The sequence below is a fragment of the Pseudarthrobacter equi genome (assembly GCF_900105535.1).
Taxonomy (GTDB): domain Bacteria; phylum Actinomycetota; class Actinomycetes; order Actinomycetales; family Micrococcaceae; genus Arthrobacter; species Arthrobacter equi.
Window position 1 is genome coordinate 3,195,605 of the sequence record NZ_LT629779.1, and the last position, 56,344, is coordinate 3,251,948.

Annotated in this window: 55 protein-coding genes and 1 riboswitch (2 of these 56 cut by a window edge); of the genes, 24 read left to right on the forward strand and 31 right to left on the reverse strand. The window is 66.7% G+C overall.

All coding sequences use genetic code 11. From position 1 onward, the window contains the following. The 3 genes from BLT71_RS14430 to BLT71_RS14440 all read right to left on the reverse strand — a co-directional run. Positions 1-2,143, reverse strand: the 5' portion of a protein-coding gene (locus BLT71_RS14430; RefSeq protein ID WP_091721535.1) for an ATP-dependent helicase. Its footprint begins 1,361 nt before the window's first position; only the first 2,143 of its 3,504 coding nucleotides appear in the window; its start codon is at positions 2,141-2,143; the stop codon falls past the left edge of the window. Further along, on the reverse strand, positions 2,140-5,358 hold the full coding sequence (locus BLT71_RS14435) for an ATP-dependent helicase (RefSeq protein WP_091724049.1): 3,219 nt from the start codon (positions 5,356-5,358) through the stop codon (positions 2,140-2,142). Before BLT71_RS14435 ends, BLT71_RS14430 begins: the two co-directional genes overlap by 4 nt. 116 nt (positions 5,359-5,474) lie before the next feature. Next, positions 5,475-5,891 (reverse strand): MGMT family protein, encoded by a 417-nt coding sequence (locus BLT71_RS14440; RefSeq protein WP_091721537.1) that lies wholly within the window; start codon positions 5,889-5,891, stop codon positions 5,475-5,477. Positions 5,892-5,954: 63 nt separating this feature from the next. On the opposite strand from BLT71_RS14440, the gene BLT71_RS14445 reads away from it, so the two are divergent. From BLT71_RS14445 to BLT71_RS14460, 4 genes are all read left to right on the forward strand, one after another. Then, the gene (locus BLT71_RS14445; RefSeq protein WP_015937658.1) at positions 5,955-6,665 is read left to right on the forward strand and encodes a 3'-5' exonuclease; all 711 of its coding nucleotides are present in this window, start codon (positions 5,955-5,957) and stop codon (positions 6,663-6,665) included. Positions 6,666-6,988: 323 nt separating this feature from the next. After that, a complete protein-coding gene (locus BLT71_RS14450) occupies positions 6,989-7,924 on the forward strand; it encodes a substrate-binding periplasmic protein (protein WP_091721540.1) in 936 nt (311 codons plus the stop codon). Positions 7,925-7,940: 16 nt separating this feature from the next. Continuing rightward, positions 7,941-8,705, forward strand: a complete 765-nt coding sequence (locus tag BLT71_RS14455) for an amino acid ABC transporter permease (protein ID WP_056084887.1) — start codon at positions 7,941-7,943, stop codon at positions 8,703-8,705. Next, positions 8,702-9,439: an amino acid ABC transporter ATP-binding protein gene (locus BLT71_RS14460; protein WP_091721542.1), complete on the forward strand. Its 738-nt coding sequence runs from the start codon at positions 8,702-8,704 to the stop codon at positions 9,437-9,439. The genes BLT71_RS14455 and BLT71_RS14460 overlap by 4 nt, the downstream gene beginning before the upstream one ends. A 119-nt stretch (positions 9,440-9,558) precedes the next feature. Here the strand turns inward: BLT71_RS14460 and hemL are convergent, their stop codons facing one another. The 10 genes from hemL to hemE form a co-directional block, all read right to left on the reverse strand. Next, positions 9,559-10,890 (reverse strand): glutamate-1-semialdehyde 2,1-aminomutase, encoded by a 1,332-nt coding sequence (gene hemL, locus BLT71_RS14465; protein WP_091721545.1) that lies wholly within the window; start codon positions 10,888-10,890, stop codon positions 9,559-9,561. A 103-nt stretch (positions 10,891-10,993) separates the two neighbouring features. Next, positions 10,994-12,097, reverse strand: a complete 1,104-nt coding sequence (locus tag BLT71_RS14470) for an LLM class flavin-dependent oxidoreductase (RefSeq protein ID WP_172829982.1) — start codon at positions 12,095-12,097, stop codon at positions 10,994-10,996. Then, positions 12,094-13,077 carry a porphobilinogen synthase gene (gene hemB / locus BLT71_RS14475; protein WP_091721549.1) on the reverse strand — a complete coding sequence of 328 codons (984 nt, stop codon included), beginning with the start codon at positions 13,075-13,077 and terminating at the stop codon, positions 12,094-12,096. Before hemB ends, BLT71_RS14470 begins: the two co-directional genes overlap by 4 nt. Before the next feature lie 57 nt (positions 13,078-13,134). Further along, positions 13,135-14,001 carry a uroporphyrinogen-III synthase gene (locus tag BLT71_RS14480; protein WP_231994303.1) on the reverse strand — a complete coding sequence of 289 codons (867 nt, stop codon included), beginning with the start codon at positions 13,999-14,001 and terminating at the stop codon, positions 13,135-13,137. A gap of 7 nt (positions 14,002-14,008) precedes the next feature. Further along, a complete protein-coding gene (gene hemC / locus BLT71_RS14485; protein ID WP_091721551.1) occupies positions 14,009-15,007 on the reverse strand; it encodes a hydroxymethylbilane synthase in 999 nt (332 codons plus the stop codon). Next, complete coding sequence (locus BLT71_RS14490) at positions 15,004-16,269, reverse strand: ferrochelatase (RefSeq protein ID WP_091721554.1); 1,266 nt, start codon at positions 16,267-16,269, stop codon at positions 15,004-15,006. Before BLT71_RS14490 ends, hemC begins: the two co-directional genes overlap by 4 nt. After that, positions 16,266-16,967, reverse strand: coding sequence for a hydrogen peroxide-dependent heme synthase (hemQ, locus tag BLT71_RS14495; protein ID WP_091721556.1), 702 nt, complete (start codon positions 16,965-16,967; stop codon positions 16,266-16,268). The genes BLT71_RS14490 and hemQ overlap by 4 nt, the downstream gene beginning before the upstream one ends. A gap of 112 nt (positions 16,968-17,079) precedes the next feature. Then, the gene (locus BLT71_RS14500; RefSeq protein ID WP_157693479.1) at positions 17,080-18,048 is read right to left on the reverse strand and encodes a hypothetical protein; all 969 of its coding nucleotides are present in this window, start codon (positions 18,046-18,048) and stop codon (positions 17,080-17,082) included. Between the two features lie 111 nt (positions 18,049-18,159). Next, the gene (gene hemG, locus BLT71_RS14505) at positions 18,160-19,590 is read right to left on the reverse strand and encodes a protoporphyrinogen oxidase (RefSeq protein ID WP_091721561.1); all 1,431 of its coding nucleotides are present in this window, start codon (positions 19,588-19,590) and stop codon (positions 18,160-18,162) included. 4 nt (positions 19,591-19,594) lie between these two features. After that, a complete protein-coding gene (gene hemE, locus BLT71_RS14510) occupies positions 19,595-20,689 on the reverse strand; it encodes a uroporphyrinogen decarboxylase (protein WP_091721563.1) in 1,095 nt (364 codons plus the stop codon). Between the two features lie 158 nt (positions 20,690-20,847). Here hemE and BLT71_RS14515 point away from each other — a divergent pair, with 158 nt between their 5' ends. Then, positions 20,848-22,173, forward strand: a complete 1,326-nt coding sequence (locus tag BLT71_RS14515) for a glutamyl-tRNA reductase (RefSeq protein WP_091721566.1) — start codon at positions 20,848-20,850, stop codon at positions 22,171-22,173. 158 nt (positions 22,174-22,331) lie between these two features. Here the strand turns inward: BLT71_RS14515 and moeB are convergent, their stop codons facing one another. Further along, positions 22,332-23,531: a molybdopterin-synthase adenylyltransferase MoeB gene (gene moeB, locus BLT71_RS14520; RefSeq protein WP_091721568.1), complete on the reverse strand. Its 1,200-nt coding sequence runs from the start codon at positions 23,529-23,531 to the stop codon at positions 22,332-22,334. Between the two features lie 85 nt (positions 23,532-23,616). On the opposite strand from moeB, the gene BLT71_RS14525 reads away from it, so the two are divergent. From BLT71_RS14525 to BLT71_RS14535, 3 genes are read left to right on the forward strand one after another with little or no spacing between them, the layout of a single operon-like run. Then, positions 23,617-24,282 (forward strand): TetR/AcrR family transcriptional regulator, encoded by a 666-nt coding sequence (locus BLT71_RS14525; RefSeq protein WP_091721571.1) that lies wholly within the window; start codon positions 23,617-23,619, stop codon positions 24,280-24,282. A 48-nt stretch (positions 24,283-24,330) separates the two neighbouring features. Further along, positions 24,331-24,555: a DUF3107 domain-containing protein gene (locus tag BLT71_RS14530; protein WP_091721591.1), complete on the forward strand. Its 225-nt coding sequence runs from the start codon at positions 24,331-24,333 to the stop codon at positions 24,553-24,555. Between the two features lie 37 nt (positions 24,556-24,592). After that, positions 24,593-24,895 carry a hypothetical protein gene (locus BLT71_RS14535; RefSeq protein WP_091721609.1) on the forward strand — a complete coding sequence of 101 codons (303 nt, stop codon included), beginning with the start codon at positions 24,593-24,595 and terminating at the stop codon, positions 24,893-24,895. Between the two features lie 100 nt (positions 24,896-24,995). Here BLT71_RS14535 and BLT71_RS14540 read toward each other — a convergent pair whose 3' ends face one another. The 3 genes from BLT71_RS14540 to BLT71_RS14550 all read right to left on the reverse strand — a co-directional run bounded on the left by BLT71_RS14540 (position 24,996) and on the right by BLT71_RS14550 (position 27,455). After that, on the reverse strand, positions 24,996-25,826 hold the full coding sequence (locus BLT71_RS14540; RefSeq protein ID WP_269457128.1) for a thiazole synthase: 831 nt from the start codon (positions 25,824-25,826) through the stop codon (positions 24,996-24,998). 4 nt (positions 25,827-25,830) lie between these two features. Next, positions 25,831-26,067 carry a sulfur carrier protein ThiS gene (gene thiS / locus BLT71_RS14545; protein ID WP_091721612.1) on the reverse strand — a complete coding sequence of 79 codons (237 nt, stop codon included), beginning with the start codon at positions 26,065-26,067 and terminating at the stop codon, positions 25,831-25,833. Continuing rightward, positions 26,064-27,455: an FAD-dependent oxidoreductase gene (locus BLT71_RS14550; RefSeq protein WP_091721614.1), complete on the reverse strand. Its 1,392-nt coding sequence runs from the start codon at positions 27,453-27,455 to the stop codon at positions 26,064-26,066. The genes thiS and BLT71_RS14550 overlap by 4 nt, the downstream gene beginning before the upstream one ends. Then, positions 27,449-27,567, reverse strand: a riboswitch (TPP riboswitch). Its footprint overlaps the gene before it by 7 nt. Positions 27,568-27,594: 27 nt before the next feature. Here BLT71_RS14550 and thiE point away from each other — a divergent pair. From thiE to BLT71_RS14570, 4 genes are all read left to right on the forward strand, one after another. Then, complete coding sequence (thiE, locus tag BLT71_RS14555) at positions 27,595-28,317, forward strand: thiamine phosphate synthase (protein WP_172829983.1); 723 nt, start codon at positions 27,595-27,597, stop codon at positions 28,315-28,317. 119 nt (positions 28,318-28,436) lie between these two features. After that, positions 28,437-29,975 carry an RNB domain-containing ribonuclease gene (locus BLT71_RS14560; RefSeq protein WP_091721617.1) on the forward strand — a complete coding sequence of 513 codons (1,539 nt, stop codon included), beginning with the start codon at positions 28,437-28,439 and terminating at the stop codon, positions 29,973-29,975. Positions 29,976-30,275: 300 nt separating this feature from the next. Next, on the forward strand, positions 30,276-31,961 hold the full coding sequence (locus tag BLT71_RS14565) for a DEAD/DEAH box helicase (protein ID WP_091721620.1): 1,686 nt from the start codon (positions 30,276-30,278) through the stop codon (positions 31,959-31,961). 9 nt (positions 31,962-31,970) lie between these two features. Continuing rightward, positions 31,971-32,843 (forward strand): DNA-methyltransferase, encoded by an 873-nt coding sequence (locus BLT71_RS14570; protein ID WP_091721622.1) that lies wholly within the window; start codon positions 31,971-31,973, stop codon positions 32,841-32,843. A gap of 71 nt (positions 32,844-32,914) precedes the next feature. Here the strand turns inward: BLT71_RS14570 and BLT71_RS14575 are convergent, their stop codons facing one another. Continuing rightward, positions 32,915-33,763 carry a PHP domain-containing protein gene (locus BLT71_RS14575; RefSeq protein WP_091721625.1) on the reverse strand — a complete coding sequence of 283 codons (849 nt, stop codon included), beginning with the start codon at positions 33,761-33,763 and terminating at the stop codon, positions 32,915-32,917. Positions 33,764-33,842: 79 nt separating this feature from the next. Here BLT71_RS14575 and BLT71_RS14580 point away from each other — a divergent pair, with 79 nt between their 5' ends. After that, a complete protein-coding gene (locus BLT71_RS14580) occupies positions 33,843-35,438 on the forward strand; it encodes an aminopeptidase P family protein (RefSeq protein WP_091721627.1) in 1,596 nt (531 codons plus the stop codon). Positions 35,439-35,520: 82 nt separating this feature from the next. Here BLT71_RS14580 and BLT71_RS14585 read toward each other — a convergent pair whose 3' ends face one another. Next, positions 35,521-36,528, reverse strand: coding sequence for a general stress protein (locus BLT71_RS14585; protein WP_091721630.1), 1,008 nt, complete (start codon positions 36,526-36,528; stop codon positions 35,521-35,523). A 77-nt stretch (positions 36,529-36,605) separates the two neighbouring features. On the opposite strand from BLT71_RS14585, the gene BLT71_RS14590 reads away from it, so the two are divergent. The 3 genes from BLT71_RS14590 to BLT71_RS14600 are packed head-to-tail and all read left to right on the forward strand — an operon-like array spanning position 36,606 to position 39,738. Then, positions 36,606-37,889 (forward strand): magnesium transporter MgtE N-terminal domain-containing protein, encoded by a 1,284-nt coding sequence (locus tag BLT71_RS14590; RefSeq protein WP_091721632.1) that lies wholly within the window; start codon positions 36,606-36,608, stop codon positions 37,887-37,889. Then, entirely contained in the window at positions 37,873-38,583 is a 711-nt protein-coding gene (locus tag BLT71_RS14595; RefSeq protein WP_091721635.1) for a DUF1003 domain-containing protein, read from the forward strand. The genes BLT71_RS14590 and BLT71_RS14595 overlap by 17 nt, the downstream gene beginning before the upstream one ends. 9 nt (positions 38,584-38,592) lie before the next feature. Beyond that, on the forward strand, positions 38,593-39,738 hold the full coding sequence (locus BLT71_RS14600; RefSeq protein ID WP_091721637.1) for an Mrp/NBP35 family ATP-binding protein: 1,146 nt from the start codon (positions 38,593-38,595) through the stop codon (positions 39,736-39,738). Positions 39,739-39,778: 40 nt separating this feature from the next. Here BLT71_RS14600 and BLT71_RS14605 read toward each other — a convergent pair whose 3' ends face one another. The 3 genes from BLT71_RS14605 to sigE all read right to left on the reverse strand — a co-directional run bounded on the left by BLT71_RS14605 (position 39,779) and on the right by sigE (position 41,744). Next, the gene (locus BLT71_RS14605; protein WP_091721639.1) at positions 39,779-40,192 is read right to left on the reverse strand and encodes a Sec-independent protein translocase family protein; all 414 of its coding nucleotides are present in this window, start codon (positions 40,190-40,192) and stop codon (positions 39,779-39,781) included. Between the two features lie 69 nt (positions 40,193-40,261). Further along, positions 40,262-41,122, reverse strand: a complete 861-nt coding sequence (locus BLT71_RS14610; RefSeq protein ID WP_091721642.1) for an anti-sigma factor — start codon at positions 41,120-41,122, stop codon at positions 40,262-40,264. A gap of 7 nt (positions 41,123-41,129) precedes the next feature. After that, the gene (gene sigE / locus BLT71_RS14615) at positions 41,130-41,744 is read right to left on the reverse strand and encodes an RNA polymerase sigma factor SigE (RefSeq protein WP_045729696.1); all 615 of its coding nucleotides are present in this window, start codon (positions 41,742-41,744) and stop codon (positions 41,130-41,132) included. Between the two features lie 228 nt (positions 41,745-41,972). Between sigE and BLT71_RS14620 the strand changes: the two genes are divergently transcribed. Continuing rightward, entirely contained in the window at positions 41,973-42,605 is a 633-nt protein-coding gene (locus tag BLT71_RS14620) for an O-methyltransferase (RefSeq protein ID WP_091721644.1), read from the forward strand. 108 nt (positions 42,606-42,713) lie between these two features. On the opposite strand, the gene BLT71_RS14625 is transcribed toward BLT71_RS14620, so the two are convergent. The 4 genes from BLT71_RS14625 to BLT71_RS14640 form a co-directional block, all read right to left on the reverse strand. Then, positions 42,714-42,881, reverse strand: coding sequence for a DUF3117 domain-containing protein (locus BLT71_RS14625; RefSeq protein ID WP_009357720.1), 168 nt, complete (start codon positions 42,879-42,881; stop codon positions 42,714-42,716). Between the two features lie 233 nt (positions 42,882-43,114). Then, the gene (locus BLT71_RS14630; RefSeq protein ID WP_091721647.1) at positions 43,115-44,374 is read right to left on the reverse strand and encodes a hypothetical protein; all 1,260 of its coding nucleotides are present in this window, start codon (positions 44,372-44,374) and stop codon (positions 43,115-43,117) included. Continuing rightward, entirely contained in the window at positions 44,371-44,796 is a 426-nt protein-coding gene (locus BLT71_RS14635) for a DivIVA domain-containing protein (protein ID WP_091721649.1), read from the reverse strand. Before BLT71_RS14635 ends, BLT71_RS14630 begins: the two co-directional genes overlap by 4 nt. A gap of 39 nt (positions 44,797-44,835) precedes the next feature. Next, positions 44,836-45,618: an LOG family protein gene (locus BLT71_RS14640; RefSeq protein ID WP_091721666.1), complete on the reverse strand. Its 783-nt coding sequence runs from the start codon at positions 45,616-45,618 to the stop codon at positions 44,836-44,838. 116 nt (positions 45,619-45,734) lie between these two features. Between BLT71_RS14640 and BLT71_RS14645 the strand changes: the two genes are divergently transcribed. The 4 genes from BLT71_RS14645 to BLT71_RS14660 all read left to right on the forward strand — a co-directional run bounded on the left by BLT71_RS14645 (position 45,735) and on the right by BLT71_RS14660 (position 49,021). Continuing rightward, positions 45,735-46,490 carry an amino acid ABC transporter ATP-binding protein gene (locus BLT71_RS14645; protein WP_091721669.1) on the forward strand — a complete coding sequence of 252 codons (756 nt, stop codon included), beginning with the start codon at positions 45,735-45,737 and terminating at the stop codon, positions 46,488-46,490. A gap of 70 nt (positions 46,491-46,560) precedes the next feature. After that, a complete protein-coding gene (locus tag BLT71_RS14650) occupies positions 46,561-47,448 on the forward strand; it encodes a glutamate ABC transporter substrate-binding protein (RefSeq protein WP_091721671.1) in 888 nt (295 codons plus the stop codon). A gap of 86 nt (positions 47,449-47,534) precedes the next feature. Beyond that, on the forward strand, positions 47,535-48,185 hold the full coding sequence (locus BLT71_RS14655) for an amino acid ABC transporter permease (RefSeq protein ID WP_091721673.1): 651 nt from the start codon (positions 47,535-47,537) through the stop codon (positions 48,183-48,185). After that, positions 48,182-49,021 (forward strand): amino acid ABC transporter permease, encoded by an 840-nt coding sequence (locus tag BLT71_RS14660; protein ID WP_091721676.1) that lies wholly within the window; start codon positions 48,182-48,184, stop codon positions 49,019-49,021. The genes BLT71_RS14655 and BLT71_RS14660 overlap by 4 nt, the downstream gene beginning before the upstream one ends. 93 nt (positions 49,022-49,114) lie before the next feature. On the opposite strand, the gene dapE is transcribed toward BLT71_RS14660, so the two are convergent. Continuing rightward, the gene (gene dapE / locus BLT71_RS14665) at positions 49,115-50,251 is read right to left on the reverse strand and encodes a succinyl-diaminopimelate desuccinylase (RefSeq protein WP_091721679.1); all 1,137 of its coding nucleotides are present in this window, start codon (positions 50,249-50,251) and stop codon (positions 49,115-49,117) included. 51 nt (positions 50,252-50,302) lie between these two features. Between dapE and dapD the strand changes: the two genes are divergently transcribed. After that, positions 50,303-51,343: a 2,3,4,5-tetrahydropyridine-2,6-dicarboxylate N-succinyltransferase gene (dapD, locus tag BLT71_RS14670; protein ID WP_091721682.1), complete on the forward strand. Its 1,041-nt coding sequence runs from the start codon at positions 50,303-50,305 to the stop codon at positions 51,341-51,343. Between the two features lie 7 nt (positions 51,344-51,350). Continuing rightward, complete coding sequence (locus tag BLT71_RS14675) at positions 51,351-52,208, forward strand: hypothetical protein (protein WP_091721684.1); 858 nt, start codon at positions 51,351-51,353, stop codon at positions 52,206-52,208. Positions 52,209-52,222: 14 nt separating this feature from the next. On the opposite strand, the gene BLT71_RS14680 is transcribed toward BLT71_RS14675, so the two are convergent. Together BLT71_RS14680 and BLT71_RS14685 are read right to left on the reverse strand one after the other, a co-directional pair. Beyond that, positions 52,223-52,834 (reverse strand): hypothetical protein, encoded by a 612-nt coding sequence (locus BLT71_RS14680; protein WP_056075023.1) that lies wholly within the window; start codon positions 52,832-52,834, stop codon positions 52,223-52,225. A 103-nt stretch (positions 52,835-52,937) separates the two neighbouring features. After that, positions 52,938-53,546, reverse strand: coding sequence for a TetR/AcrR family transcriptional regulator (locus tag BLT71_RS14685; protein ID WP_091721686.1), 609 nt, complete (start codon positions 53,544-53,546; stop codon positions 52,938-52,940). A gap of 104 nt (positions 53,547-53,650) precedes the next feature. Between BLT71_RS14685 and galE the strand changes: the two genes are divergently transcribed. Beyond that, on the forward strand, positions 53,651-54,664 hold the full coding sequence (gene galE, locus BLT71_RS14690) for a UDP-glucose 4-epimerase GalE (RefSeq protein WP_091721688.1): 1,014 nt from the start codon (positions 53,651-53,653) through the stop codon (positions 54,662-54,664). 143 nt (positions 54,665-54,807) lie between these two features. On the opposite strand, the gene BLT71_RS14695 is transcribed toward galE, so the two are convergent. After that, positions 54,808-56,094, reverse strand: a complete 1,287-nt coding sequence (locus BLT71_RS14695) for a citrate synthase (protein WP_091721691.1) — start codon at positions 56,092-56,094, stop codon at positions 54,808-54,810. Between the two features lie 249 nt (positions 56,095-56,343). Then, on the reverse strand, position 56,344 holds a 1-nt sliver of the coding sequence (gene dapC, locus BLT71_RS14700) for a succinyldiaminopimelate transaminase (protein WP_091721692.1). Its footprint extends 1,139 nt past the window's final position; only 1 of the gene's 1,140 nt is visible here; its start codon lies beyond the right edge, outside the window — the gene reads right to left on this strand; the stop codon is cut by the window's right edge — 1 of its three bases falls inside, at position 56,344.

Sequence of the window (56,344 nt, forward strand, 5' to 3'; positions counted from 1 at the left end):
CGTCCCCGGGCGGGGCCTCGAGGCCGTTTTCCTCAGCAGCTGCTGCCTCGAGCCACGAAAGGAACGCGAGGATGTCCACCCTGTGGGACGTGCGCAGGAACCCGGCAGCAGCGTCCTGGAAGGCGTCGAGGTTCCGCCGGGCCTGGTGGATGCTGACACCGGGCACGGCCGCAACTTCGATGTCGAGGAGCATGGCCCGTTCAACTTCGCCCAGCAGGGTGGTGAGGTCATCGCCAAGGTAGCCACGAAGCTGGCGCAGCTCGACGGACAGACGCTGGAGCCTCCCGCGGGCAACCTCCGTCAGGGACCGCCCGGCGGAGGAGGTCCAGCCCTCGCGGGGCAGCCAGTCAAGGGCTTCGACCAGGCTGGCGCCGTCGGTCAGGTCAGACTCCGGGACCGTTCCGTCGTCGTCCCCGGGTTCATCACCCTCCGGACTTGTTGAAAGCTGCCCGCGCCGGCGGGCCAGGTGGCTGGACCAGTCGCGCAGCGCCATCAGGTCTGCCGGTCCAATCCGCCAGCGGGCACCAGCCAGCAGGCGCATCAAAGCATCGGACCTGCCGGGGTCGGCCAGGACCCTGAGGGTGGCCACCAGATCCACCACTTCCGGGGTATCCAAGAGCCCGCCGAGCCCTACAATTTCGTAGGCAATGCCGCGTGCCTCAAACTGCCGGCGGATCGTTTCCATCTGGGCACGGCGCCGGCACAGGACGGCGAGCGCCGGGGCCACCGACGATCCGTCCGCATTGGTTTCAAAGTCAGTGACCCGGTACTTCAGGACATCGTCCGCGAGCGCAGCGGCCTCTTCAGCGTCGCTGGCGAAGCGCCCCAGGACCACCCTGCCCTCCACTGCGAACGGACTGGGCTGCAGCGGCGGCACGCTGGCCGCGGCTGTGGCTCCCCCGCCGGCCGGTCCGCGCTGCGCTTCTGCCTTGGCCAGGGATTCAGACATGACATTGGCGGCGGCCAGGATCGACTTGCCGTTCCGCCAGGCCGTTGTCAGGTACGACGTGGGGGCCGGCTCCCACTGGGCGGGGCCTTCCGCCGGGCCGGCGCGGACCGGGAACTCGCGGACGAAGTGGAACAGCTGCCCTGCCGAGGCGCCCCGGAATCCGTAGATGGATTGATTGGGATCGCCCACCGCCGTGACGGCGTGACCGCCGCCGAACAGGCGCGAGAACAGGACCAGCTGGGCATAGGAGGTGTCCTGGAATTCATCAAGCAGCACCACCTTGTACCGCTGCCGCTCCATGTGTGCCGCGAGGGGAACATCGCGGGCCACCCGGGCGGCCAGGGAAACCAGGTCCCCGAAGTCCAGCGCTCCCCTGGCGCGTTTGGCATCCGTGTAGCGGCCCACCATGTCCGCCACGCTGGCCCGCGTCCTCAGCATGCGTGCGATGTCCGCGGCTGCCTGCGGCGGATTTTTCTGCTTCTCGGCGAGGTACGGCAGCGCCTCATAGTCGGCAAGCCGGGCCATCAGCCAGGCCTCCACCTCCTCGGGCTCCTGCAGGTGTTCGGCACATTCGCCGGCCAGCTGGACGACGGCCTTCACGAGGGTGGACTTGGCCGCGCGGAAGTGGCCGTACTCGCCGTCGTACGCCTCGACGACTTCGGTGGCGAGTTGCCACGCCTGCGCCCCGCCCAGGAGCACCACGTCCCGCTCGACGCCGAGCCGAAGCCCGTAGTCCGACACGACGCCGCTGGCGAAGGAATGGTAGGTGGAGACCTTGGGCTCAAGGGCGTCACTGCTGATCATCCCGGCCGGAAACAGGGGTGCGCCGGTGCCCCGGGACGCCACCCGCTGCAACGCCACGAGTTTGGCCCTGATCCGCGACGCGAGTTCGCCGGCGGCTTTCCGGGTAAATGTCACGCCGAGGACTTCCTCGGGCCGGACCCAGCCGTTGGCCACCAGCCACACCACACGGTCCGCCATGGTGGCGGTCTTGCCCGAACCTGCCCCTGCAATGACCAGACGCGGCGTCAGAGGCGAGGAGATAATTGCCGACTGCTCCTCGGTGGGAACGTTCTTCTCACCCAGCAGGACCGAAAGTTCCTCAGGGCTGAAGCGCACGGGCGGCGGGAATTCGGCGTCAGCAGGTTCGGCGGTTGGCCGGCCGTCGAGGGGCACCTGCACATCCTGGCTCATTCGGTCACCTGCCGTCCGCGGGCACAGAGCGGGCAGACCTCAGGGAGCCTGCAGCCGTGTCCGCCAAAGCTTCCCTTACCGGGGTCATGCCTGGCCTCAAACGTGTTGCCTCCCATGACGGCTGCGGCCTCCTTGACCATGTCGAGCGCCCAGTTGTCCTGCGGGTCCAGCGGCTCCTGTTCCTGGACAGCGGGCGACTTCGCCGTTGTACCCAGCTGGGCAAGGACCGCCCCGCCGGGAAGCACCTGCCTGGTGTCGCTGCCATCGCCGAAACCGCCCGCGAGGACGGCGGCCTGGTAGGCGCCCAGCTGCGGGTGGCTGGCCAATTCAGTCTTCCCCGGCTGCCGTTTCCCTGTTTTCAGATCGACGATGACCAGTCTTCCCTCGCTGTCGATTTCGAGCCGGTCCACCTGGCCGCGGAGCACTGCTTCCCGCGGAGATGCGTCATCGAGCAACACTTCTCCCAGGGCAACGTCAAAGTCCTGTTCCACGCCGAGCAGGCTGCGTCCGCTGCCGCGCATCGCCAGCACGTATTGGGCGAGCTTCCGCACCATGGCCTCGGCCCTCTGGTGGTCGAGCCTGCCCTCCCAGTTGTCTTTCATTCCCAGCTGCGGCCAGCGCCGGGCAAGCTCTGCAACGTATTCGTGGCCGGACGCGTCAGGCATGTCCTGGGCGATGGCGTGGACCAGTGTGCCGAGGCTGCGGGCAAAGTCCGTCGCCGCTTCGCCGCCGGCTGCCTGGACGAACCAGTCCAACGGTGATTTCTGCACGGATTCGACCTTTGAGGGGGAGACAAACACCGTGCCGCCCGGCGGCACCACGGCGTCGGCGGATGTGAGCGGCTGAATCCCCCACCAGCTGTCCGGATGGGCGCCCGCGACCGGAGGCTCGGCGGCCGCGAGGCCTGCCAGGACCTTCGCCGCCTCCTGCGCCTGGGCGCCCTCAAGCTGTGCGTGCTGGCGAAGCTCCGCGACGAGGGCACGCAGCGTCATGGGCCGTTCAACTGCCGTGAAGCTCCGTGCATCCCCACCCGGAGCCAACGGTGCCGCGTAGTCCAGGAACGACGACGGCTGGTCGTCCTCGGAGGCCACAGCAGTGCAGATCAGCAGTTCCTCCGCACGGGAGACGGCAGTGGAAAAGCTGCGGAGTTCGTCATACCGGATATCGCGCAGCCGGCTGAGCGGGTCGCGCTGCAGGGCGTAGGCCGTCCCGTGCTCAACAGCGTCAGCGTAGAGTGTGCTGCCCAGGAGCTCCCCCCGGAGCCTGGTATTGGGCCACACCCCTTCCTGCAGGCCTGCGATGAGGACTACTGGCCATTGGCGTCCCGCGGCGCTGGCCGGGGTCATGAGTTCGACGGCGTCGTCCACCTGGGCACGGGCGGCGAGAGTGTCCATGGGCAGCTCCTGGTTCAGGAGATATTCCAGAAACTGTTCCGGGCCGGCGCCGGGCATCTGGTCCACGTAGCGCTCTGCCGTGTGGAACAGGGCCATCATCGCGTCCAGGTCCCGGTCCGCCCGGGCGCCGTGCGGTCCCCCGGCCAGTGCGGTTTCCGTCCAGGCCGCGGAAAGTCCGGTGGCGCTCCACAGGGCCCACAGCACAGACTCGGCGTTGGCCCCCGGCTGGCCTGCCGCTTCCTTGCCGGACTGGATCATCCGGGCAGTCCGGCGGGCGGCACGGCCTTCAATCCCCAGGCTCCCCAGTGCCCCTGGTTCCAGGAGCGCCTCGACCAGCAGGGAGTCGCTGCCGCGGCCGCCCCCGCCCGTCAGCTCCTCGCGCCGAAGCGATTGCCGGAGCCGCCGGAGTTCAAGGGGGGTGGCTCCACCGATCCTGGACGTCAGGAGCGATACCGCCGCTTCGGGTGTCAGGAGCGAGGGGTCCAGGGCGATGGCATAGGCGTCCAGGAGGGGGCGGACGGCCACTTCGTCACGCACCGCCGACTCAGCCACCGGGACCCGCACCGGGACGCCCTGCCCGGACAGATAGCGCTGCAGTTCGCTGACCTGGCCGCCGTTGCGAACGATGACTGCGATGTCCGTCAGGGGCCGGCCCTGACCGATGTGCTGGTCGAGAATCCGCTGGGCCACGTACCGCAACTCGTGGACGGCCGAGGGCACCAGATGGGCTTCAACCCGGCCCGGATCATCGCCGGCGGAGCCTTGCTCCAGGCGGCGCGAAAGCTGGCCGCCGGCCCGCTGGGAGATGCGGCCTGCCACACCAAGCCAAGCTTCCGCGACAGCGGGAGCCTGGCGGTGGGCGTGCCATAGTGGCCTTTCGAGCACCAGGGCCTCCGGCGACAGCAGCCGGGGCAACTCGGCCACAAGATCGGGCCGGGCGCCGCGGAACCCCTGGACCACGGTGTCCGGAGACGAGGTGACCAGGCAGTCCTTGCCGGCGGCGATGTCTGCCAACAGTTCGAAGACCGCAGGGTTGGCTTCCTGGATGTCATCCACCAGGATCAGCTGCAGCCGTTGCCGCTCCGCGGCGAGGAATTCCGGGGCGTCCTGGAAGATCTGCCGGGCAGCGGTGATGATGCCGGCCGGATCGAAGGCCTCCGGCATGCGCAGGTCCAGCACATCCCTGTATTCGCTGTAGAGGGCGGCCGCCGCGATCCAGTCCTGCCTGCCACACGCCCTGCCCAGCTCCACCAGGTCGGCGGGTGTCCGGCCGGACTCGATGATGCGGTCGAACAGCTGGCGGACTTCCTGCCGGAACCCGCGGGTCTCCAGGGCACCCGAAAGGTCGGCGGGCCAGGGCAGTTCCAGCCCGGGCAGCCGGTGCCCTTCCAGCAGCTCCTTGATAATCAGGTCCTGTTCCGGACCCGAGAGGAGCCGCGGCGGCCTGGAAAGGGGGATGATGCCTTCAGCCTTGGCCCTCCTGATGAGGTCGAATGCGTAGGAGGCCCAGGTCCGCGCGGGAGTGGTGCTAAGGCTTCTGTCCAGACGGGCGGTGAAGCGGTCGCGGAGGTGGTCCGCCGCCAGCCGTGTTGGGGCGAGGATCAGGATCCCTGCAGGGTCAAGGCCGTCTCGGTGGACCCGTTCTACGGCGGCCTCGACAAGGACGGTGGTCTTGCCGGTTCCGGGAGCTCCCGGAACCAGCACAGGCCCGGAACCGGCCGCGACGTCGACGGCGGCTTGCTGGTCCGGGGTCAGTGCGGGCCGTTGGGCATGGGACTGGCTCGGAGGAAGCAGCCTGAGGGGGCCGGAGCCGGAGAGCATACCCTGCGCAGCGCGGCCGCCAGGAGCTTCCCCGCCCGCCCCGCCGCGGTCGCCAAAAACCTGGACAGCCGGGTCCGGGTAGTCCTCGAGGGGGCCTGTCAGTGGGAGTGTTACCGTCACACCGACATCCCATCATCAGCCACTGACAATCTGTGGAGCTCGCGCTCCAGTTGCTCCGCCACCGCATCCATCCGGTCGAAATCCTCTCCATCGGGTGCCCAGCGCGCCGCCTGGAGGTCCACCCGCCACCGGCCGTCTCCGGTGCGCTGCCACTCCCGGTAGGCGCCGACCAACGGCGTCCCTTCATCAAGGTATCGGCGCAGCGCGTCCGCCTCGTGTCCTTCGGGGGCGTGTCCACTGGCTTTCAGGATCCGCCACCACGGGACGCCGCTGCCGTAGTGGCTCATGACCGAACCGATCTGGCGCGGTCCCCCGGAACCCAACAGTTCCGCGACGTCGCCATACGATACCGCGGATCCTGCCGGCACCATCCTCACGATGGCGAGGACCGCCTGCACATACTCAATCCGCATTGATCCAATGTAGCCGCAGTGGCGTTCCACGGAATTGTCCGGGGGTCCCTTTAGCGTGGAGGTATGAGCACCTGGAACACCCTCCCCCGCGCCGCTTTTGACCTGGAAACCACCGGACGCAACTCGCGGGCCGCCCGGATAGTGACCGCATCGGTCACCGTCGTGGACCACAGGGGCGAGGTCATCCGCGAGCACGAGTGGCTGGCCGATCCCGGGGTTGAAATCCCCACCGAAGCCAGCGATGTGCACGGCGTCACCACGGAGCAGGCACGCAAGGACGGCCGTCCCGCGCATGAGGTCACCAGGGAGCTTGCTGCAGTGCTGCAGGAACTTTTCGATACCGGCGTCCCCGTCATCGCGTTCAACGCAAGCTACGACTTCACCGTCCTGGCGGCGGAGTCGGCCCGGTACGGTGTTCCCCAGCTCACCCGGTTCCCCGTGCTGGACCCCTACATCATGAACAAGCAGGTGGACCGCTACCGCAAGGGCAAACGCACCCTGACGGCCCTCTGCGAGGAGTACGGAGTGGTCCTCGACAATGCCCACACTTCCGCAGCCGACGCCCTGGCCACCTTGAAGGTCCTGGACGCCATGGCAGGTAAATTCCCTAAACTGATGATGCCCGCAAGCCAGCTCCATCAGCTGCAGGTGGATTGGGCGGTGACGCAGGCCGCGGATTTCCAGGGGTATCTCCGAAAGACGAAGCCCACGGCCGTTATCGAAGGTGATTGGCCCGTCCTGCCCCCGCAGGACGCTACCGGCGGCGGGTTCTAAGCCCCCATAACCCTGCTGCGAGGCACGTCACAGTAGTGCCGCGTAACATTTGGCGCGTCCGGGAGCGCCCATCTGTTCGGCTGTACTGGATTTGACCGGCCGCCCGGAGCCCGGGACGCACCATCGGCCGAATTTCATACGGTTTTTTCTCAGCTTGGTGCCCGGATCTTCGCCTCACGGCAGTGTTTGCCCAAGGTGAGAGAATTTAGTTTTGCGGTCACCCCTGCCCTGGCCATGCTGGACCAGCACCGGGCAGGTGCCAGGCGCCACCAGCGCAGCCTTGCGGCCCGGCTGACTTAAGACTCAATGAAAGTGACAACCTGATGAAAATCAAAGCGATGAAGTGGCTGACTACCGCTCCCGTTGCCATTGCACTGGCGGTCTCCCTGGCCGCATGCGGCTCCGGCTCTTCCCAGCCGAGCGGAACGCCCACGGATGCCCTGCAGGGCAGCGACCAGCAGACGCTGGACAAGTACACCACTGCCGATGTCACCCCTGTCGACAAGATCGACAAGACCAAGCTTGGCCTGAACACCGAAGGCAAGCTCGAAGTGGGCACGCTCTCCGACGCCCCGCCGAACATCTTCATCGACCCGTCCGGCAAGTTCACCGGCTACGACAACGAGCTCCTGCGCGCCATCGCCGGCAAGCTGGGCCTCGAGGTCGAGTTCGTAGCTACGGACTTCTCCGCACTGCTGTCCCAGGTTTCCACCAAGCAGTTCGACGTCGGATCCTCCTCGATCTCCACCACGGACGCCCGCCGCCAGAACGTTGGCTTCACCAACGGCTACGACTTCGGCTTCATGGCTGTTGTCGCCAAGAAGGACAGCGACGTCAAGGGCTTCGACGACCTCAAGGGCGACCTCCGCATCGGTGTCGTCCAGGGCACGGTCCAGGACGATTACGTCACCAACACGCTCAAGCTCGAGCCCATCCGTTTCCCGGACTACGCCACGGTCTACGCCAACGTGCGCAACGGCCAGGTGGACGCCTGGGTGGCGCCGTCGCAGCAGGCAACCGGCCAGGTCAAGGAGGGTGACGGCACCGTCATCGCCGAGTCCGTGGTCAACACGCAGAACTTCACGGCCTACGCCGTCGCCAAGGACAACCAGCCCCTGATCGACGCCCTGAACTCCGGACTGGACGCCGTGATTGCCGATGGCACCTGGTCCAAGCTCACCAAGGAGTGGTACCCGGACCGCGAAACGCCGACTGACTGGAAGCCGGGCAGCAAGGCCGCCACGGCTCCCCAGAGCTGATTGAGCCGGGACGTTTATGGATCTCCTCGATCAACTGGCTGACACCTTCTTCAACTGGGAGGAAATGGCCAAGGTCATTCCCTCCCTGTTGTCGGTGGGCCTGCCCAACACCCTGATCCTCGCCGTGGCCTCCGGCATCCTCGGTTCCCTGCTGGGACTGTTGCTGGCCATGATGGGCATCTCACGGAACGCCGGTGCGCGTTGGGTTGCCCGCATCTACACGGACATTTTCCGTGGCCTCCCGGCCATCCTCGTGATCCTGGTGATCGGCATCGGCCTGAGCCCGATTGCCCGGGAAATCACGGGCTCGCGGAACCCGTACCCGTTGGGCATCCTGGCCCTGACCCTGGTCGCCGCCGCGTACATTGGCGAGATCTTCCGTTCAGGCATCCAGAGCGTTGAAAAGGGCCAGCTTGAGGCGTCGAGGGCGCTCGGGTTCAGCTACGGCAGTTCCATGCGCCTGGTGGTGGTGCCGCAAGGCATCCGCCGGGTCCTCCCCGCCCTGGTAAACCAGTTCATCTCGCTGCTGAAGGACTCCTCGCTGGTGTTCATGCTGGGCCTCGCTGCCTCGGACCGGGAAATCTTCCGGATCGGCAACGATGCCATGGCCAACACGGGCAATCTCTCGCCGCTGGTGGCTGCGGGCGTCCTGTACCTGATCCTGACCGTCCCGCTCACCCACTTCGTCAACTTCATCGATAACCGGCTCCGCACCGGCCGGCCGGAGAAGAAAGAACCCGACGACGCGGCAGCACCTATCGGCAAGGGGGCACAGGCATGACGGAATTCGCTTCCGGAACCCTGACCGGCAAGAACCTGCACCTTTCGTTCGGACACAACCACGTCCTGCGCGGCATCGACCTGCATGTGGAGAAGGGCACCACCGCATCGGTGATCGGCCCGTCCGGTTCGGGCAAGTCCACCCTGCTGCGGGTAATGAACCGGTTGATCGAGCCGGACCAGGGCGACATCCTGCTGGATGGCCGCTCGGTCCTGAAGGACAATCCGGACGAGCTACGCCAGCGGATCGGCATGGTGTTCCAGCAGTTCAACCTCTTCCCGCACAAGACTGTGGCGGAGAACGTGACGCTGGCCCTGCGCAAGCTGCGGAAGCTCCCCAAGGACCAGGCGCGTGCCGAGGCCCTGGAGCAGCTGGACCTGGTGGGACTGAAGCACAAGGCTGATGTCCGGCCGGCCAACCTTTCCGGCGGCCAGCAGCAGCGCGTCGCGATCGCCCGCGCGCTGGCCATGAAGCCCGAGGTCATGTTCTTCGACGAGGCCACATCAGCGTTGGACCCCGAGCTGGTCAAGGGTGTCCTTGCCCTGATGACGGACCTGGCCAAGGGCGGCATGACCATGGTGGTGGTGACACACGAGATGGGCTTCTCCCGCAACGTGTCGGACACCGTGACATTCATGGACGCCGGCGTGGTGGTGGAGTCCGGCCCGCCGGAACAGATCTTCACGGCTCCCGCCACGGATCGGCTGAGGGGCTTCCTCTCAGACGTCCTCTAGCCACAGGAACACAAGGAAAATCCCCGGTTGCGCCGCAGCCGGGGATTTTTCTCGTTCAAGGCCGCACGACGACGGCCCTCGCCCATGGGGGCACCTCGCCTTGCTGGACCGGGCGGAAACTAGCCTTGCGCGGCTGCGGCAGCCCTGGCCGCTGCGGGCAGGGCGTCAAAAATCCGGTTCATGGCAGCGTCGTCGTGCGCGGCGGACAGGAACCAGGCTTCGAACACCGACGGGGGCAGGTATACGCCGGACTCCAGCATCGAGTGGAAGAACGGGGCGTAGCGGAACGCCTCCTGGCCCTGCGCATCTGCGTAGTTGTGGACCCCATGGGCCGAGGTTCCAAATGCGACCGAGAAGAGGTTTCCGGCGAACTGGATGGAGTGGTCCACTCCGGCTGCGTCCAGTGCAGAGGACAGCGCGGACGACAGCTCCAGTGAGCGTACGTCGATGTAGGAGTACACGTCACGGGTCGCGTGGGTCAGGGTGGCCACGCCGGCGGCCATCGCCACGGGGTTACCGGAGAGTGTTCCGGCCTGGTAAACCGGTCCCGTGGGCGCGAGGTAATCCATGACGTCGGCACGTCCGCCGAGGGCCGCCGTCGGCATTCCGCCGCCGATGACCTTCCCAAAGGTGAGCAGGTCCGGCGTCCACGGGTCTGCTGCGTCCGGAGCGCCGCCGGTGAGCCCCCAGTAGCCGGAGTAGCCGGTGCGGAAGCCGGTCAGGACTTCGTCGACGATGAGCAGCGCGCCGTGCTCCCGGGTGATCTGGGAGAGGCCCAGGTTGAAGCCCTCGCCGGGAGTGACCACGCCCATGTTGGCAGGGGCTGCCTCGGTGATGACGGCCGCGATGTTGGGCCCGTGGGTGGCGAACGCCTCTTTCACAGCCGCGAGGTCGTTGTAGGGCAGGACCAGGGTTTCGGCCGCGGTTGCCTCCGTGACACCGGCCGAGCCGGGCAGGGCGAGGGTTGCCACGCCGGATCCTGCGGCGGCCAGCAGCCCGTCCAGGTGTCCGTGGTAGCAGCCGGCGAACTTGATGATGAGGTTGCGGCCGGTGAACCCGCGGGCCAGCCGGACGGCGGTCATGGTGGCCTCGGTGCCGGTGGAGACCATGCGGAGCCGTTCGACGGCAGGGACGCGTTCCATGACGATCTCGGCCAGGTTGGCCTCATCCGGAGTGGAGGCGCCGAAGGACAGGCCTCGGTCCACTGCAGCGTGGACCGCGTCAAGCACGGCCGGGTGGGCGTGACCCAGCAGGGCCGGACCCCAGGAGCACACCAGGTCCACATACTCGTTGCCGTCGGCGTCCATCAGGTACGGGCCTTTGGCTGAGACCATGAACCGGGGCGTGCCGCCGACGGACCCGAAGGCCCGGACCGGCGAGTTGACCCCGCCCGGCATCAGCTTGCGGGCGCGGTCGAAAAGTTCCTCGTTGCGAGGGGTGCTGGAAGTCATGGTTCCTATTCTCTCAGTTTGCCGGCGCACCGGGTGCCGCCCTGATCAGCTGGCGGCGGTGCCGGGGCCGGTTTCGCGGGACGCCGGGAGGCGGCACGGAAGGTCAGCCGGCGAGGGTGTCTGCCACCCTGGGAGCCACCACCGTGCCGAGCAGTTCGATGGAGCGCATCATGGCCGCATGCGGCAGCGGTCCGTTGCTGTACTTGAAGTCGAAGCGGTCCACGCCCAAGTTCCGTTTCAGCTGGACGATCTTCCGCGCCACCGTGTCCGGGGAGCCGACGTACAGGGCACCTTCCGGGGCGCAGAGGGCATCAAACTCGCCGCGACCTGCCGGACCCCAGCCGCGTTCGGCACCGAGCCGGTTGCGCAGTGCCAGCCAGTGCGGGAAAAACTCCTCCCGCGCCTGCTCATCCGTGGCAGCGACGTGTCCCGGTGAGTGCGTGGCCACCTGCTGCATGGGATGTCCGTATTTGCCCATGGCTTCGCGGTAGAGGTCCGCCAGTGGACCGAAGGCACGCGGCTGGCCGCCGATGATCGCGAAGATGATCGGGTACCCGTACTGGGCGCACCGCAGCACGGATTCGGGGGTTCCGCCCACGCCAATCCACGTGGGCAGCAGGTGGTGTTCGAGCGGCGGGTAGACGCTCAGCCCGTGCAGTGAGGGACGGGTCCGTCCTTCCCAGTGCACGGGTTTTTGTGCCCGCACCTTGTCAAAAAGCTCCAGTTTTTCCTCGAAGAGGACCTCGTAGTCGGCCAGGTCAAGGCCGAAGAGCGGGAACGATTCCACGAAGGACCCCCGCCCCAGCATGACTTCGGCGCGGCCGTTCGAGATCGCATCCACCGTCGAGAACCGCTGGAATACCCGGATGGGATCGTCGGAGCTCAGCACGGTCACGGCGGAGCCGAGCCGGATCCGGGACGTGCGCGCCGCGGCTGCGGCCAGGAAGACCTCCGGCGCGGACACGGCGTAGTCCTTGCGGTGGTGCTCCCCCACACCAAAGGCGTGGAGTCCGACGGCGTCTGCCAGCTCCGCCTGCTCCAGCAGCTGGCGCAGGACTTCGGCGTGCGGTTGGGGGCTGCCGTCCGGATTCACGCCGACATCGCCGAACGTGTTCAGGCCGAGGAGGATGCGGTCCCCGCCCACTGGGACCGTTGGGGACGCGGCCGGCGATTCCGGGACCAGTCCTTCGCCGGAAGTCGCGGTCACCGGGCTTCCTTCAGCCAGCCGGCGAGCTCTGCGGCCCAGTACGTGAGCACCATGTGGGCGCCCGCCCGGCGGATGCCGAGGACGGACTCGGCAATGGCTGCCTTGCGGTCGATCCAGCCGTTGGCGGCAGCGGCTTCGATCATCGCGTACTCCCCCGAGATTTGGTAGGCGGCCACCGGCACGGGGCTCATGGCGGCGACGTCAGCGACGATGTCCAGGTAGCTCATGGCCGGCTTGACCATGACGATGTCCGCTCCTTCCGCGAGGTCCAGTTCCACCTCACGCAGCGCCTCGGTGCGGTTGCCGGCGTCCATCTGGTAGGTCCGCCGGTCGCCCTTGAGCTGTGAATCGACTGCTTCCCGGAACGGGCCGTAGAACGCCGAAGCGTATTTCGCCGAGTAGGCAATCACGGAGGTGTTGGCGTGGCCGGCGTCGTCGAGTGCGGCCCGGATGGCGGCGATCTGGCCGTCCATCATCCCTGACGGCCCCAGCATGTGGGCACCCGCCTCGGCCTGGGCAACGGCCATTCTGGCGTAGATCTCCACGGTGCGGTCGTTGTCGACGTACCCGTCGGCGTCGAGTACTCCGCAGTGGCCGTGGTCGGTGAATTCATCCAGGCAGACGTCGCTCATGATGACCAGGTCGTCGCCCACTTCGGTACGGACGTCGCGGATGGCCTTGTTCAGGACGCCCTCCGGGTCGAGGGAGGCGGTCCCTTCGGCGTCGCGGGTTTCCGGGATGCCGAAGAGCATGATGCCGCCCAGGCCAAGTTCAACCGCCTCGGCCGCAGCACGTTTCAGGGAGTCAGTGGTGTGCTGCACCACGCCTGGCATGGACGTAATGGGGTTCGGCTCGGTGAGCCCTTCGCGGATGAAGGCCGGGAGGATGAGTTCGGCGGGGGCCAGCCGGGTTTCGGCGGTGAGCCGTCGCATGGCGGGGGTGGTGCGCAGGCGGCGGGGGCGTTGGCTGGGGAAAGTCATGGATGCTGTCCTTCAGGTTGTTGCGTGGGTGCTGCTGCGGCCGGGTGGTCTGCCCGGTCAGGGCGGGGTGAGGGCTTTCACGACGGCGGCCACCAGCCCCTCGGGGGTGGGCTCATCCGCCACCGCGGCCACGGGCAGGTCCAGCGCGGCTGCCTGTTCCGCCGTCGAACGTCCGATGGCCACGAGCCGGCAGCCGGCCAACGGTGACAGGGCGGCAATGCGGCGCACAGCGCTCGGGGATGCGGCCACCACGGCGGAGATTTGTCCGCCGGCGATTTCGGCCGCTGCGGCTTCGGGTGTGAGCAGCGTGTACGACGCCGTCGCCTGGCTGGCGCCGCCGTCTTCCGGCTGCACGGCGAGCCTGCGCTCCGCTGCCGCCGGGAAGTCGACCGTGCGGTAGGCCGTTACGGCGGTCACGTCGCCGCCGCCTTTTCGAAGTCCGTCGGCCAGCGTGTCGGCGGCAATGTCGGCCTGCGGCAGCAGGACCCTGCCGCGCCCGGTCCAGGCTTCCAGGAAGCCTGCGGCCGACTGTTCCCCGGCCGGCGTCAGTTCCACTGCCAGGCCCTGGGATTCCAGGATCCTGCGGGTGGCAGGTCCAATCGCCCCGATCCTGGTGGCCTGAGGGACCAGGCGGCCCAGTTCCAGTCCGCGTTCCGCTGCCTTTTCCATCAGGACGTGGACGGTGGTGGCGCTGCTGACCACCAGCCAGTCGAAGGCACCGGCGGCCAGGGCGTCGCAGGCGACATCCAGGGCATGCTGGTCCGGCGCGCGTTCAAAGTCGATCAGCGGCAGCAGGACGGGAGTGGCTCCTGCCCGGGCCAACGCCTGGACAAGCGCCGCGGACCGTTCCGGGCTGCGGGTCACCAGGACGCGGGTTCCGCTGAGCGGTCCGTCCTGGCCCGGTGCGCTGGAAGGTATCGTCATGGCCGGGTCAGGAGGCCTGGAGGTCGGCGATGTCGGCGGCCCCGCCGGCAAGGAGGACTTCGGCCAGCTCGATGCCCAGCAGTGTGGCGCCCACTTCGGTGAGCCCGTCCGTGGCGCGCTTGTCCCGGACGGAAGCTTTACCGTCCACGGCACACACCACGGCTTCCAGGTGGAGCATGCTGCCCTTGCGGTACGCGTAGGCACCGACGGGAGCGGCGCAGCCGGCTTCGAGCCTGGCCAGCAGGGCGCGTTCGGCGGTGACGGCCAGCCGGGTGTCGGGGTCGTCGAGGGCGGCCAGAGCCTGCGCCAGCACTTCCTGGGAACCCTCCGTTGCTCCGGGTTTGCGCGGCGCGTCGGAGGTCCGGCACTCGATGGCGAGCGACCCCTGGCCCGCGGCCGGGAGCATCACGTCGGGTTCAAGGAATTCGCTGACGGCGTCCAGCCGGCTGATGCGCTCCAGGCCCGCGGCCGCCAGCACCACGGCATCAAGGTCGCAGGACTTCCCGGGAACCACCTCAGCGGTGGTGTTGCCGGGCAGTCCGGGGACGCGGCCCAGGCGGGTGTCCACGTTGCCGCGGATATCCACGATCTCCAGGTCGGCGCGCGCGGCCCGCAACTGGGCTGCGCGCCGCGGCGAACCCGTCCCCACCTTGGCGCCCTCGGGAAGGTCCGCGAGCTTGAGTCCGTCCCTGGCGCACAGCACGTCGCGGACGTCCACGCGTTTGGGTGTCGCCGCGAGGCTCAGGCCCACGGCGGCACCCGTGGGCAGGTCCTTGAGCGAGTGGACCGCCACGTCGCATTCGTCCCGAAGCAGGGCGTCGCGCAATGCGGCCACGAACACGCCTGTGCCGCCCATCTGCGAGAGCGGCCCGGTGAGGACGTCGCCGTCGGTCCGGATGTGGACGAGCTCCACGGGGAAGCCTCCGACGGCGGCGAGCTGGTCCGCGGTCTGCTGCGTCTGGGTCAGGGCGAGCTTGCTGGCCCGGGTGCCGATGCGGACAGTCACTGCTGCGCTGCTTCCCCGGACTGGCCCGAGGCGGTGCCGGATCCGGCGGCCGGATACGGGTCGTGCCCGGTGCCGACGGTGGTGTCCGCCCCTGCGATGGTGGGTTTCTCGCCACGGAAGTTTGCGCAGCAGCCGGGCCGGCACACGTCGTACCAGGGACCAAGGCCGGTCAGCGCCGGGCGGTCGCTGACGTTGTTGGCCAGCGTGCGTTCGGAAATCAGGTCCACCAGGCCGTCGACGAACTTCCGGTGCGTGCCCGGAGTGGGGACACGGGTAGCTGCCAGCCCAAGGTTTGCACAGGTTTCCAGGGCCTCGGTGTCCAGGTCCCAGACCACCTCCATGTGGTCGCTGACGAAGCCCAGCGGAACGATGACGATCCCCTTGGTGCCCTTGCCTGCGAGTTCCTCGATGGCGTCGTTGATGTCGGGTTCGAGCCACGGCACGTGCGGCGCACCGGACCGCGACTGGTACACCAGGGACCAGTCCGCGGTGAGCCCGGATTCTTCCTTGACGCGCTCAATGACGGCAGCGGCGGTGGCAAGGTGCTGCGCCACGTACGCGGAGCCTTCCTCAAATTCGCGCGGTTCGCCCTCAGACCGGCCGGCGGCCTCGGCATCCCGGGTGGGGATGGAGTGGGTGGCGAACAGGATCTGGACCGGAGCGTCGGGGGTTCCGGCGTCGGCCAGCTTGGCGCGGACCTCGGCGAGGCCTGCGGCGGTGCCTTCAATGAACGGCTCCACAAAGCCGGGGTGGTCGAAATACTGGCGGACCTTGTCCACTTCGAGATGGCCGTCCAGGCCTGTTTCCGTCAGGGCCATGCCGATGTCCTCGCGGTACTGGCGGCAGCTGGAGTAACAGGAGTAGGCACTGGTGGTGACCATCAGCAGGCGGCGGTGCCCGGCGTCGTACGCGTCCTGCAGCGTCTCCGGAATGTACGGCGCCCAGTTGCGGTTGCCCCACAGCACGGGCAGTTCGATGCCGCGGGCAGCGAGTTCAGCCTCGAGTGCGGCCTTCAGCTCACGGTTCTGCTGGTTGATGGGGCTGATGCCGCCGTTGGCACGGTAGTGGTGCGAAACTTCCTCGAGCCGTTCGTCGGGGATGCCGCGGCCGCGGGTGACGTTGCGGAGGAACGGGATGACGTCGTCCTGGCCCTCGGGGCCGCCGAAGGAGGCGAGGAGGACGGCGTCGTAATTCTTGGGAGCCATGCGGCCGGCCTCGGTGACGGGGTTGGCGACGGCGGTCTGGGGGTCGAGCGGGCTCATGCGAGTACCTCGGCTACTTCCTCGGCGGAGATCCGGCGTCCGGTGTAGAACGGGATCTCTTCACGGACATGGTTCCGCGCCTCGGTGGCACGGAGGTGGCGCATCAGGTCGACGAGGTCAACCAGTTCGGGGGCCTCAAGGCCAAGGATCCATTCCCAGTCGCCCAGGGCGAAGGAAGAGACCGTGTTGGAGATGACCTGGGGGAAGTCGCGGCCCAGCAGTCCGTGGTCGCGGAGCATCTTGCCGCGCTCGGCGTCGGGCAGGATGTACCACTCGTAGGAGCGGACGAACGGGTAAACGCACAGCCATTCGGCCGGGGCAACGCCGCGTGAGTAGGCCGGCGTGTGGTTCTTGGCGAACTCGGCTTCGCGGTGGACGCCCATGGCCGACCAGACAATCTCCGTGCCCGCGAACAGGTCGCTGCGGCGGATGTCGCGGATGGCCTGCTGCAGGGCCTCCGGCTTGGGGCCGTGGAGCCACACCATCACGTCGGCGTCGGCGCGCATGGCCGAGACGTCGTAGCTGCCGCGGTGCGTGACACCGGCGGCCGCGAGCCGTTCCAGCAGCGTTTCGAAGTCAGCTGCAGCATCGGCGCTGCGGGCAACCTGCCCGGACCGCTTGAAGACCGTCCAGAGGGTGAAGAACTGCTCGGCTGATTCTTCGGTTTTAGTGACAGATTCGGCAGAAGTGTGGCTCATGGTTACAAGTTTGCCCCTTCGCTACCCCCAAGTCGAAACCGAATACTTCTACAGCGTGTAGAAGTGCTCAATGTCACAGACACCCCGGCGTCCGCCGCTGCGCGAGTGTCCGTCAGGGCTTGCGAAGACGCAGGTAAACGAGGCCCGCTGCACCACCCACGGCAACGAGCCCAATGCCCAGCCACACCACAGCTGTCTGCATTTCTGACTGCGCCGGCGTCAGCGTGCCGGTGCTCCGAACGGTACTGCTCGCAGCGGCGCTGCCGGGCAGTGTTGCGGCCCGGGGCACGCGCGTGTCCGCCACCTGCCCCAGCCCCCTGGCTGCAGATACCAGCCGGTCCGCGCCCGTCGATCCGGCAGTGCCCGAAGCACCGCCAGCAGATGCGTCGCTGCCGGGAACAGCTTCGGCGGACGGCGCGGCGCCGTCCGTGGACGATGGCTGGGAGGCTGCCGGCGCAGCCACAGTTGGGGGCACCCGCGGCGCGTTCGCCCGGGGAGCGGCAGGGGCCTGCTGGGCCGCCTGGAGTTCGGGGGCGGCCTGGGACTGTCGCGTTTCCGGTGCGGCCTGCGTGGTGGCGGCACCGGCAGGTGCCGAGGCGGTTGCCGATGGACCGGCCGGGCTGCCGGAGGGCAAGGGCAGGGGCAAGTCCGGGAGCGGAACCGGCGGGAGGGTCACGGCCGGCGCAGTGAGCGCCCTGGCAGTGGACGTGGGAGCAACGGTGGCGGTGGCCGTCAGGGATGCCTGCACTGCCGGGACCAGCGACGCCGGAACGGAGATAACGGCCGGGGCTGCCGTCCGCCGGCGGGTGTCCTTCGCGGTTGCTGTTTCGCGGGGTTCGCCGGGCTCCTTGGCCGCCCCGGAGCCGATTGCGAGGGACACATTGACAGGCAAAGAACCCGCGGCCAGTGTGGCCGACGCGGCGCTGTCGCCGGGGTCAGCCGTCCCCTGGTCTGCCTGGGACGCCTGCGCGCCTGTGGTGAGAACCAGTACCGCTCCGACTGCCGCTGCTGCTGCGCTGCGTCGGATTCCCCCATGGATACCGGTCCGGGACATTGAAAGCTCGGACCTGTGTTGAACCATGGTCATCGACCCTAACCAAAGCCGGCAGGGAAAGAAAAGTTTGCAACCGCGGCCGCTATATGCGCGGGCGAGCCCCAAAGCTGGTGCCGCCCTCCTGACCAGCGGCGATGGTCAGGAGAGCAGGTTTCGCAGCTGCGTCCGGGTGTCGGACACCACGGCTGCCAGGCCGTTGCCGGCCACCCAGCCGCCCACGACGGCCAGGGCGCCGGTTCCCGAGCAGGCTTCCCGGATGGACGCTACCCGTGCACGGTGTCCCACCGCCGCAAACGGCAGCGAGCCGCGCCAGCGGACCACGTCCCAGTCCACAACGTCGCTGCGCCGGATGGGAACTTCCAGCAGCGCCGAGGCGTCGTGCAGGGCAGCTGCAAGCAGTTCCTCATCGGTATCCGGACCGCGCTGCTTCTCTGGCCCGCCGTCGCCGTCGGCCCGCCCGTAGGACAGCCGCACTATGTGCCGGCCCGTCCCGGCGGCTTCGCGCAGCCATTCCCATTTACCGGTGGCGTGCGTCAAGGCCTTCGCACCGATGCCGGGCGTTTGCGGCGCCACCAGGACGCCGGTGCCGCGCGGTCGGCTGTCCAGCGCCGCATTGCCAATGACCAGGGTCACCAGCTTCACGTCGGGGCCGGCGCCGGGCTTCTTTCCTGCGATGCCCGGAACCGTCGGCGCCAGGAGGTCGACGGCGGCGGGACCGTCGGTGGCCACCACCAGGACGGCGGCGTCGTAGGTTGTTTGGCCGGCGGTTACCCGCCATCCCTTGGACGTGCGGTCCGCGGATTCGGCGCGGGTGCCCGTCAAAAGGGTCACTCCCCTGGCTGCGAGGTCTGCCACCAGCGCGTCGGTCAGCGTGTGCATTCCGCCCTTGAGTCCGGCGACGGCGGAGCCGGCTTTTGCGGGGCCGCCGGCTTTGCCCCGGCGCAGCGCGGAAACCGCGGCAGCGAGGGAACCCTCCCGGCGCAGTCCGGCACGGAGACCGGGCGCCACCATGTCGACGTCGAGCATCCCCGGATCCGCCGAGTGGACGCCCCCCACCACCGGCGCCACCAGCCGTTCCAGGACGCGCTTGCCCATCCGCGCGCGGACCAGCGCAGCCACGCTCGTCACGTCGGTGCCGGCACCTACCGACGCCGGGAGGAAGCGGTCCGCTGAGGCACGGAGCGCACCGAACAGGCCCAGGGAACGCCGGACTTCCGGGTCCCACGGATTGGCCGGGATGCCCAGGACGCCTGTCTTGGGCAGCTCGCGGGGGCCCTCGGGCAGCTGGACCCACGCGCCGCCAGGCCGGGGCGTGACGATGTTGGTGTCCAGGGCGAGTTCGGCGGCGAGGGATGCGACGGCGTCGGACCGGGTGGCGAACGATTCCGCCCCGCTGTCCAGGCTGATCCCGGCCACCGTGTGGCTGCCGACGCAGCCGCCCCAGGCGCCACTTTCCTCCAGCACCGTCACCCGGTAGCCCGCGGCGGCGAGTTCCCTGGCGGAGAGCAGGCCGGATATTCCGCCGCCCACCACCAGCGCCTGGCTGGTTTCTGCCGGCGAGCTGTCCACGCGGCTACTCCGGGGAGATGGAGTGGATAAGTTTGACCACGCGGGTCAGGACGTCCGGGTCGGTTTCCGGCGGGACGCCGTGGCCGAGGTTGAGGACGTGGCCGGGTGCCCCGGCTCCTGCGGCAATGACTTCGCGGACGTGTGCTTCGAGGACGTCCCACGGAGCGGACAGGAGGGCGGGGTCAATGTTCCCCTGGAGCGGTACGGAGCCGCCCAGCCGGCGGTTGGCTTCGTCGAGCGGCAGGCGGTAGTCCACGCCCACGACGTCCACCCCGACGTCGCGCATGGCAACGAGGAGTTCTGAGGTGCCGGTTCCGAAGTGGATCAGCGGTGCGCCAAGGTGGCGGACGTGGTCAAGGGCGCGGGAGGATGCCGCCGCCACGAACCGCTGGTAGTCAGCAAGGCCCAGCGAGCCTGCCCATGAATCGAAGAGCTGGCCCGCGGACGCTCCGGCTTCGAGCTGGGCGCGCAGGAAGAGGCCGGAGGCGTCGGCAGCCCAGTTGGCCAGGGCGTTCCAGGTTTCCGGATCTGCGTGCATCATGGTGCGCGGGCCCAGGTGGTCGCGTGACGGCTTGCCTTCCACCATGTACGCGGCAAGGGTAAACGGTGCGCCGGCAAAACCGATCAGGGGCGTTTTGCCCAGTTCGGCAACGGTGAGGCGGACAGCTTCCCGGATGGGTTCCAGGGCTTCCCAGGTCAGCTTCGGAAGGGCGGCCACATCCGCTGCCGTCCGGACGGGCTTGTCCAGCACGGGGCCGACGCCGGGGACAATGTCGACGCCCACGCCGGCCAGCTTGAGCGGAATCACGATGTCCGAGAAGAAGATGCCTGCGTCCACGTCGTGCCGGCGGACGGGCTGGAGGGTGATCTCCGAGGCCAGTTCGGGCCGGAGGCAGGAGTCCAGCATGGCGATGCCTTCGCGGACCTTAAGGTATTCCGGCAGTGAACGCCCGGCCTGCCGCATGAACCAGACGGGGCGGCGGGACGGCTTGCCGCCCCGGTAGGCCGTGATCAGCGGGGAGTCTGCGGTGCGGCCATCCATGAGCGGATGGTCTGCGGCGAGTGTGCCGGCAGCGGAGACGGCGGGGCTAGGAGTCATGCCTTCGATTGTGCCCAAAATCAGCGGCAAAAGATAACGACAGGCTGTCACGGATGGGCCCTGCCGCCGCCCGGTGGCAGGAATCACAGCCCCTTCCAGGCGCTCTTCGGCCTACCTGTTGTTCTACGGAGCTGCGAAAAAGCTATGATAGGTCTGCTGTGGTTCTTTTTTCATTGGTGGCTACACACGCCGACATCGATCTTGAGACTGTTGCTCAGTTGAGCAACGGTTCCTCCGGGATTGCCGCTTCCGTGCTCTCCGGCTCGCCGGCAGTGTCCGGGGCCGTGGTCCTGGCTACGTGCAACAGGTACGAAATCTACGGCGAGGCTCCGAATACGGACGACGTCGAGGCCGCCCGCGCTGCCCTCGTGGCCCAGATCAGCGCCAAGAGCGGGCTCGCCGAACCACTCGTGTCGCGCTCCTTCAGCACCCGGACCGGCCCCGAAGTGACCCGGCACCTCTTTGCCGTGAGCGCGGGACTGGATTCCGCCGTCGTGGGCGAACGCGAAATCGCTGGCCAGGTGCGGCGCGCCCTGATCACGGCCCAGCATGAAGGCACTGCCAGCTCAGGCCTGGTCCGGCTTTTCCAGGCCGCCTCCAAGACCGCCAAGGACGTGGGCGCCCAGACCGCGCTCGGCTCGCGGGGCCTGTCCATCGTGTCAGTAGCCCTGGACCTCGCCACAGACCTCTCCGAGAATCCTGACTGGTCCGCCAAAAAGGTTGTCGTTTTTGGAACCGGCGCGTACGCCGGCGCCACCATGGCGCTGCTGCGTGAACGCGGCTGCACCGATGTGTCGGTCTTCTCCTCGTCCGGCCGTGCCGAAGGGTTCGTCGCCACCCGGGGAGGCACCGCCCTAGACGCTGACTCGCTCCGCCCGGCCGTGGCCGCAGCGGACGTCATGATCGGCTGCAGCGGTTCCGATACCCGCGTTGAAGCCGACGAACTGGCGCAGGTCCGTGCCGGCTCCACCCAGCCGCTGATCGCCATTGACCTGGCCCTTACCCACGACTTCGATCCCGCAGTGGGAGAACTCGATGGCGTGGAACTGCTGACGCTCGAATCCGTGCGCCTGGCGGCGCCGCAGGAGCAGGCCGAATCGCTGGCGCAGGCCAGTGGCATCGTCAAGGGCGCAGCCAAGGCGTTTGAACAGGAACGCGAAGCCCGGTCCGTGGACTCGGCCATCGTTGCCCTCCGCCGGCACACCATGGACGTCCTGGACGCCGAAATGGAAAAGGTCCGCGCCCGGCACGGCTGCACTGCAGCGGCCGAGGAAGTGGAGTTTGCCCTGCGCCGGATGGTGAAGCAACTGCTGCACGTACCCACAGTGCGCGCCCGCGAGCTCGCCGCGAACGGCCAGCAGGACGACTATGTGGCGGCCCTGGAAGCGCTTTACGGCATCACCGTGGAACAGCCGGGAACAGCAGCTCCCGCGGCCGGCCAGGCGGAATGCCCGGTGGACCACAAGGGCCTCGAAAGCGCCTGACCCCCCCGTTCGTCACGCGCGCTCACCAGTGGCGGCAACAATCCCAACGCGCGCTCACTAGTGGTGCACAAAACGCCAACGCCCGCTCACTTTCCTCAAGGGAGTGAGCGGGCGTTGCTTGTTAAGCCGCCGGAAGTGAGCGGGCGTTGGTGGTTGGGTCAGTAGACGGGCTTTTGCGGCTCAACCTCACGCACCCAGGAGAGAATGCCGCCGTCGAGGTGGCTCACGCGCCGGTAGCCTGCCTTCTGCGCCGCGGCCAGGACGTTCGCCGAGCGGGTCCCCGCCTTGCACAGGAACACGATGTCCCGGTCCTGGGCAATCTCCCCCCAGGCATCCCCCGCCAGGATCCTCCCCTGCGGAATGAGCACGGCGCCCTCGATCCGGACGATCTCGAATTCACCCGGCTCGCGGACGTCCACCAGGTCGAAGTCCTTCAGGCCGGCCTTCCGTGAGGCCAGCATGGTGGCGAGCTGCGCGGCGGTGACGGTGTGTTCGGTGTCTGCCGGCGCCTGGGGCTCGATGCCGCAGAACGCCTCGTAGTCGGTCAGTTCGGTGACGGGAGCGGCCGCCGGGTCCTTGGACACGCGGATCTCACGCCAGCTGCCTCCCAGGGCGTCGTACAGCGCCACCCGCCCCAGCAGGGAGCGCCCGACGCCGGTAATGAGCTTCACTGCCTCAGTCACCATCAGTGACCCCACTGCCGCGCACAGCATGCCGAAGACGCCGCCCTCGCCGCAGGAAGGAACAGAGCCGGCCGGTGGCGCCTCAGGGTAGAGGTCGCGGTAGGTGGGCCCATGCTTTTCCCAGAAGACGCTCACTTGGCCGTCGAACCGGAAGATTGAGCCCCAGACATAAGGCTTTCCCAGGATCGCGGCAGCATCATTGACGAGGTAGCGCGTGGCGAAATTGTCTGCACCGTCGAGGATGAGGTCGTAATCGGCAAACAGCTCCAGCGCGTTGGATGCGTCGAGCCGGACCTGGTGCAACCGGACGTCCACGAGTGGATTCAGGGCGGCGATTGCGTCGCGCGCCGATTCGATCTTCGGCCGTCCGACATCTGCCACACCGTGGATGACCTGGCGCTGAAGGTTGCTCAGGTCCACGGCGTCGTCGTCGATGATCCCCAGGGTTCCAACTCCCGCGGCTGCGAGGTAGAGCAAGGCGGGCGAGCCCAGTCCGCCGGCGCCGATAACCAGTACTTTCGCGTTCTTGAGCCGCCGCTGCCCTGCCGAGCCGATTTCCGGAATGATGAGGTGCCGGGAATACCGTTCCACCTCTTCGGAGGTGAGTTCCGGGGCGGGTTCCACCAAAGGATCAAGGGAAACTGCTGAAACATTTGCAGTGAACGGCGAAGGCATACTTCAATGTATGCCCCGGGGTACCGCCGGGTCATATTACCCCGCAGTAAAGTAGGGGGTAACTGCAATGGAAAGAAGGACAACTGTGGTCCATGAAGCACGGGCTGACCGCCCGCCGGCGGCCGAACCGCAAAGTTCACCGCGACCCGCGGGCCAACGGTCGGCCCGGCTCCCCCGTGATGAACGGCGGGCACAGCTTCTTTCCGCAGCGCAGGAAGTCTTTGTGGCGAACGGTTACCACGGGGCCGCCATGGATGAGATCGCCGAGACGGCGCATGTGAGCAAGCCGGTCCTGTACCAGCACTTCCCGTCCAAACGCGAGCTGTACTTTGCCCTCCTGGACAGCCACCTTGCGTCCCTGACCGACCTGATGCTGGGGGCGCTGAACTCCACCACAGACAATAAGGAACGCGTCCAGGCTGTCATGCGGGCGTACTTCCGGTTCATCGCCAGCGACGACCAGGCCCACCGCCTGGTCTTCGAGTCCGACCTCGTCAACGATCCCGACGTCAGTTCGCGCCTCGAAACTTTCAACCGGACCTTTGCCGATGCCATTGCGCGGGTGATCGCCGGGGACACCAAGCTGCCCCACCTCGAAGCGGAACTGCTGGGCCGCGGCCTGGCGGGGATGGCGCAGGTCAGCGCCCGGTACTGGCTGGAAACGGACGGCAACCTGGACCTCGATGTGGCCAGCGACCTCATCTACCGTTTAGCTTGGCGCGGAATCTCTCGCTTCCCCAAAGAGTCCTAGACTACAAATAGACCATCATCAAAGAACCTGACCGGCTGGGAGGCCCCTGTGGAAATTAAGATCGGCGTGCAGAACGTTGGCCGCGAGATCGTCCTGGAATCAAACCAGGATGCGGAGACCGTGGCCAATGTTGTGGGAGAAGCCATCAAGGGCGGCAGCGAACTGCGCCTCACCGATGACAAGGGGCGCCTGATCATTGTTCCCGGCAACGCGCTGGGCTACGTGGAAATCGGCGCGGAAGAAGTCCGGCGCGTAGGATTCGGCCAGTTCTAGCACCGGCCGGAACTGCCCTGCTTCCCGGAGGAGACCCATGCTTTCCCTGATCATTGTTGTGCTGGCCACCGTTGCGGCCGGCTTCATTGTCTGGGCCAATGACAAGCGTCATGCCAAGTATGGCGCAGGCCTTCCGGCCGGCGTGGCCGTCGGGGTGGCTGCACTGAGCTGGATCATCCTGATGGCGGCGGGATTCGGTTACCTTCCCGGATTGACGTGGCTTCCCTGGGTGTTGCCCATAGTGCTGGGCGCGGCGGCATCCGTCGGGGCAGTGCTTGTCCTGAGCCGCACCCGGGCAAGGAACGATACCCATCGGCTGACCGCCATCCTGAGGCGCTAGTCACCGTTAAACGGCTGTGGCCACCACCTTCAACGGTGGCGGCCACAGTCGTTTAAGCGGTGCAATCCCCTAGGCGGTACATCCCCTGAAGCATCACTGGCTAAAGGAACTCGGCCCGGCCCTCCATGGCGGACGACGCCAGCGCGTGCTCGCGGCGCGGAATGCGCCCGGCTTCCTTCGCCAGCCGCCCGGCGATGACGGCGTGCTTGAACGCCTCACCCATCAGGGCCGGGTTCTGGGCACGGGTCACCGCCGTGGCCAGCAGGACAGCGTCGCACCCAAGTTCCATGGCCAGCGCCGCGTCAGATGCCGTGCCGATCCCTGCGTCCAGGACCACGGGCACGCTTGCCCGGGAAACGATGAGTTCGATGTTGTGCGGGTTGAGGATTCCCAGCCCGGTACCGATAGGAGATCCCAGGGGCATCACTGCGGTAGCACCCAGGTTTTCCAGCCGGAGGGCCAGGACGGGGTCGTCGTTGGTGTAGGCAAAGACTTTGAAGCCGCGGTTGACCAGCTGTTCGGTTGCATCCACCAGCTCAACGGCGTCCGGCAGGAGCGTGTGCTCGTCTGCGATGACCTCCAGCTTCACCCAGTCGGTTTCCAGCGCTTCCCGGGCCAGTTCGGCAGTCAGGACGGCGTCCCGCGCAGTAAAGCAGCCTGCGGTGTTGGGCAGGACCCGGATTCCGTGGTCCACCAGCAGTTGGAACAGGGAGCCCGATTCTGCGGGTGAGTAGCGGCGCATGGCCACGGTGGTGAGGGAGGTTCCGGAGGCAACAAGCGCGGCGCCCAGGCCGTCCAGGCTGGGCGCGCCACCCGTTCCCATGATGAGCCTCGACTCCAGGGCAACGCCGTCGATGACGAGGGCGTCAGGCCTGGCGGGTGCCGCGGAGGTATGGGTGGCCGGTTCGGAAACGGTGTTCGCTTCAATCATGGTGTCAGCCTCCCTGTACTGCGGTGACGAGTTCGACGTCGTCTCCGTCCGCGAGCGCGGTGCCGTGCCATTGGCTGCGGGGCACCACTTCGGAATTGTGAGCTACGGCCACCCCCAGCCTTTGTCCGTCGGTTGCCTGGCCGTCGGCCGCAAGCGCGCGTCCGGTCACCTCGCTGACCAATGCCGTGATGGACGCACCGTCCGCCACGGTGCGGGATGCCCCGTTCAGGGTGATGTTCATGCTGTCTCCTTGATGTTGAATCTGGGGGCCGGGATCCGGCCGGAAAAGCGGTCAGGACTGATCGGCTGCCACCGGGGGTCGGCCTTCCCATCCATCAGGTCGCGGCAGATGGCTGCCGCGGCCGGGGTGAGGAGGACGCCGTGGCGGAAGAATCCTGTGGCAACGATGAGTCCGGGGACATGCGCTGCACTGCCGTCTCCCCCGTCCACGGGCACCCTGCCCAGCAGCGGGGCATTGTCCGGGGTAGCCGGGCGGGCCCGGGCCGTGCATTCGAGCAGTTCCAGCTCTGCGACCGCAGGCACCAGCACCTGGGCGTCGCGAAGCAGCTGGTACACGCCGCCAGCGGACACTGCGCTGGCCGGTCCTGCACCGGCGGGCACTGCACTGGATCCGGCACTCGCCGGCATGGCTCCGAACGCAGTGCCCGCCCCAACCAGGCCGTCCTCCCGCTGGGTGGCGCCGATGACCACGGTTCCGTCCTCGCGTGGAACCAAGTAGACGGGCACACCGCGCACCAGCCCGCGGACGGTGGACGTCAGCAAGGGCTGCAGGTGCGGGGGGACGGACAGCCGCAGGATGTCGCCGTGCACAGGGCGCAAAGGTAACCGGAGTCCCCTCGGCAGGTTCTCCAGGGAGCCCGCCGCCATGCCGTTGGCCACCACCGTTTCGCCGGCGAGCACCAGTCCGCCTCCGGCCAGCCGGACACCAGCCACCGCGCCGTCCGCCCACTCCAGTCCCACTGCCCTGTCCGCCACGGCAAATCCGTCCAGAGCGCCGGCAACCGCAGTGTCTGCAACCGCAGTGCCGGCAACGCCGCTGCCGGCCGGCAGGTGGTTGGCCAGGGCTGCCCGGAAGCACTCCACGAGTCGCCGGGGATCCACCTGGTGGTCTGCCGGGGTATCGAGTGCGCACGCAATGGCGGGGCTGAGCAGCGGTTCCCGGCGCCGGGCCTCACGGACCGTCAGTGGTTCCACGGCGAGTCCATTGGCCTGCTGCACGCCGCGCAGGTCCATCAGTGCCTGCCGGTCGGCGGCGTCGGCGCCAATGGTGAGCGTGGGCGTCGCCAGGAATCCGGAACCGCGGCCTGACACGCGGCTAAGGTCCGCCGCGAACTGCGGCCAGCGCTCCGATGCATCCAGCATGAGGCCCAGGAGCTCTTCCTCTTGGTAATGCAGCTCGCTGACGGGGGCCAGCATGCCTGCCGCCGCCCAACTGGCTCCGGATCCCGGTGCATCGTCGATCAGCACCACGGACCGGCCAGAGCGCCTGGCTTCCCAGGCGATGCCATGGCCTATGACGCCCCCGCCGATCACTGCTACGTCGGCGGCTATTGCCGGGACAGCGGCTGGCTCTGCGATGCTGTCCGGAGGGCTTTCGGGGATGCCCATGGTGTCTCCTTCCCTACGCCGGCATTAACCGGATCAGGTCAAGCGGTCGGCTCTGACGCCCTCTCAGCCCGGCGCTTTGTGACAGCTGCCGCGGGCTCCCGCAGTACGAGGCAAGTGTAGAGGAACTAGGCTTGCAGCCATGAATGTGTCCCACTCCCCTGCCCCTGCCGCAGCACCCGGCACCGATGCCTTCACCACCGCGGCGGGTAACGGCGCACTGAAATCCGCACGCCTCTACCTCTGCACGGATGCGCGCCGCGGACGGGGCGACTTCGCCGGGTTCGTGGACGCCGCGTTCGAAGGCGGCGTGGACATCATCCAGCTGCGGGACAAGTCCATCGAGGCGGCCGAGGAGCTGGACCTGCTGGCGGTCCTCAAGGAATCAGCCCAGCGGCACGGGCGGCTGTGGGCCGTCAACGACCGCGCGGACATTGCGGTCCTGTCCGGTGCCCCCGTTTTCCACGTGGGCCAGAAGGACCTGCCGGTACCGGCCGCAAGGACGCTGCTCAACGGCAACGCGGCCATCGGCCTGTCAAGCCACACGCCGGAGCAGGTGGACGCCGCGCTGGCCGACGCCGCAGGACCTGCCGGCCTCGACTACTTCTGCGTGGGCCCGCTCTGGGCCACCCCCACCAAACCCGGCCGGGCCGCCGTCGGCCTGGAACTGGTGAAGTATGCGGCCGCGAAGGCGCCCAGTGACGTGCCGTGGTTCGCGATCGGCGGGATCGACCACTCCAACGTGGACCAGGTGGTCGCGGCCGGAGCGTCAAGGATCGTGGTGGTCCGCGCCATCACCGACGCTGCCGATCCCGCTGCTGCCGCTGCCTCGCTTCGTTCTGCACTGGACTCCGCGGCTTCCTGAAGCCGCGGACGTCCCACAACCCGGTTTCCCGAACGCACCGCGGTCCGCGGCAACCCGTCACGACCGCGCCCGCATCGATTCCCTGCGAAATCGCATGACTTGGGGTTAGGCTGATTTTCGTGTCACATCATCGGCTGGCTCCCAACGTCCATGAGCGCACCAATGCCCTGGAAGAGGCCCTGGCCGCGCTGCGGACGGAGCTGGAACTTCCGGGCCCCTACCCCGGTGACGCGGTCAAGGACGCCGAGGCCGCGGTGGCCGCGCTGCGCCTGCCGGACTACGACCTGACCGCGGTGGAGTTCGTCACCATCGATCCGGCGTCGTCCACGGACCTGGACCAGGCCCTCTTCATCGAAACGGACGACGACGGCGGGTACCACGTCCTGTACGCCATCGCCGATGTCCCCGCGTTCGTTGCGCCCGGCGGACCCCTGGATGCCGAAACCCGGCGCCGGGGCCAGACGTTCTACGCCCCGGACGGGCGTATTCCCCTGCACCCTGAAGTCATCAGCGAGGGCGCCGGGAGCCTCCTGCCGGACCAGGACTGCTCGGCCTTCGTCTGGGATTTCCGGCTCGACGGCAACGCCGAGGTCACGACCGTCGGTGTCCGCCGGGCACGCGTTCGAAGCCGCGCGAAACTCAGCTACAAGGGTGCCCAGGCTGACCTGGACGCCGGTACTGCCTCTCCCCTGCTGGGCCTGCTGAAGGAAGTTGGGCTCAAGCGTGTCCGCCTTGAACGCGCCCGCAACGGCGCAAGCCTGAACATGCCGGACCAGGAGATCGTCCAGCTGCCCGATGGCGGCTACCGCATTGCTGCTGCTCCCCAGCTGCCGGTGGAGGACTGGAACGCCCAGATTTCCCTGATGACGGGGATGGCCGCCGCCAAGATCATGCTCGATGCCAAGGTGGGGATCCTGCGCACCATGCCGCCACCGGATGAGCGTTCCCTGCACCATTTCCGGCTGCAGACGGAAGTGCTGGGCAAGCCCTGGGACGGCGAGGTGGGATACGGGGAATACCTGCGGACCCTTGACCCAACGGACCCCCGGCAGCTGGCCATCATGCACTCGGCCGGCATGCTCTTCCGCGGCGCCGGTTACACCGCCTTTGATGGCAACGTTCCGGAGGCCGCGGTCCAGGCAGCCATCGGCGATGCGTATGCCCACACCACAGCGCCGCTGCGCCGCCTGGTGGACCGCTTTGTGCTGGTGACCTGCGAGGCGTTGAGCAACGGAGGTACTGTCCCCGGCTGGGTGCGGGATGCGCTGCCGACCCTCCCTGAGATCATGGCAGGCTCGGACCAGTTGGCATCCCGGATGGAGCGCATGGCCCTCGACACGGTGGAGGCCGCCCTACTGGTCAACCACATCGGCCAGGAGTTCGACGCGATCGTGATTTCGGGGTCGAAGCCGCAGAAAGAGAACGGCAACGGTAACAACGGCAACGGAAAGAACGGCAACGGGAACGGCAACACCGGCACCGGCAACGGCAAGAACGGGAACGGGAACGGGAACGGTTCCTCCGGGATCATCCAGATTGCCGACCCTGCCGTGACGGCCCGCTGCGCCGGTGAGCTGGAGTCCGGCACCAAGGTCCGGGTTCGCCTGGTGTCGTCGGATATCGCTGCCAGGGAAGTGCACTTCGAACTGGTCCAGTGAGCCTGATGCCATCCGGTCCCGGCTTCCACACGGCGCGGAATCAGGGATTCCGGGCTGATGCGGCTAGACTGAAGAGGTAGAAATGGATGCCCGGTCGTTGATTTCCTTGAACTGAAACCAACAAGCCCGCCCCTACGCGATCTTGAGATTTGCCCGCTGGTCGCCAGTGCCAGCGTTAGATAGCCCGCGATCGGCTTCCACTGGAATTGCTTGCGCGCTTCGTTCGTGCTCCGGATCGGCCCCATCGGCCTGCCTGTTGAGCACGCTGCGCGATTGCCCAAATGAATAAGGAAACTCCCCGTGAGTGAATTGCATACCCACCAGCTTCTGTCCGATGAGTCCGGCACCGAGACCATCGAGCCGGAAGAAACCATCATTTCGGACGAAAAGCCGCATGAAATTGCGGAGAAGTCCTTTGCGGACTACAACGTCCGTGCTGACATTGTGGAGTCCCTGGCCGACGCCGGGATCACCCACCCCTTCCCCATCCAGGCAATGACGCTGCCCGTCGCACTGTCAGGCCACGACATCATCGGCCAGGCCAAGACCGGTACCGGAAAAACCCTCGGTTTTGGTATCCCGGCGCTCCAGCGTGTTGTGGGCCGCGACGATGCCGGCTTCGACAAGCTGCCCGTCCCGGGCGCTCCGCAGGCCCTGGTGATTGTGCCCACCCGCGAGCTCGCGGTGCAGGTGGCAAGCGACCTCGAAACCGCCTCCCGCAAACGCAACGCACGCATCGCCACCATCTACGGTGGCCGCGCCTACGAACCCCAGGTGGATGCCCTGCAGAAGGGCGTCGAGATTGTGGTGGGAACCCCCGGCCGCCTGATTGACCTCTATAAGCAGAAACACCTGAGCCTGAAGAATGTCCGCATCGTTATCCTTGACGAGGCCGACGAAATGCTGGACCTCGGCTTCCTGCCTGACGTTGAGACCCTGATCGCCGGCACCCCTGCCGTCCGCCAGACGCTCCTCTTCTCCGCCACCATGCCCGGCCCGGTCATCGCCATGGCACGCCGGTACATGACCCAGCCCACGCACATCCGCGCCGCTGACCCCGATGACGAGGGCCTGACCAAGCGGGACATCCGGCAGCTGATCTACCGTGCCCACAGCATGGACAAGATCGAGGTTGTTGCCCGGATCCTGCAGGCCCGCGGCCGCGGCCGGACCATCATCTTCACCAAGACCAAGCGCACCGCAGCCAAGGTGGCAGAGGAACTGGTGGACCGCGGCTTTGCGGCCGCAGCAATCCACGGCGACCTGGGCCAGGGTGCACGCGAGCAGGCCCTGCGCGCGTTCCGCAACAACAAGGTGGACGTCCTGGTGGCAACCGACGTTGCTGCCCGTGGCATCGACGTGGATGACGTTACGCACGTGATCAACTACCAGTGCGTTGAGGACGAGAAGATCTATCTGCACCGGGTGGGCCGTACCGGCCGCGCCGGCAACAAGGGCACGGCTGTGACCTTCGTGGACTGGGACGACATGCCCCGCTGGGGCCTGATCAACAAGGCACTCGGCCTGAGCGTGCCCGAGCCGGTGGAGACGTACTCCTCCTCCCCGCACCTCTACGAAGAGCTGGACATCCCCGAGGGAACCAAGGGCCGTTTGCCCCGCAACAAGCGCACCCTCGCGGGCGTCGACGCCGAGGTCCTCGAGGACCTGGGTGAAACCGGCAAGAAGAACAGCCGGGAAAGCCGCGGAAACGATGGCCGGGACCGTGAAGGCCGCGGCCGGTCGCGTTCGGGCGGACGCGACGGACGCAGCCCGGAGGCAGGCCGCTCAGGTGAGCGCCGTCGTCGTACGTCCCCTGACGCTGCCGAAACCCCCGCAGCCCCGGCTGCCGGTCCGGAAGCGGCAGCCGCCTCCGACGCTGAAAAGTCTTCGCGCACCCGCCGCCCCCGCACGCGCACCCGCCGCCGCAACGGCGAGGTAGTGACCGGTGCAGACAAGGGCACCCAGCCCGGCAGCACCGAGGGCTGACCTGACGGAATGACGAACACTGTTTGGGCGCCGGACGGCGGCAGCCTGGTGGTGCACGCGGATAACGCGCAGTACCTCCCCACGCTGCCGGACGGCGCCTTCACGCTGATCTACGTGGACCCGCCCTTCAACACGGGCCGGGCGCAGAGCCGGCAGGAAACCCGCATGGTTGCCAACGCCGGCGGCAGCGGTGACCGCGTGGGCTTCAAGGGCCGCTCCTATGACACCATCAAGGGCGCCCTGCACCGCTACGACGACGCCTTCAGCGATTACTGGTCCTTCCTGGAGCCGCGCCTGGTGGAAGCCTGGCGGCTGCTGGCCGACGACGGCACGCTTTACCTTCACCTGGATTACCGCGAGGTGCATTATGCCAAGGTCATGCTGGATGCCATCTTCGGCCGCGAGTGCTTCCTGAACGAGATCATCTGGGCCTACGACTACGGCGCCCGCGCCAGGAACCGCTGGCCCACCAAGCACGACAACATCCTGGTGTATGTCAAGAACCCGTCCAAGTACCACTTCGACAACGCCGAGGTGGACCGGGAGCCGTACATGGCGCCGGGCCTTGTCACGCCGGCCAAGCGCGAGTTGGGCAAACTGCCCACCGACGTCTGGTGGCACACCATTGTTTCGCCCACCGGCAAGGAGAAGACGGGGTACCCCACGCAGAAGCCTGAGGGTCTCATCCGCCGTGTCGTCTCAGCGTCCAGCCGTCCCGGCGACTGGTGCCTGGATTTCTTCGCCGGTTCCGGAACCCTCGGTGCGGTGGCGGCCAAGCTGGGCCGCAAGTTCGTGTGCGTGGACCAGAACCAGCCGGCCGTGGACATCATGGCCAAGCGGCTGGGTGCGCACGCGACCTTTGCGTCCTTCCCACCCACGTAGGTAGCACCGGATGTCGTTTTGAGCCTTCAAAACGACATCTGCTGCTACCCGGTTGGGACGGCGCGCAGGGATCAGGAACGGACGACGGCGGTTCCCGAACCCAGTTCCTCGATCCGCGCGAGCACTTCGGGTGCGGTCAGGTTTTCGCCGAGCAGGTTCGGCTTGCCCGTGCCGTGGTAGTCCGAGGACCCGGTGATGAGCAGGTTGTTCTCCGCGGCCAGGCGGCGCAGGAAGGTGCGGCCTTCCTCAGGGTTGTCTCGGTGATCGACCTCCAGTCCCGCCAAGCCGGCATCGATCATGTCCCGGTAGACCCGCTCCCCCACGATCCTTCCGCGGGAGGACGCCACCGGATGGGCGAAGACGGGAACACCGCCGGCAGCGCAGACCAGCTCGACGGCGACCGCCGGGTTGGGTGCGTAGTGCGGGATAAAGTAGCGGGAGCGGGAGGTCAGGATGGAGGCGAAGGCCTCAGAGCGGTCCTCCACTACGCCCGCCGCCACCAGGGCATCGGCGATATGCGGGCGGCCCAGCGTGGCCCCCGGCGCCACATGGTGGATGACGTCGTCCCAGGTGAGGGGATAGTCCTCCGCCAGGAGCGTGACCATCCGCTCCGCCCGGGTATGGCGGGCCTGCTTGGCCTTCGTGATTTCCTCGAGCAGCCCGGGGTGCGCGGGGTCGTGCAGGTAGCTGAGCAGGTGGACGCTGATGCCCTCGGCCGTCCGGCAGGACACCTCCATGCCGGGGACCAGTGCCACCCCCACGTCAATCGCGGCGGCAGATGCTTCCGCCCACCCGCCCGTGGAGTCATGGTCGGTCAGCGCCACCACGTCCAGGCCCGCGCGGGCGGCGGAGGCCATGACGTCGGCGGGTTTCTCCGTGCCGTCGGAGACATTGGAGTGGGCATGCAGGTCGATCCTCACCTGTACAGACTAGTTGACCCTGCGGCTCCGGCACCGGAGGCTGTTCGCGCAGCCGGGAAGCTGGTGAGACGATGGTCCCGTGAACGATGCCGAAAACACCCAAACCTCTGCTAACCAGCCGCTGGAGGAGCGCGTCAACAACCGCTCGCAGCGGCCCAGTTCCGACGCCTTCAAGGCCTTCATGGCCAGCAACTGGGCGCCGTCCAGCCAGGAACTTCCCGGCCGCGACGACGTCGCAGGCCACGCCGCGACCCGGCGCAAGGCCATCTCCGCCCAGTTCAAAGGTGAACGCCTGGTCCTTCCCGCGGGTCCGCCCAAGGTCCGCTCCAACGACTGCGACTACCGGTTCCGGCCGCATTCCGGCTTTGCCCACCTGACAGGGCTGGGCCTGGACCACGAGCCGGACGCCGTCCTGGTGCTGGAACCCGTTGATGAAGGAAAGGGCGACGACGGCGGGAACCACCGCGCCACGCTCTACTTCCGTCCGCTGGCCGGCAGGGATACGGAACAGTTCTACGCCGACTCCCGCTCCGGCGAATTCTGGATTGGCGCCCGGCCCACCCTGGCCGAGTTCGAAGCGCGCCTTGGCCTGGCCACCGGCCACATCGACCAGCTGGAAACGGCGATCACCAAGAACGTGGGCGCACCGGAGATCGGCGGCATCTCCATCCGCCTGGTCCGCAAGGTGGACGAGAACATTGACGCCCTGGTGGACACTGCCCGGTACAACACCGCCAAGGATCCCGAAAACCTCGACATGGGCGTCCTCGATGCCCTGGACGAGAAGCTCAGTGAAGCCCTCTCCGAGCTGCGCCTGGTCAAGGACGAGTGGGAGATCGGGCAGATGGAGCTCGCCGTTGCCGCCACTGTGGAAGGCTTCGAAGAAGTGGTCAAGGTCCTGCCTCGTGCCCTGACCCACGCCCGCGGCGAGCGCGTAGTGGAAGGCGCCTTCTTCGCCCGCGCCCGCGAGGTGGGCAACGAGCTGGGCTACGACACCATCGCCGCATCCGGCAACAACGCCACCGTGCTGCACTGGACCCGCAATACCGGGAAGATCCACGCCGGCGAGCTCCTGCTCCTTGACGCCGGGGTCGAGGCCGACTCCCTGTACACGGCCGACATCACCCGCACCCTGCCTGCTAGTGGCAAGTTCAGCGATGTCCAGCGCAAGGTGTACCAGGCGGTCCTGGACGCGGCCGACGCCGGGTTCGCAGCAGCGCAGCCGGGTACGAAGTTCCGCGACATCCACACCGCCGCCACCACGGTGCTGGCGGAACGCCTTGCCGAATGGGGCCTCCTCCCCGTCAGCGTGGAGGAGGCCATCAGCCCCGAAGGCCAGCAGCACCGGCGGTGGATGCCGCACGGCACCAGCCACCACCTTGGCCTCGATGTCCACGACTGCGCCCAGGCCAAGCGGGAGCTGTACCTGGACGGCATCCTGGCCGAAGGCATGGTGTTCACCATCGAACCGGGCCTCTACTTCAAGGACGAGGACCTGGCCATCCCCGAGGAATACCGTGGCATCGGTGTCCGGATCGAGGACGACATCCTGATGACCGCCGACGGGCCGGTCAACCTGAGCGCGGCATTGCCCCGCACGCCGGAAGATGTGGAGACGTGGATGGCCGGCATCTACCGCGAAGCAGACGAATCCCGGCAGGCGGCCCAGGCCTGACGCCTGGCTGACAGCCGCAACACAAGCACAAAAAAGCGGTGCCGCCGGATTCCTCCGGCGGCACCGCTTTTTGCTGCTGTCCCTAGTGGCGCGGGTCCGCGGGCCGCTCTGCAGTGCCGGCGTCCTGGCCTTCGCCGGCGGGGGCATCACCGTGGTGCTGCGGGCCGGCCTCGGGCTGCGCGGGCGCGGCAGGCTGCGGTGTTCCGCCGTCCTGGCCCTGCGGCAGCCTGACGCCGTACTGCGGCCTCCCGTCGGGCAGGTCGGGGTAACGGACCGCGCGGGCCGGTGCGGCCGCGGGCTGCTGGTGCTGGCCGCCGTCGTACTGCTGCCCCTGGTGCTGCTGCGCGTCCTGCTGCGGCGCAGGGTGCTGGCCCTGCTGGCCCTGCGTGGGGTAGCCGGGATCCTGCGCGTGTCCCTGCTGGCCGTAGGGGTCGTTCCAGCCATTGGGACGCGCCGGACCCTGCTGGTTGCCGGGCTGGTTGTACGGCTGGTTCTGCGGGTTGTACTGCTGGTTCTGCTGGTCGTACGGCTGGTTCTGGTAGCCGTGCCGCGGCTGGTGGGCGTTGCCCCCGGCGGCGTCCGAGCGGGTCATGGGGAGCTGCTGCAGCAGGCGGCGGGCCTCCTGCGCAGCCTCCGGCGCCACGATCACGTCATAGCTGGTGGCCACCACCTGGCTGGTCGACGTGAAGTCGCGCTTTCCGCGCTGCATCGCGTAGGTAACAATGCCGAAGAGCATGAAGAAGGCGGCGCCCATCAACACGGACGTGAGGATGGAGAAGTACCCGGGCGAGGGCGCGAAGAAGGAAAGCATCACACCCACGAACAGGCCGAACCACATGCCGCTGAGGGCTCCGGACAGGGCAACACGGGGGTAGCTGAGGCGCCCGGTGACCCGCTCCACCATCTTCAGCTCGTTGCCCACGATGGACACCATCTGCACGGGGAACTGCTGGTCGGCGAGGTAGTCCACCGCCTTCTGGGCATCCAGGTAGGAGGTGTAGGAACCCACTGTGTCGCCGGTGGGGACGGCCCTGGCTTGGTCAAGGCCGTTGGGGCCACCTGTCCGGGGAGCACCAAAAATGTTTGCCATACCCCCATTCTTGCCCATGAGGTTGTGTGCTGCCTGTAAATTCAGCTAAAAGTGAGCAGACTCGGTAGCCTGTACAAGTGAGCACAACACCTACCCGTGTCTTCGTGGCGCGCCTCCTGGGACTCGACGTCTTCGACCCCCTGGGTGACCGGCTGGGCCGATTACGCGATGTTGTGGTGCTCTCCCGCGGCTCGCAGGGGACCCCGCACGTGGTGGGTATCGTCGTCGAAGTGCCCGGGAAGAAGCGCGTGTTCGTGCCGATGACGCGCATCACCTCCATCGACCAGACGCAGGTCATCTGCACCGGCCTGGTCAACCTGCGCCGGTTCGAACAGCGCGGCGCGGAAACACTGGTGGTGGCCGAGATGTTCGACCGCCGCGTGACCCTCCGGGACGGCAGCGGCGACGCCACCATCGAGGACATCGCGATGGACCAGCACAGGTCCCGCGACTGGTTCGTCAGCAAGCTCTTCGTCCGGCGCGGCCACTCCCTGTCCCCGCTCAGCCGCCTGCGCCGCAACGAAACCCTCATCATCGACTGGGCCGACGCCCAACAGGGCGCACGCACCGAACCGCAGGCAGCAACCCAGTTCGTGGCCAACCACGAGGACCTCAAACCAGCCGACTTCGCCGAGGCGCTCCAGGAGATGAGCGACAAGAGGCGTTTTGAAGTGGCCAGCGAACTGCAGGATGAGCGCCTGGCAGACGTCCTCCAAGAACTTCCCGAGGACGACCAGGTGGAGATTCTCTCCGCCCTGGACATCCAGCGGGCCGCCGACGTGCTCGAGGAAATGGACCCGGACGACGCCGCCGACCTCCTTGGCGAACTCCCCACGGCGCAGGCGGAGGAACTCCTCCAGCTGATGGAGCCCGAAGGCGCTGAGGACGTCCGCCGGCTCCTGGAATACGACGAGGACACCGCGGGCGGCCTCATGACCCCGGTACCGGTCATCCTGCCCCCGGAAGCCACCGTGGCTGAAGCGCTGGCACATGTCCGGCGCGAGGAACTCTCCCCCGCCCTGGCCTCGTCCATCTTCATTGCCAGGCCGCCCATGGAGACTCCCACCGGCCGGTTCCTGGGTGTGGTGCACATCCAGCAGCTGCTCCGGTTCCCGCCGTTCGAGCCGCTGGGCAACCTGGTGGACAAGAACCTTGAGCCGCTCTCCGACCAGGCCCACATCAGCGAAGTGGCGCGGACCCTGGCGACCTACAACCTGAACTCCCTTCCGGTGGTCAACGATGCCGGCCGGCTTGTGGGGGCGGTGACTGTTGATGACGTTTTGGATCATCTGTTGCCGGATGATTGGCGCGCCCATGATGGCGAGGCCCCGATAAGAAGGCTCGGTGGCCGTATTGGCTGACAACAGCGCTCCGAAGAACCCCAACCAGCGGAACACCGGCAACGCCGCGGCCAAGAACAACAACAAGGGCAGCCTGGACACGCCGCTGAGTGGCAGGCAGCGGATCCTGCCCAAGTTCTCTCCGGACCCCGACGCTTTCGGTCACGCCACGGAGGGCTTCGCCCGCTTCATGGGCACTCCGCAGTTCCTGGTCTACATGACCATTTTCTGCATCTTCTGGCTGTGCTGGAACACCTGGGCGCCGGTTGACTGGCAGTTCGACTCCCGCGACCTCGGCTTCACGCTGCTGACGCTGATGCTGTCCCTCCAGGCGTCCTACGCGGCACCGCTGCTGCTGCTGGCCCAAAACCGGCAGGACGACCGCGACCGCGTGTCCCTTCAGCAGGACCGCCAGCGTGCCGAGCGGAACCTGTCGGACACCGAATACCTCACCCGGGAACTCGCCTCGCTGCGGATCGCCCTGCGCGAGGTGGCCACCCGCGACTATGTCCGGGCCGAGTTGCGCTCCCTCCTCGAGGACATGCTGGAAGCCCAGGAAGAACTGCGCACGCACGACACCACCGGCCAGGGCAGCCACGAGTCGCCCAAGGACAAAGTCAAGGAAAAGCTCCGCGAACAACGCGACCGGCAGCGCAATCCCCGCACGCAGCAAATCCCCCGGGTCAAGCCCGGCCATTCCACCCAGGACCGGTAAACACCCTTCATGGATACAGCAACACCCGGCAATTCCCCGCTGCTCCAGGACGTCCACGACGCCCTCGCCACCGTCATTGACCCTGAACTGCGGCGTCCCATCACCGAACTCGGCATGGTGGACGCCGTCCACGTGTCCGGGGACGGCAAAGTCAACCTCACGGTCCTGCTCACCATCGCCGGCTGCCCGCTGAGGGACACCATCACGTCCGACGCCGAGTCAGCCCTGGCAGCAGTCCCGGGCGTGACCGGCGTCGACGTCGAACTCAAGGTCATGGACCAGGCCCAGCGGGACGCCCTGAAGGAAAAACTCCGAGGGCCTGGCGGCCAGCGCGGCATCCCCTTCAACCAGCCCGGTTCCCTGACGAAGGTCTATGCGGTTGCCAGCGGCAAGGGCGGGGTGGGCAAGTCCTCCGTAACCGTCAACCTCGCCACGGCACTGGCCGCGCAGGGGCTCCGCGTGGGGATCGTGGATGCGGATGTCTACGGTTTCTCTGTTCCGGCGCTCATGGGCATCACCCAGGCCCCCACGCGCGTGGACGACATGATCCTGCCGCCGGTGGCCTATGGCGTGAAGGTCATCTCCATCGGCATGTTCGTCACCGGCAACCAGCCCGTGGCCTGGCGCGGGCCAATGCTGCACCGGGCACTGGAGCAGTTCCTCACGGACGTCTACTTCGGTGACCTGGACGCCCTCTTCCTCGACCTTCCGCCGGGCACGGGAGATATTGCCATTTCGGTGGCCCAGCTACTGCCCAAGGCCGAAATCCTGGTGGTCACCACTCCGCAGGCCGCCGCCGCGGACGTCGCCGAACGCGCGGGCGCCATCGCCACCCAAACGGGGCAAACGGTTGCGGGCGTCATCGAGAACATGTCCTACCTTGAGATGCCCGACGGCGGGAGGATGGAACTGTTCGGAAGCGGCGGCGGGGCGGTGCTCACCGAGCGGCTGACTGCAGCTGTGGGCGCCGACGTTCCACTGCTGGGCCAGATCCCGCTGGACATCAAACTTCGCGAAGGCGGGGACACCGGGGCGCCCATCGTGCTTGGCCAGCCGGACACTGCGGCGGCTAAGGCGTTGACGGGAATTGCCGCGAGCCTGGCTTCAAAGCCGCGTGGCCTGGCCGGGATGAAGCTGGGCCTGCAGCCCCGCTAGTCGCGCTGGTCTAATCCCGCAGTCGCTTGGCCTGAACGGCTCAGGTGGCCTCGGTGTCGAATGGTGCGGCCTCGCCCGGTGGCAGGCTCTGCACTACGCGTTCCGGCCGGGACCGGGCGGACTCATCTGCCGCTCCTACTGCTGCTGCGCCTGCAACGGCTGCCACTGCGGCCGGGGCACCGGAGCTGACGGGCTTGGTGTCGTCATCCAGCAGCGCTTCCTTGATGATGCGCCGCGGGTCGTACTGCCGGGGATCGTACTTCTTCCAGTCGACATCGTCGATGTCGATGCCCACTTCTTCCTTGATCTGTTCGCGGGCACCGGACGCCATGCGCCGGACTTCCTTCACCAGATTGGCGAGCTTCTGGGTATATTCGGGCAGCCTCTGGGGGCCGATCACCAGGACACCGATGATCAGCAGGAGGAAGAACTCCGGGCCGTTGATACCAAACACTTTAGGAAGATTACCCTCTCCGGGCTGCCAGTGACGATTCGCGCCCGGCGGGGGCGGAAACAGCCTGCATTACTGGGTAAAGACGGCCACGATCCTGTTGATTCCGCGCTGTAATCGGTTTCCCAAGGGCTCCTGAGCGGCGTCTTGGGCATTGCTGTCGACGCCCGCAGTGAGCCCCTCCGCGGCCACGCCGCCGACTTGCTCCAGGATGGGCCCTGCGTCATCTGCCTGCTCGGCGGGCAGGTTCGACTCGAAAGTGAAGGTCCGTCCTCCGGATGTATAGGTTGCTGACCACGGCGAGGTTCCCAGCACCTGGACCGGACTGCCCTGGCGGCCCACCGCCTCTACCGCCGCCGTGTTGCCCGCGTGCTGCTCGGTCAGGGTGGCGTAGTGGGATCCGTCGCTAAGCCGCAGCTCCACCGCCGGCTGTCCGCCCCTGGTAACTGCTTTGGCGGACTCCAGGCGGAACCCCATGGCTTCGAGCACCGGGCAGGCCCAGCCCTCCTGGCGCAGGCTGCTGAGCTGGTCCGCTGTGAGGGCCCTGCCGTCAGCGGGGGTGTGTGCCGAGACCTGGGCAAGTGTCGCCGGCGCAACGGCATTTCCGGGAAGGGGCTCTCCGGCCGCAGCGAGTGCACCGACACCGAGGACACCCGCGGCGGCCACGGTACCGCCCGCGGCCATGGCCAGGACTCGTGCTGCCGTGCGGGGGGCAGTGAGGGGAAGCGTTGCAGGAACCGGCTGGGCCGCGAGCAGCGACGTCCGTTCCAGGAGCCGCGCCGTCAGGTCATTGCTTGCCGGCGGGATGGGAGCCTCACGGAGCCGCTCCAAGTACTGGCGTTCCCGGCGCATGGCCAGGGCGCATTCCGGACAGGACGCCACGTGGCTGGAGGTGCGCGCGTGCCTGCCGCCGGAGTTGAAGGGGGGCCTCATGCGCCGATCAGAGGATGCCGGCGATGCGGGGCATGGACAGTTTGCGCCGGGCGTGCTGCGGCCGGGGATCCCTGTGCGCGAGCTTTTCCCGCAGCATGGTCCTGCCGCGGTGGATCCGGGAGCGGACCGTCCCGAGCTTCACGCCAAGGGCTGCTGCCACTTCGTCGTAGGACAGGCCTTCGAGGTCGCACAGCACGACGGCGGCGCGGAAGTCCGGTGGCAGTTCCTCCAGGGCGGCCTGGACGTCCAGGTCCAGGTTGTTCAGTTCGAAGCTCTGCTCCGGACCGGGCTCGCGTCCGGGAAGGCGGGACTCTGCGTCCTCGGCCAGCGCGTCAAACCGGATGCGGGTCTTCCGGCGCGCCTGGTCCAGGAAGAGGTTTGTGGTGATGCGGTGCAGCCAGCCATCCAGCGTTCCGGGCTTGAAGTTTTCCAGCGAGCGGAAGACGCGGACAAACACCTCCTGGGTGAGGTCCTCGGCGTCGAACCTGTTGCCGGTCAGGCGGTAGGCCAGCCGGTAAACTTTTGCCGAGTGGTTGGTGACCACTTCTTCCCAGGTGGGACGGACCCAATCGGCTTCGGGATGTTGAACTGCTGGGACAGGTGCCACTACTGAAGATGACATCGTCCACTCCCCTCGTGGAATGCTAACGCCCGGATACTGTTGACATCTCTGATTCGGCGCCGGTCATCTCTTGGATGAGCGGATAATAATCATTTCAAACTTGGCTGGGAATTTCCTGACTGCGGGAAAGTTATGCCGTGGGCGCAACCGCCCGCCTGCCATAAGGTTTCGCCCCGACCCATTAGGCTGTAGAAGACAACCCCCGCTACGCCCAGAAAGCGAACATTAATGAGTGCCGACAAGTCCATCAGCTGGTCCTTTGCAGAAGATCTGCCCGCTGAGGATGACGTCATGCTTCGGGCCCGGGAGCGTTCCTTTGAACTCGGCGTAACCCCCATCGGCCCGGGGGTAGGGGCCGTCCTTACGGTCTTGGCGGCCGCGTCCAAGGCCCAGACCGCCGTCGAAATTGGAACGGGTGCGGGGGTGTCCGGCGTTTGCCTGCTGCGCGGCCTCGGGCCGCAGGCCGTTTTGACCACTATCGACGTGGATGTTGAACACCTGAAAGCCGCCCGCGAAGCCTATGCCGAAGCCGGCAGCCCTGCCAATCGGACCCGCACCATCTCGGGCCGCGCCGGCGACGTCCTGCCCCGCCTCACGGACAACGCCTACGACATCGTCTTTATCGACGCGGACAAGCCCGGCCTGCCCGGCTACGTGGAGCAGGCCGTCCGCCTCCTGAAGCGTTCCGGGCTGCTGATCATCAACGACGCCCTGGACAAGGACAAGGTTGCCAATCCGGCGGGACGCGAACCCAACACGGTCATCCTTCGGCAGGTAGGCAAGGCCATCCGCGAGGACGACAGGCTGGCCACCGCCATGCTCCCCACCGGAGACGGCTTGCTGGTGGCCGTCAAGAAGTAACGCTGCTGGTTTGCGCGATGGCGCCCTGCCGGCAGCGGATTAGCAGCAAAGCGCACCGGGAACGGAACAGGGCCCGCAGCCAAAGGCCGCGGACCCTGTCCGGCACGATTATTCGGTAACGCCTACCAGGCATTCCTTGAGGTTTGCTGCCTCCGCAGCGTTCAGCTCAACCACAAGACGTCCGCCGCCTTCGAGCGGGACGCGCATGATCAGGCTGCGGCCCTCCTTGGTGACTTCCATTGGGCCGTCGCCGGTGCGTGGTTTCATAGCAGCCATGAGGAATTCCCCTCCATTTTGTCCCAGGACTGATCAGCCCGGTCGGGCTGTGTCCGCATGTCGATCAGGCTGCTATGACGGCGGGGCTCTCCACCGCCAAAGCTGCGCGTATTCTGAATGCTTTTTGTCCTTGCTTACTGACTATTATCCCGGAATTACCCGTACGTAGCTAATCGATGGACATTTTCGGCACGCCTTAATTCCGGCTTTGACGTGCACGGAAGCACAATTAATCAGGGCGGGTAATCGCCCCCGCCGGGCAACTGCGCCCAGGCCCACAGCCACACGATCCACACCATCTGCAGCAGCAGGAACATTGTCACGACAGTCCCCCGGTAGGCCCTCGAGCGGGACAGCAGGACGGCACCAAGTGCCAGCGGGAAAAGGGGCAACAGCATCCGGAAGGTGCTGGTCTGCGGGTGCAGGAAAACCACCAGGTAACCCATGTAGCAGGCGCACCACAGGCGCATTTCGACGCCGAGGCGCACCACCGGCGGAAGGAACAGCATGGCGCCGAACAGCGCCACGAAAACAAACGGGGCCAGTACGCCCAGCACCGGGCCGAAAAGGTCGACGCCGGTATCAAACCAGGGCCTGAACGGCACCAGGTCATGCCCGCGCCACACCGTCTCGGTTTTGGTATACGCCTCGATGTCGCCCGTTACAGCCCACGCTGCCGCCGGCCAGGCCAGTGCGGACAGGCCAGCGACACCGGTCAGGGCGCCCAGGCGGACCAGTTCACCTGCCGAGTGCCCGGCGGAATTCGGTGCGATCGGTTGTCCCTGCCTGAACCGGGACACCAGCCGGACGACGAGGAGGATCGCAAGCATCGCGGCGAAGGGCACCCCCACCGGGCGTGACAGGCACATCAGCACCACCACGGGCAACGCCCACAGGTATTGCCGGCGGACCACCAGCAACAGCGCCGCCGCCAGCAGCAGCAGCGTGAGCGGCTCGGCGTAGGGCACCTGCAGGACGGCCGATACCGGGAACGTGGCGAAGAACGCCACCCCCCACAGCGCCGGAGCGTGGGCCGCTTTGTGCCGGAACAGCACGTAAACCACCAGCGCGGCCGCCCAGCCGGACAGCATGGCGATGATGGTCAGCGAAGCTGCGGGGTTCATCCCGGTCAGGCCGCTCAGGCCACGGGCCAACGCCGGGAAAAGCGGGTAGAACGCCCACGCATTTTCCTGCACGTTGCCCAGGGCATCCGTAGGCAGTTGCGTGGGATAGCCGTTGGCAATGACTTCGCCGTACCACCGGGCATCCCAGATATTGATGAAGTTCCAATAGTCGGGTTTGGCCGGGAACCATGGGTTGGTGCCTTGATGCAGTGCTGCAGCCATGAAGATGCAGGCGCTGACGAGCCGGGCAGCCACGTAAATGGCGGACACCTGCGCCCACCACGGCCAGCGCCGGACCACCTCGCCCACCCTGGCGGCCGCAGCCTGCGCAGAACCAAGGTTCGCGCGGCGGCTGTCCACGGTGCTCACCGGACGTCCGCAGCGGATGGCGCGGTCCCGCCGTCGGACGTCTTTCCGGGCTCGACGGCGGACACCGCGCCTTGACTGTCCCCTCGCCCGGCATTGGCCTCCAGGGCGTGGAGGCGTGACCGCAGCTCGTCGGACTCCTGCCGGGCCACAGCGAGCTGGTCCCGCAGCTCGTCGAGGACCTGGTCCACCTGGTCCATGCGGTAACCCCGGAGGCCGAGTGCGAAACGCACCCGGTCCACATCGCGGGGCGCGGCGTCGGCCGGGAGCAGCACCGGGGGAAGGTTTGCCGGCGGTTGCTCAAAACCGCCGTCCAGCAGCGCGGGCAACGCCTGCCGGCCGGTCTTCCGCGAGCGCAGCCCGACGCCGGTCCACAGCACTGCCCCAACCAGCACGATGGCAAGGAAAACGAGAAAGAAGCTCACCGTCCCATCGTGCCAGAACGGTGCCGGGCAGGCTGCGTGCTACTCCGGGCGCTGCTCGCCGTTCAGGGGCGGAATGGGGCCACCGTGGAGCACGCGCTCAACGGCTTCGGCCGGACTGTCCACCACCTGGATCAGGTCGAGGTCTTTCTCCGAGACCATGCCCTCGGCCACCAGGGTTCCCCTGATCCAGTCGATCATCGGGCCCCAGAAGTCGACGCCGAGCAGGACGATGGGGAACGATGTCACCTTCCGGGTCTGCACCAGCACCATGGCTTCGAAGAGTTCGTCGAGGGTGCCCAGGCCGCCGGGCAGGACGATGAAGCCCTGGGCGTACTTCACGAACATGGTCTTGCGGGCGAAGAAGTAGCGGAAGTTAATGCCGAGGTCCACCCACTGGTTCAGGCCCTGCTCGAAGGGCAGTTCAATGCCGAGGCCCACGGAGACACCGTTGCCCTCCACGGTGCCCCGGTTGGCCGCTTCCATGGAGCCGGGGCCGCCGCCGGTGATCACCGCAACGCCGGCTTCAGCCAGCTTGCGCCCCACTTCAACGCCCATTTCGTAATAGACGCTGCCCGGTTTCGTACGTGCCGAACCGAAGACGCTGACCGCCTTGCCGATGTCCGCCAGGGCGCCAAAACCCTCAACGAATTCGCTCTGGATCCGCAGCACGCGCCACGGATCGGTGTGGACAAACTGTCCGGGGCCCTTGGTATCGAGCAGATGCTGGTCCGACATTTCCACGGCCGCCTGCTTTCGGCGGAGTTCGAGGGGGCCTTTGCGGCGCGGTTGGATGTTCTTGGCCGGATCTGCACTGATGCTCATTCCCCAAGGCTAACGCGACTCTTGGCGCAGCCACGGCAGGTATCTCTTGAATCACGATGTGCAGGAACATGCCGTGATTCGCGTCATAACCCGCCGTTCTTCGCTAGATTCTTCCTATGACTACTCATGTGCCCGGCGATGCCCTCGTCTCCCTGAACGCCGTCAATAAGCATTACGGCCAGCTGCACGTTTTGAAGGACATCAACCTGCAGGTCCGCAAGGGCGAGGTTGTCGTGGTCATCGGGCCGTCTGGCTCCGGTAAGTCCACCCTCTGCCGCGCCATCAACCGCCTCGAGACCATCGAGGACGGAACGATCAGCATTGACGGGAAGGTCCTTCCCGAAGAAGGGAAGGCCCTCGCCCAGTTGCGCGCCGACGTCGGAATGGTGTTCCAGTCCTTCAACCTCTTCGCGCACAAGACCATCCTCGAAAACGTGACGCTCGGCCCCATCAAGGTGAAAGGTGTTTCAAAGACCGAGGCCGACAAGGATGCCATGGCCCTGCTCGAGCGCGTAGGCGTTGGGCACCAGGCTCCGAAGCTTCCCGCCCAGCTCTCGGGCGGCCAGCAGCAGCGCGTGGCCATCGCCCGTGCCCTCGCCATGAAGCCGAAGGTCATGCTTTTCGACGAGCCCACCTCCGCGCTTGACCCCGAAATGATCAACGAGGTCCTGGACGTCATGGTGCAGCTGGCCAAGGAAGGCATGACCATGATCGTGGTCACCCATGAGATGGGATTCGCCCGCAAAGCCGCGGACCGGGTCGTCTTCATGGCCGATGGCCAGATCGTCGAGGACGCCACGCCTGAGGAGTTCTTCACGAACCCCAAGAGCGACCGCGCCAAGGACTTCCTCTCCAAGCTCCTCACCCACTGATTCCCCTTCGAACAAACACTCCAAGTTCGCACCCAGGCCGTGATCCGCGGCCATCAATGAAAGGAATGTCATGAAGGCATTTTTGACCCGGCGGAAATCATTTGTTGTGGCGGCCACCGCCGCCCTTGCCCTGTCCCTGAGCGCCTGCGGCGGCGGCGACGCCGGTGGCGGAAGCAACCCCGCTCCCGTGGAAAAGCCGACGTTCGCTGCCGGCACCACCATGGAAAAGATCTCTTCGGCCGGCACCATCAAGATCGGCACCAAGTTCGACCAGCCGCTCTTCGGCCAGGTGGGCCTGGACGGCAAGCCCGTCGGTTTCGACGTTGAAATCGGCAAGCTGATCGCCGCCAAGCTGGGCATCGCGGCAGACAAGATTGAATGGTCCGAGACTGTCTCCGCCAACCGCGAACCCTTCATCGAGCAGGGCAAGGTTGACCTGGTGATCGCCACGTACACCATCAACGACAAGCGCAAGCAGGTTGTCAGCTTCGCCGGACCGTACTACGAAGCCGGCCAGGCCCTGATGGTGAACAAGGACAACGACTCCATCAAGAAGCCCGAAGACGTCAAGGGCAAGAAGGTCTGCTCCGTGACCGGCTCCACCCCGGCCGCCACCATCGTGGACAAGTACGGCGCGGAACTGGTTCCCGCAGCCACCTACTCCGCCTGCCTGGAGCCGCTGCGCAACAAGCAGGTTGAAGCAATCACCACGGATAACGTGATCCTCGCAGGCTTCGTTGACAAGGAACCGGACGCCTTCAAGCTCGCCTCGGACGAAACCTTCACCAAGGAGCCCTACGGCATCGGCCTGAAGAAGGACGATACCGAGTTCCGCAACTGGATCAACGACCAGCTGGAGTCCTTCGACAAGGACGGCGACTACAAGAAGGCCTGGGAGGCCACTGCCGGTTCAGTCATCAAGACTGCTCCGAGCCTGCCCGCGATCAACCGCTACTAAGGCTCAACGGCAGTGCCGGGGCGCGCTTCGGCAGCCCCGGCACTGCACTGTTCCCCTACCCTCCGCTTCCTGAGCCGAAGGAACCCATGGACGTCATCATTGAAAACCTCCCGCTGTACTGGGAAGGTTTTCTACGCACCCTTTTCCTGTCAGTTGTTTCCGGGGTCATCGCGCTTGTACTGGGCACCCTCCTGGCAGCCGCCCGGGTCTCGCCGGTGGCAGCGCTTCGCGGTTTCAGCACTGTCTACGTTGAAATCCTCCGCAACACCCCCCTGACCATCGCCTTCTTCTTCGCAGCTATTGTGCTGCCACGCCTGGGCGTCCAGTTCGCCCAGTTCGAAGTGGCAGCCATCATCGCACTCAGCACCTACACCGCGGCGTTCATCGCTGAAGCTGTCCGCTCCGGTGTGAACAGTGTCCCCGTGGGCCAGGCCGAAGCCGCCCGCAGCATTGGCATGAACTTCGGCCAGGTCCTGAACCTCATCATCCTGCCGCAGGCCCTCCGGACGGTGATCCCGCCGTTGATCAACATCCTGATCGCCCTGGTCAAGAACTCGTCAGTGGCCGGCGCCTTCTTCGTCCTTGAATTGTTCGGTTACGGCCGCCAGCTGGCCAACGCCAACGGTGACCAGGTCATCACGGTCCTGCTGGGTACCGCGTTCTTCTATCTCCTTCTCACCGTCCCGCTGGGCATCCTCGCCAGCACGGTGGAGCGAAAGGTGGCGATTGCCCGATGAGCTCGGTACTTTACGACGTTCCCGGCCCCAAGGCCCGCCGGATTTCCCTGATCGGTTCGGTAGTGGGCGGCCTGGCTATCCTCGGCCTGCTCGCCTGGATCATCTTCACCCTGAGCCAGCAGGGGATCTTTGAAGGCCGCCGCTGGCAAATCTTCACCCGTGCGGACGTTTGGCGGCTGCTTGGCAACGGGCTGGGGGCGACACTGTCTGCCGCGGCGTTGGCCGCCGTCATCGCCTTCCCCTTGGGCCTGCTGCTGTGCCTGTTCCGGATCTCTGACGTCAAGCTCATCCGCGTCCCTACCCGCGTGGTCCTGGAGTTCCTCCGGGGCATGCCCGTAGTCCTGATGATGCTGTTTATCCTCCTCGGCTTTGGCACGTCGCAGTTTATTGCCGTCGTCGCGGGCCTTGTGGTCTACAACGCGGCAGTCTTTGCGGAAATCATCCGCGCCGGCATCCAGTCCCTCCCCAAGGGCCAACGCGAGGCAGGCCTGGCAATCGGCCTGACCAGCTTCAAGTCGCGGATGCTGATTGAACTTCCCCAGGCTGTCCGCCGGATGATGCCGTCCCTGGTGGCGCAGCTGGTGGTGCTCCTGAAGGACACGTCGCTGGGCTACATCGTCGCTTATGGAGAACTGCTGCGGGCGGTACAGCTCATGGCTGACGTCCTCGGGCCGGCGTACCTTTTCCCGGTGTTCTTCGTGGCCGCCGGAATGTATATCGCCATCAATATCTGCATCTCGCGGCTTGCCGTGTGGATCGAGCGGCGCGGTTCCAAGAAGGCGGCCGGTGGCACAGCCAAGGCCGACCCGGCTGTGGTGGAAGCCGGGGCTCCATAGTTCCGCGCGTTGCCTTTAAACAGTTATGGCCCGGATCTGATGATCCGGGCCATAACTGTTTGAGCGCCGCGCTGCGTGGGCGGCAGCGGGCGGTCAGTCCTGAAGCCAGTCCTGCAACGCCCGCAGGCACTCACGGATGGCTTCGGCATCCACGTGTTCGTTGTCCTTGTGGGCCAACAGCGGATCACCAGGGCCGAAATTCACGGCGGGAATCCCCAGCTCGCTGAACCGCGCGACGTCGGTCCAGCCGTATTTCGGCTTCGGCTCGGCACCCACGGCGGCCACGAAGGAGGCTGCAGCGGGGTGGTTCAGGCCCGGCCGGGCACCGGCGGCGGCATCGGTACGGACCACGTCGAAGCCCTCAAGAAGGTTCCGGACAACGGCCTCGGCCTCATCCGGCGATTTGTCCGGCGCAAAGCGGTAGTTGATCTCCACCACGCACCGGTCCGGAATAACGTTGCCGGCCGTTCCGCCGTTGATCTTCACCGCGTTCAGGCTCTCGCGGTAATCGAGGCCGTCAACGTTGACGGTCTGTGGTTCGTAGGCTGCCAGCCGGGCGAGGATCGGGGCCGCCGCGTGGATGGCATTGCTGCCCATCCACGCCCGGGCCGAGTGGGCAGCCTCCCCGACGGTGGTGGCCTCGAAACGGCTGGTGCCGTTGCAGCCGCCTTCCACGGTTCCGTGGGTCGGTTCCAGCAGGATGGCGAAGTCGCCGTCCAGCAGGTGGCCGTGGTTACGGACCAGGCGCCCCAGGCCGCTCTTCACCGCCTCGACTTCCTCATGGTCGTAAAAGACGAAGGTGACATCGCGTTGCGGCTGGCCGCCGTCGTCGAACATGGTGGCAGCGAGTGCCAGCTGGACAGCCACCCCGCCCTTCATGTCCGTGGCACCGCGTCCGTACAGCACACCCTCCCCCGGTACACCGGATTCCCAGGTGGACGGCACGGTTCCCTTCGACCCCTCCGTCAGCGGCAACGGAACGGTATCCAGGTGCCCGGCGAGGATGACGCGTTCGGCCTTCCCCAACTCCGTGCGGGCGATGATGGAATCGCCGTCCCGAACAATCGTCAGCTGGGGAATGTCCGCCAGTGCCGCTTCCACGGCGTCGGCGAGTTCCTTCTCGTTGCCCGAGACGCTGTTGATGTCCATCACGGCTGCGGTCAGCATCGCGACGTCCTGGCGGAGGTCCAGTGCGGGTACGGATGTGCGGGGGGCGGGTTCGGCAGTCACGAAGCCAGTCTAGTTCGAACCCTGGGGCCACCCCTCGATAGACTGGACCACATGACTGAGACCGCTTCCTCCGCCGTGCCCGAAACCCTGAACGACACCACTGACAGCCGCTCCGCCTACGGCTTTGGCGTTGCCACCATTGCTAGCGCCAGCGGCGATGGTTCGGTTGAAGCAACAGTCCTGGACGTGTGGTTCCCGGCGCCGTCGCTGGGTGTTGCCGCGGAGAACCTCCGCTCCGTGGAAAACGCCGACCCGGCGCTGACCCAGATCGCGGACAACGGAGCCGACGAGGACCGTAACACCGAACAGAAGGTGGTCTTCGTCCAGATCAACCTCGACGAAGCACCGGCAGACACGGCGGACGCCTACCTCCGCCTGCACCTGCTCTCCCACCGCCTGGTCCGGCCCAACACCATCAACCTGGACGGAATCTTCGGCAAGCTCCCCAACGTGGTGTGGACCAACTTCGGTCCCGCCGCCGTCGAAGGCTTCGAACTCACCCGTGCCCGCCTCCGCCGCCGCGGCGCCGTCACCGTTTACGGAGTCGACAAGTTCCCGCGCATGGTGGACTACGTGGTGCCCGCCGGGGTCCGGATCGCCGACGCCGACCGCGTCCGCCTCGGTGCCCACCTGGCCGCCGGGACCACCGTCATGCACGAAGGCTTCGTAAACTTCAACGCCGGAACCCTGGGAACCTCCATGGTTGAGGGCCGCATTTCCGCCGGCGTGGTCACCGGAGACGGCAGCGACGTCGGCGGCGGCGCTTCGATCATGGGCACCCTCTCGGGCGGCGGCAAGGAAAAGATCACCATCGGCGAGCGGGTCCTGCTCGGAGCCAACTCCGGCGTCGGCATCAGCATCGGCGACGACTCCGTCGTTGAAGCCGGCCTGTACGTGACGGCCGGTACCCGTGTCCGCGTCCCCGGACCCAAGGACGAGGTAGGCGAAGACACCACAAAGATCGTCAAGGCCGCCGACCTTTCCGGTGTGCCCAACCTGCTCTTCCGCCGCAATTCCACCACCGGCGCTGTGGAGGTCCTCCCCCGCCAGGGCCAGACGGTGGAACTGAACGACGCGCTCCACGCCAACTGATTCCACGGTGGCACGCAGACGCGGCCTCCGCCGACTCGCTGTCCTGTTGCTCGTCCTGGTCCTGGTAGCCGGCGGCATCTACTCTGCAGTGTTTTTCGTGCAGCGCTCCGAAACCCTCGTTTCTGAGCGCTGCACGGCTGTGGTGGGCGACAGGAAGGCCGAACTAGCTCCGGACCAGGCCGTCTACGCCTCCTTGATCACCGCCGTCGCGGTACAGCGCGGGCTGCCTCCCCGGGCCGCCAGCATCGCGCTGGCCACTGCCATGCAGGAATCGAAGCTGCGCAACATCGGCCACGGCGACCAGGCCGGGCCTGATTCGCGGGGCCTGTTCCAGCAGAGACCGTCACAGGGGTGGGGAACCGAAGCCCAGGTCATGGACCCCTACTACGCCGTCAACGCGTTCTACGACGCCCTGGTGAAGGTACCGGGCTACGAAACGCTCGAGATTACGGACGCGGCCCAGCGCGTGCAGCGCTCCGCCTTCCCCACCGCCTATGCCGAGCACGAGGACATGGGCCGCTCCTTCGCCTCCGGACTGTCCGGCCAGACCCCTGGGGCTGTGCAGTGCACGCTCCGATCCGCCGGCACCGAGGGTGACACGGGCGCAGTCCTGGCCGAACTCGGCCGTGCTTACGGAAACCTCGCGGCAACGGACGAAGGGCAGGCCCTGGTGGTGGAGGCCAGCGGCAGCGCGGCGTGGTCCGTCGCCCAATGGGCCGTAGCCAATGCCAAGGGCCTTGACGTTATCCGGGTGGACGTCGCAGGCAGGAGCTGGGACCGCGGCGACAGTGCCGGCTGGCAGGAGTCGGACGCGGCCGAAGGCCAGGTGCGCATTACCGTGTCCCGGGCCTCCTCCGGCGCCTGAGCCCCGGCTGCGGATCAGACGAGGATTTCCACCACCGGCTGCACGTAACTGCGGAACAGCTCCGGCTCGCCCATCAGCTGCTGGCTCATGATGATCTTGTCCGGCTCCAGGTACCACGCCCGGTGCTCGTTGAGCGGCAACTCGATGATGGACAGCTTGAAGTCACGCGAATCGCGGCCCACCTCCATGAGCCTGTCATCCACCATGTCGGTGAGCAGGTGATCAGCGCCGTTGGCCTCCCGTTCCGCTTCCAGCTCTGCGTACTCGCTCCGCCGTTCCCTGGCCCAGGTCAGGGCGGAACCGAAATGTGCCTGCAGGACCCGCTGGAGGGCCGGGGAGTTGCCGAACGCCTCGAAGTCCGGCGGCGAGAGATCCGGCGAGGTGTGCGGGTAAGCCTTGAGCAGCTGTTCCCACCAGGCTTCCCACTCCGTTTTCAGGGCACCCAGCCCGCCGACATCGGCTGTGAGGTGGCTGTGGTCGGCAGGGCGGACCTTGGGCTTGGCGTGCGAGAGCGCAGGGTGTCCGGCTCCGTTCAGTCCTGCGGTATCGCGGAGAAAGAGCGCAATCATCATGGGCCCCGAGGTGTCCGTGGTGATCTGCCATCTGGAACCGCTTGCCTGCTGCATCCGAAGTCCTTCCTGGAGTACTCCCCTGCCCGGGCCGCCTGCACCAACCGCCTGCAGCCCCGGTTCCCAGTCTATTCCCGGTTCCACCTCACGTTAATGTCCGTCAGCGCCCCAGTCCGTCAAGATGGCGTTCCAGTACGCCGGTGCACATTTCCGCAGTCATCCAGGCGGGCTGCAGCAGTGCGTGCATGCCCAGTCCGTCAAGGGTCGCCAGCAGCCGCTCGGCCTCGATCACCAGGTTCTCCTGCGGCTCGTCTGCGGGCATCAGTCCGGCTACGACGCGGCCGGCAATGGCTGCGACCTGCCGGTGGCTGCGGTCCGCCTCTGGCGCCAGGAAGGGTTTGATCCGTGCGGCACTCCTGAAGGCCATCAGGGCACAGATCTCCACGGCCCGCTCTTCATCCAGCGGCAGCATCCCGCCCAGCAGTGTTAATACGGCCTGGCGGTGGGCTGCACTGCCGGGAAGTGCAGCATCCGTGTCGGGGAGCAAGGCCTGGAGTCGCCCCACCACGCGGTCCACAACGCTGGCAAAGGAGAATGCGAGAAGCTCATCGCTGCCGGCGAAGTAGTGGCGGACGGACCCGACGGCGAGCCCTGCCTCGTCTGCCACTTCGCGCAGTGACGCCCGTTCCAGTCCGTCAACGGCAATAATGCGCAGGACGGCGTCTACTACATCCCGGCGCCGGGCATCCGGGTCAACAATTTTGGGCACCCTTATTATTTAGCACACTTGTGCCCCAAACGCGGGACCAGCCGCACCTGCCCGGCATCCGGAACGCGGCGGCAGGCGAGGGCTGCGTTGGATAGGGTTGAGGCATGAAAATTCTGGTTACGGGGGGCACCGGCTACATCGGTTCCCACACTGTCCTTTCCCTGCAGGAAGCCGGCCACGACGTGGTCGTCATCGACAACCTGGTCAATTCCAGCGAAGAGTCCCTGCGGCGCGTTGCCGAACTCAGCGGAAAGGAAGCGGAGTTCCACAACGTTGACCTGGTGGACGAAGCCGCGGTGGAGCGGGTGTTCGCCGGCGCCGGCATCGACGCCGTCATCCACTTTGCCGGGCTGAAGGCCGTGGGTGAATCCGTCCGGGAACCGCTGAAGTACTACTACAACAACCTGGTGGGCACGCTGAACCTGATCCGCGTCATGGACCGCCATGACGTCCGGTCCTTCGTGTTCAGTTCGTCGGCCACCGTCTACGGCGAGCACAACCCCATCCCCTACGTGGAAAAGATGGAGATCGGCGCGAACAACCCCTACGGCCGCACCAAGGAACAGATCGAGGACATCCTCTCGGACCTGGGCGATGCCGACCCGCGCTGGCATATCGCACTGCTGCGCTACTTCAATCCGGTGGGCGCTCACCCGTCCGGCAGGATCGGCGAGGACCCGCAGGGCATCCCGAACAACCTCGTGCCGTTCATCGCCCAGGTGGCCGTGGGCCGCCGCGAGAAGCTGATGGTCTTCGGCGGCGACTACGACACCCCGGACGGCACATGCCTCCGCGACTACATCCACGTGGAGGACCTTGCCGAGGGGCACGTCGCTGCACTGAACTACGTGGCCGGCCGTGCAGGCGTGTTCCGCTGGAACCTTGGCTCCGGCAGGGGCTCATCCGTCCTCGAAGTGCTCCGCTCCTTCGAAAAGGCCGTGGGCGAGCCCATCCCCTACGAAATTACGGAGCGCCGCGCAGGCGACCTCCCGGCCTTCTGGGCTGACGCCGCCTCCGCGCTGGCGGACCTGGGCTGGTCCACCACCAAGACCGTGGACCAGATGTGCGAGGACCACTGGCGCTGGCAGAAGAACAACCCGCAGGGCTACGCGTCCTAGCCTCCCCTCATCGATTGCTCCGTAACCGCCGTTTTGACCGCTCAAAAGGGCCGGTGCGGAGCTTGGATGGGAATTAACGACCGCGGCCGCCCACCTTTGGAAGGTGGGCGGCCGCCGTCGTCATTAATGCTGTGCGGGGAAGATTAGCGGACCGGGTAGTCCCGCTCCGGTTCGCCGATGTACAGCTGGCGCGGGCGGCCGATCTTGGTGTTCGGGTCGCTGATCATTTCACGCCACTGCGCGATCCAGCCGGGAAGGCGGCCGATGGCGAAGAGCACAGTGAACATCTTCTCGGGGAAGCCCATGGCCTTGTAGATCAGGCCGGTGTAGAAGTCCACGTTCGGGTAGAGCTTGCGCTGGATGAAGTAGTCATCGTTCAGCGCCTTCTCTTCGAGGCGGAGGGCGATGTCCAGCAGTTCGTCGTTGCCACCGAGCTTGGTGAGGATCTCGTGGGCAGTTGCCTTGACGATCTTGGCGCGGGGATCGTAATTCTTATAGACGCGGTGTCCGAAGCCCATGAGCCGGACGCCGTCTTCCTTGTTCTTGACCTTCTCCATGTAGTCCTCGGGCTTGAGGCCCTCGGCCTGGATCTGGCGCAGCATCTTGAGCACAGCTTCGTTGGCGCCGCCGTGGGCAGGGCCGAACAGGGCGTTGATGCCGGCAGAGACGGACGCGAACAGGTTGGCGTTGGACGAGCCCACCAGGCGCACGGTTGACGTGGAGCAGTTCTGCTCGTGGTCCGCGTGCAGGATAAGCAGCAGGTCCAGGGCCTTGGCGACCACCGGGTCCACCTCGTACTGCTCGGCCGGAAGCCCGAAGCTCAGGCGGAGGAAGTTCTCCACCAGGTTGTGGGAGTTGTCCGGGTACAGCATGGGCTGGCCGATGGACTTCTTGTGCGCGTACGCAGCGATGACCGGCAGCTTGGCCATGAGGCGGATAGTGGAAACTTCCACCTGCTCGGCGTTGAACGGGTCCAGCGAGTCCTGGTAGAACGTGGACAGCGCGGACACTGCGGACGACAGCACCGGCATGGGGTGCGCGTCGCGGGGGAACCCGCCAAAGAAGCCCTTCAGCTCCTCGTGCAGGAGGGTGTGGCGCCGGATCTTCTGGTCGAACTCGTCCAGTTCCGTGGGCGTGGGCAGGTTGCCGTAGATCAGGAGGTAGGACACTTCGAGGAAGCTGGAGTGCTGTGCCAGCTGCTCGATGGGGTACCCGCGGTAGCGCAGGATGCCCGCATCGCCATCGATGTAGGTGATCGCGGACGTGGTTGCCGCGGTGTTCATGAAGCCGGGGTCGAAGGTGACTGCGCCCGTCTGCTTCAGGAGCTTGGAAACGTCGTAGCCTTCGTTTCCTTCAATAACCTGGATGCGCGGCAGCTTGAGCTCTCCGCCTGCGTGAAGCAGGGTGGCCGCGTTGTTGGTCTCAGTCATGGAGTCCCCTTCATGAGGCTTCTCGGCCTCTGTCGAAAGCTTGATCCAACATCAGGTGAGCCGCGCACTTGAGCCTGAGAAGACAGGATCCAACACCCGGACTGCCTTCTTGTAGAAAGCCACCATTGATAGTCACTTAAAAACTACCGCCAGTTGGGCACGTGTCACTAATCCGGGTCGGCGCAAATGCCCCTAAAACGCGGGCAGTGTGTTGCGAGTCACACGATTGTTACGGGATCACGCAGGTGAT

Excerpts from the sequence above, each read along its gene's own strand:
- BLT71_RS14435 (WP_091724049.1), bottom strand. The coding sequence starts at position 5,358 with ATGCTCTCCGGCTCCGGCCCCCTCAGGCTGCTTCCTCCGAGCCAGTCC.
- BLT71_RS14440 (WP_091721537.1), bottom strand. The coding sequence starts at position 5,891 with ATGCGGATTGAGTATGTGCAGGCGGTCCTCGCCATCGTGAGGATGGTG.
- BLT71_RS14445 (WP_015937658.1), top strand. The coding sequence starts at position 5,955 with ATGAGCACCTGGAACACCCTCCCCCGCGCCGCTTTTGACCTGGAAACC.
- BLT71_RS14450 (WP_091721540.1), top strand. The coding sequence starts at position 6,989 with ATGAAAATCAAAGCGATGAAGTGGCTGACTACCGCTCCCGTTGCCATT.
- BLT71_RS14455 (WP_056084887.1), top strand. The coding sequence starts at position 7,941 with ATGGATCTCCTCGATCAACTGGCTGACACCTTCTTCAACTGGGAGGAA.
- BLT71_RS14460 (WP_091721542.1), top strand. The coding sequence starts at position 8,702 with ATGACGGAATTCGCTTCCGGAACCCTGACCGGCAAGAACCTGCACCTT.
- hemL (WP_091721545.1), bottom strand. The coding sequence starts at position 10,890 with ATGACTTCCAGCACCCCTCGCAACGAGGAACTTTTCGACCGCGCCCGC.
- hemB (WP_091721549.1), bottom strand. The coding sequence starts at position 13,077 with ATGACTTTCCCCAGCCAACGCCCCCGCCGCCTGCGCACCACCCCCGCC.
- BLT71_RS14480 (WP_231994303.1), bottom strand. The coding sequence starts at position 14,001 with ATGACGATACCTTCCAGCGCACCGGGCCAGGACGGACCGCTCAGCGGA.
- BLT71_RS14490 (WP_091721554.1), bottom strand. The coding sequence starts at position 16,269 with ATGAGCCCGCTCGACCCCCAGACCGCCGTCGCCAACCCCGTCACCGAG.
- hemQ (WP_091721556.1), bottom strand. The coding sequence starts at position 16,967 with ATGAGCCACACTTCTGCCGAATCTGTCACTAAAACCGAAGAATCAGCC.
- BLT71_RS14500 (WP_157693479.1), bottom strand. The coding sequence starts at position 18,048 with ATGGTTCAACACAGGTCCGAGCTTTCAATGTCCCGGACCGGTATCCAT.
- hemE (WP_091721563.1), bottom strand. The coding sequence starts at position 20,689 with ATGACTCCTAGCCCCGCCGTCTCCGCTGCCGGCACACTCGCCGCAGAC.
- moeB (WP_091721568.1), bottom strand. The coding sequence starts at position 23,531 with ATGCCTTCGCCGTTCACTGCAAATGTTTCAGCAGTTTCCCTTGATCCT.
- BLT71_RS14535 (WP_091721609.1), top strand. The coding sequence starts at position 24,593 with ATGCTTTCCCTGATCATTGTTGTGCTGGCCACCGTTGCGGCCGGCTTC.
- BLT71_RS14540 (WP_269457128.1), bottom strand. The coding sequence starts at position 25,826 with ATGATTGAAGCGAACACCGTTTCCGAACCGGCCACCCATACCTCCGCG.
- thiS (WP_091721612.1), bottom strand. The coding sequence starts at position 26,067 with ATGAACATCACCCTGAACGGGGCATCCCGCACCGTGGCGGACGGTGCG.
- BLT71_RS14550 (WP_091721614.1), bottom strand. The coding sequence starts at position 27,455 with ATGGGCATCCCCGAAAGCCCTCCGGACAGCATCGCAGAGCCAGCCGCT.
- thiE (WP_172829983.1), top strand. The coding sequence starts at position 27,595 with ATGAATGTGTCCCACTCCCCTGCCCCTGCCGCAGCACCCGGCACCGAT.
- BLT71_RS14570 (WP_091721622.1), top strand. The coding sequence starts at position 31,971 with ATGACGAACACTGTTTGGGCGCCGGACGGCGGCAGCCTGGTGGTGCAC.
- BLT71_RS14585 (WP_091721630.1), bottom strand. The coding sequence starts at position 36,528 with ATGGCAAACATTTTTGGTGCTCCCCGGACAGGTGGCCCCAACGGCCTT.
- BLT71_RS14600 (WP_091721637.1), top strand. The coding sequence starts at position 38,593 with ATGGATACAGCAACACCCGGCAATTCCCCGCTGCTCCAGGACGTCCAC.
- BLT71_RS14610 (WP_091721642.1), bottom strand. The coding sequence starts at position 41,122 with ATGAGGCCCCCCTTCAACTCCGGCGGCAGGCACGCGCGCACCTCCAGC.
- sigE (WP_045729696.1), bottom strand. The coding sequence starts at position 41,744 with ATGTCATCTTCAGTAGTGGCACCTGTCCCAGCAGTTCAACATCCCGAA.
- BLT71_RS14620 (WP_091721644.1), top strand. The coding sequence starts at position 41,973 with ATGAGTGCCGACAAGTCCATCAGCTGGTCCTTTGCAGAAGATCTGCCC.
- BLT71_RS14625 (WP_009357720.1), bottom strand. The coding sequence starts at position 42,881 with ATGGCTGCTATGAAACCACGCACCGGCGACGGCCCAATGGAAGTCACC.
- BLT71_RS14640 (WP_091721666.1), bottom strand. The coding sequence starts at position 45,618 with ATGAGCATCAGTGCAGATCCGGCCAAGAACATCCAACCGCGCCGCAAA.
- BLT71_RS14645 (WP_091721669.1), top strand. The coding sequence starts at position 45,735 with ATGACTACTCATGTGCCCGGCGATGCCCTCGTCTCCCTGAACGCCGTC.
- BLT71_RS14650 (WP_091721671.1), top strand. The coding sequence starts at position 46,561 with ATGAAGGCATTTTTGACCCGGCGGAAATCATTTGTTGTGGCGGCCACC.
- BLT71_RS14655 (WP_091721673.1), top strand. The coding sequence starts at position 47,535 with ATGGACGTCATCATTGAAAACCTCCCGCTGTACTGGGAAGGTTTTCTA.
- BLT71_RS14660 (WP_091721676.1), top strand. The coding sequence starts at position 48,182 with ATGAGCTCGGTACTTTACGACGTTCCCGGCCCCAAGGCCCGCCGGATT.
- dapD (WP_091721682.1), top strand. The coding sequence starts at position 50,303 with ATGACTGAGACCGCTTCCTCCGCCGTGCCCGAAACCCTGAACGACACC.
- BLT71_RS14680 (WP_056075023.1), bottom strand. The coding sequence starts at position 52,834 with ATGCAGCAGGCAAGCGGTTCCAGATGGCAGATCACCACGGACACCTCG.
- galE (WP_091721688.1), top strand. The coding sequence starts at position 53,651 with ATGAAAATTCTGGTTACGGGGGGCACCGGCTACATCGGTTCCCACACT.
- BLT71_RS14695 (WP_091721691.1), bottom strand. The coding sequence starts at position 56,094 with ATGACTGAGACCAACAACGCGGCCACCCTGCTTCACGCAGGCGGAGAG.